Here is a 54,993-nt window from a genome sequence, read left to right on the forward strand (position 1 = left end):
CTGCGTGAGCGCACACTGCCCGAGCTCCTTGCACTGCTGCCGCATCTTGCCAAGCTCACCCGGATCGAGGACGCGTCTTAACGTCTCGGTCTCAGGGCTCCGCTTTGGCGCCCGCAGCGTCCGGCCCGTTTGTCCGGGTCCCGGGCCATTCAGGGGTCAGCTGAAGCTGAGGTATGCCTCGGGGTGACGCTCCACCAAGGCCCGGCGCACCTTTTCAAGGGCCCGGTTCTCGATCTGGCGGACACGCTCCTTGGAGATGCCCATGCGGCTGCCGAGGGCTTCCAGTGTCACGGCCTCGTCCTTCAGACGGCGTTCGCGCAGGATCTTGAGCTCACGCTCGTTGAGCACGTTGAGCGCCGCGTGCAGCCAGGTGCTGCGGCGCTCGCTGTCGATGGACATGCCGACAGCCTCTTCCGGCAGGGGCGCCTCGTCCACGAGGAAGTCGCCGCGCTCGGAGGAGCTGTTGGGGTCATCGTCACTGACGGGCGCATTGAGCGACAGGTCGGGCCCGGACAGGCGCGCGTCCATCAAAGCCACGTCGCGCTGGGGCACGCCGATGGCCATGGCGATCTCCTCATGCATCTGGGCACTGGTGTGGCTGCCGGGCACGCGCATCATCCGGGCGCGCAGGCGGCGCAGGTTGAAGAACAGCGCCTTCTGGCCCGAAGAGGTGCCGCCGCGCACGATCGACCAGTTGCGCAGGATGTGGTCCTGGATGGCGGCGCGGATCCACCAGGTGGCATAGGTGGAGAAGCGGACTTCACGGGCGGGGTCGAAACGCGCGGCGGCCTCCAGCAGGCCCACGTGGCCCTCCTGCACGAGGTCGGGCATCTGCAGGCCATAGTGCCGGAAGCGGGTGGCAATCGCGATCACGAGGCGCATATGGGAAGAAGCCAGCCTGTGCATGGCGCTCTCGTCCCGCTGCTCCTTCCAGCGCACCGCGAGTTCGTGTTCCTCCTCGCGCGTCAGAAAGGGCGCCTGGGATGCCGCCCGCATGATGCCGGTCCCGGTAGACTTGCTGTGCTGCGCCAAATCCGCCTCCCTTGGCCTTGCCCGCATACGGGCCTGTCTGAAGGGTGGGAACGCGTGAGGGCGGGAATCGTCCCCTGTGACGACCGCATCGCATCATCACAGCTGCGTGATCAGGACTTGCCGCAAGAAAAAACCCGGCCATATGACCGGGTTTTTCTTAAAGTCACAAAGATGTCAGCGACTTGGAGAGGATCAGGCCGCCTCGACCTGCTCTTCGCCGGCCTCGGCCTCATCCGCGGCTTCCTCGCCGGCGCGCGTGCGACGGGGGGCCTTGGCCAGCGCCGCTTCGATGCGCTGAACGGCCTCGGTCTCGGTCAGGTCCTCGACGGCGCCGAGCTCGCGGGCCATGCGGTCCATGGCGGCCTCATAGAGCTGCCGCTCGGAATAGGACTGCTCGGGCTGCGCCTCGGTGCGGTGCAGATCGCGCACCACTTCGGCGATGGCGATCAGGTCGCCGGAATTGATCTTGGCCTCATATTCCTGCGCGCGGCGGCTCCACATGGTGCGCTTGACGCGGGCGCGGCCCTTGAGGGTCTCCATTGCCTTCTTGACGACATCGGCGCCCGAGAGCTTGCGCATGCCGACGCTGGCCACCTTTGTTGTGGGAACGCGGAGGGTCATCTTGTCCTTGATGAAGGTGATGACATAAAGCTCGAGCTTGTAGCCCGCCACTTCCTGTTCTTCGATGCTGGTGATCTGGCCGACGCCATGCGAGGGGTACACAACGAATTCGTCGACCTTGAACTCGATACGGGCAGTCTTCTTGGCGGTGCTCATGCGCTTTCGCACTCCCTGATCAGGCATTTGTTGGCCGGCGGGGGATGCCGGGACAGACAAAAACCCGGGCCTGTCAACTCCGGGTTCATCTTTCGGATCGTGGCTGGGACGCGCTCCATTCCCGAAAAGGACGCGATTTCACAGCGTCGTCACGAGGAAATGGGATGATGGGGCTGATGCGTCGTTGAGTATCTCGATCTCTTGGCGACCCTATCACAAAAGTACTAAATGTGCAAAAAAATATGTGATTAGTGCCGCCCGGGCGCAAGATGCGGGTGAGGGATCGTTCACCACAACATTCGTTGAAGCCGTATAGCGTGTCGGTGCAGCCGCCGGTTGCAGCGCTGGTAACACTTAGGGATAAAAGCTGATCGCGGCTTTGTATTACCGGTGGCGGAGCACCCGCCGATCCCTTTCCAGCGCAACCGTTCAGGCTTCGGCGTAAACTTCCGCCGCAGCGTCATAGGCGTCTTGCTTGCCGCTGCGGTCTTTCTTGTCGATGTAGTTGCAGAAGATCTCGAACTTCTCCGCCTCGGTCTCGTCCATGTCGCCGAAGGCGTTTTCCAGCCGTGCCCTGATCTCACGGACGACCCAGGCGGCTGCATCTTCCGACGATGCTTCAGGATCAATGTGCTCGCGGAAATAGCGGACCAGGTCCTGGAACAGCGGCTTGATGGGGCCGTTGCCCTGATTGAAGCCGAAGAGCTTGCGCGTGTCGATGTCGATTCCGTCGCCGGCATAGATGGAGGCGATTTCGTTCAGCGTGTTCTCGAAACCGACGCGCGTGCTCTCGCCCTCGTTGAAGCGTGCCCTCACGATGCCGCGTAGCTTGTCCCCGCCCTCGCGGTTGGATTTGTAATAGTAGTTGTCGAAGATCTCGCGCGCTTCCGCGCCATTCTCACCGAAGGCGTTCTCGATGCGCGGAGAGATCTTTTCCATGATCCAGTCAGCGACCTCTCCCTCGTCGGCGGCCGGGTTGATATGGGTCAGGTAGATATCGGCCAACGCGCTGAAAACGCTCTCCGGATATTCGTTGGTGAAGCTCGCGAGCTGGCGACTTTCAAGGTCGATGTTATCCGCGTACCATTCGGCCAGCTTGTCGATGTTCTTGATGCTCTCGGGGTCGATGCCCATCTCGCGCAGCTGGTCCGCGCGGATGGCTTCGACCTTGCCGCCGTCACGGGCATCCAGATAGGCCTGGATAATGCGGTCCGCATCGCCGTCGAAGCGTTGGGTGCTCCGCGAAAACGCCTCGGCCGGGTCGATGTCGCGCCCCGCCGGTCCGAACAACTGCTCCATTATCTCTCTGGTGTGCTCGGAATCGTATTCGTAATAATCCTCGTGCAGCTGCTCGTTGATGTCGCGCCAATCATCGAGAGTGGCCTGGAACAGCTCGTAATCCACGTTGTCAGCGACATCAATGCTCGCGCTCTTGGAGCTGCCGCCGCCAAAGCCGGACTCGGTCTCGAACACCTCAAGTGCCTGAACCATGTCGGCGGAATCCCTGAGACCAAAGCTGTGGAACAGCTCGTGGACCAGCGTGTAGTTGAGCTTGCCCCCTTCCAGGTCGTCGTTGATCTTTATGTAGCCCTTTTCGTCATTGTGCTTGCCGTTGTTGCCGTCTTCCAGATCCTCGAAGTAGATTGAGTAAGGTCGCAGATCGGGATTTTCAGCGAAGGCGTCGATCACGAAGCGCTTGAAGAAGGGGCTGTTGTCCAAGGATTCGGCGTAGGCATCGCGCAAGGCGTCGGCGTTCTCACCTTCAAAGGTGTAATAGCCGCTTTCCTCCAGCACCTTGACGATCTCCGCCCCCGAAGCGTCCTCCATGCCCTCAAGTGGCGATCGCGGCTTGCGCCTGCCGTCCACACTCTCCAGCCAATCGATCAGGGGATCTTCTACGCGCTTCTCGTCCCTGCCTTGGGCGCCGCCGCGCACTAGATCTTCATTGGCGAAACGATTGATATACATGGAAAGCCCCTTCCCGAGGGACTTATATTATATAAAATTGATGACGATGATAAGACAAAATAAAGTTTTGTTCGAACTAGTCTCTAACAAAACTATCTTTTGTTTAGCCCGGTAAGGATGGGTCAATAAAAATGACCGGCCCCAAGGACCGGTCATAGCGATTATTGTTGCACGGGTGAAGCGCTTCAGTCGCCCTGGCCAGGGTTTGGCGAGAAATACTTCTCCAGCTTGCCCTCTTCGCCGTCCATCTCCTTGGCATCGGCGGGAGGGTCGCGCTTGACCGTGATGTTGGGCCAGCTCTTGGCGTAATCGGCATTGAGGGTCAGCCAGGATTCCAGCCCCGGCTCGGTGTCGGGCTTGATGGCCTCCGCCGGGCATTCCGGCTCGCAGACACCGCAGTCGATGCATTCGTCCGGATGGATGACGAGCATGTTCTCGCCTTCATAGAAACAGTCGACCGGACAGACCTCCACGCAATCCATGTACTTGCAGCGGATGCAATTGTCCGTAACAACATAGGTCATTTCGTCAATTCCCAAATTCAGGACGCATTATCTGGATATACCACTCTATCCAATTGTGCAATGCGCCGGAGGCATGGTCAGTCGGTCTCCTTCAGCCCGTCCGTCTCCCGCCGTTCCTTCTTGGTGGGGCGGCCGGATCCGGGATCGCGCGGGGCGGGCGGCGGTGTCCTCGGTGCCGGAGGAGGGCTTTGGTCCTCATATAGTACTCTCGCCTCGCTCGCGCCTCCGCGCCGTTGGGCGAATTGGCGCACCACATAGACGAGAAGCCGCTCGGACAGGGCGATGGTGAGAACATCCCCCGCCCGGACCCAATGGGCGGCGTCCAGGATGCGTTCCGTGTTCAGGCGCACATGGCCGCTCCGGACGAGGTTCTGGGCCAGCGTGCGGGTCTTCACCACGCGCGCGTGCCAGAGCCATTTGTCGATGCGCTGACGGCCGGCGCCCTCGGCCTCGGCTGACGGTCCGCTCAAGAGTTGCCGGAACCCTCGGTTTCCAGCCGGCTCTTCAACGCGGCAAGGGCGGCGAAGGGCGAATTGGGATCGGCCTGGCGTTCGCGGCGCGGCTCCCGGCGCGGCTCGTCCCTGCGCTGGTCGGCGTGGCGCTGCTGCCCGCCCTTGCCGGGAGAGCTCGTCTCCCAGCGCTTCTTGTCACGCGGCGGGCGGGCCCGCTGCTGGTTGCGGCCCTCCGCATCGGCGCGGCCTTCGCCGTGGCGGGCGCCGTCGCGACGGGCGCCGTCGCGCGGCTGCTGTTCGCGGCTCTGGCCCTCGCGGGGCTGGTTGCGATGCTGCGGCCGGCCATGGGGCCGCGCGGGGCGGTCGTGACGGCGGCCGGGATGCCAGATCTCGATCATGGCGGGCTCGGCCGTGACAGGCTCGGCAGGCTCGCTCGGGGCGGCTTCCACAGGGGCAGGCTGTTCGGCCGCAGGATCGGCCGGGGTAATCTCCGTCGGTACGGCTTCGGTCCCAGCCGGCTGGACGTCCTCAGCCGCGGGTGCCTCGGGCTCCTGTGGCTCGGGTTGGGCGGCAGCGGCTTCCGCGTCAGCGGCGGGTTCGGCTGCGGGCTCGGCGTCCGGCGTCGTGGCCTCCGCCGGACCGGCATCCAAGGAGCCTGTTTCGGCGCTGGCCGCAGGGGCGGTCTCCGCCACCGGTGCGGGCGCGGGCTTGCGCTCCACGCGGTACCCCAGCGAGCGCAGGATGGTGGCGAAATCCTCGCCGGCGCAGCCGACGAGTGAGGTCATGGTGACGGTCACGGTGAAGCCGTCGCCCTCGGCGGCGCCGGCCGGCGCCTCGCCCTGGGTGAGGCCGGGGCGGAAGGCGATGGCGGGGCGGATGAGATCGGCCAGCCGTTCCAGGATGTCGACGCGCACGGCGCGGGTGCCGCAGACGCGGAAGCCGAGCACGCGGTAAAGCTCTTTCGGTGCCTCCGCCGGCACGGGGAAGGAGGTGCGGCCCGAGGCGCTGAGGGCCATGGCCTCGCCCAGCTCCGGTGTGTCCTGCACGCCCTTGTGGAGAAGGTAGAGCTGCGCCGCCAGCGCGCGCGGCGCCGGCTTCAGCAGCGCCGGCAGATAGAGATGATAGGCGCCGAAGCGGACGCCCAGCGCACGCAGCGCGGCGCGCGCGGTCTGGTCGAGCGACTTCACGTCCTCGGCGATGCCTGCGCGCTCGATGACACCGAAGCCTTCCAGCAGCTGGAAGGCGATGCCACGGGCGATGCCCTCGAGACCTTCCGCGCTTTCCAGCGCCAGCAGGGGGCCGAGCAGGTTCTGCACATGGGCCTTCACGCGCAGGGCGAGGCGAGCCTCCACCTTTTCGCGGGCGGCAGCGGAGAGGGTGTCGTCGGCCAGCAGGCGGATGCGGGGGCTGAGTGGCTTGTCGCCGGCGGCGAGCTTGCCGACCGGATCGCCCAGCCAGCGGATCACGCCGTCGCTGGCGATGACGATATCGGGGTCCGGCGCGGCGGAGAGCTTTTCCGCGCGGCGCTCGAACTCGCCGGTGAGGCTTGCCTGCGCGGCCGCGCGCAGGGCTTTCGCCTGTTCAGGATCGGCATTCACATCGGGCGTGAACTGAAACCCCGCGAGCCGCCCCACGTGGTGGCTTTCCACGGTGACATCGCCGTCTGTGCTGATTTCGGCCTCGAGCATGGTTCTTTCCTTGAGACGCCGCATGAGAACGCTGGTGCGCCGGTCGATAAAGCGCTGGGTGAGCCGCTCGTGGAGGGCGTCCGACAGGCGGTCTTCAACCGCCCGCGTCTCGGCCTGCCAATGTTCGGGATCATCCAGCCAGTCCGGCCGGTTGGCTACGAAGGTCCAGGTACGGGTTTGCGCAATCCTTGCCGCGAGAGTGTCGATATCTCCGTCCGCGCGATCGCAGCGCGCGACCTGGGTCGAAAACCAATCGGCAGGTATCATACCTTTGGCCGCGATGAAACCATAGACCGCAGTGACGAGATCGGCATGTTGCGCGGGGGAGATCTTGCGGTAGTCGGGAATCTGGCAGGCCTCCCACAGCCGGCGCACCTCGCCGAAGCCCCGGGCGCGCCTGCGCACCTCCGGATCACGCGCCAGCGTTTCCAGCACCAGCACATCCTCCGCCGTGGGCGCGCGGGTGAGGCCCGCCTCCTGCGGCGGTATGGCGAGGCTTTCCAGAAGGCTGCCGATGCTGTCGAACTTGAGCTCGGCATTGCGCCATTGCAGCACGCGCACGGCATCGAAGGCATGGGCCTCCAGCCGTTCCGCCAGCTCCGGCTCGATGGCGGGGCAGCGCCCCGTGGTGCCGAAGGTGCCGTCCTTCATATAGCGGCCGGCACGTCCCGCCACCTGGCCCATTTCGGCCGGGTTCAAATGGCGGAACTGGAAGCCGTCGAACTTGCGATCACCGGCAAAGGCCACATGGTCGATGTCGAGGTTGAGGCCCATGCCGATGGCGTCGGTGGCGATGAGATAATCCACCTCGCCGGCCTGATAGAGCGCGACCTGCGCGTTGCGGGTGCGGGGCGACAGAGCGCCCAGCACCACGGCCGCGCCGCCGCGCTGGCGGCGGATCAATTCCGCGATGGCGTAAACTTCTTCGGCGGAGAAGGCGACGATGGCCGTGCGCGGCGGCAGGCGCGTCACTTTCTTGGCGCCGGTGAAGGTGAGCTGCGAGAGCCGAGGGCGGGTGACGATAGTCACGCCCGGCAGCAGCTTCTCGATCAGGGGGCGCATGGTCTCCGCGCCGAGGAGCAGCGTCTCCTCGCGGCCGCGCCGTCTCAGGATGCGGTCGGTGAAGACATGGCCGCGGTCGAGGTCGGAGGCGAGCTGCACCTCGTCGATGGCGACGAAGGCGACATCGAGATCCTGCGGCATGGCCTCGATGGTGCAGACCCAGTAGCGGGCGCCGCGCGGCTTGATCTTCTCCTCGCCGGTGACGAGGGCCACCGCCTCTTCGCCCGCCCGCTCCACCAGCCGGCCGTAGACCTCACGCGCGAGCAGGCGCAGCGGCAGGCCGATGATGCCGGAGGAATGACCCAGCATGCGCTCGATGGCGTAATGGGTCTTGCCGGTGTTGGTGGGGCCGAGGACGGCGGTGACCCCGCGTCCACGCTGCGCCGGCGGGATGGGGGCGGGATATGCCATCGGGGGCCTGTCGGGATTGCGCAACGGATGTCTCCGGTGGGCCGGGGCGGTTACGAGAACTTTTTGGGAACGTAACGGGACCGAATCGCTGACTCGGGCCGAGTCCTGCTTCGTTCACGGCGATATATAGTGTGTGTCCTCGCGGACTCACACCAGCGGATCAGCTCTTTGTCGGGATGATTCATCTCCTTGAGAGGACTCAGGTTTTCGGCCCTTCCACCTTGAAGCGGGAGGCCTCCACCACGATGGTGCCGAAGGGCGTGGGCACCGAGGTCTTGTAGGGCACCAGCATCTTGGTGCCGGCAACCGGCACCAGCCAGACCTCGATCAGCGGGTCCTTAGCGAAATAGGCAACGTAATCGGCGCTTTCGCGATGGCCGGCGATGGCCTTGTAGCGGGCGCGGCAGACCACGGCGGGGCCGCTGTAGGCATCGCTCTCGCCTTTCTCGACGCTGGCCATGCGCAGGTAGCTGAGCTGGATGTCGAAGCGTTCGGAGCCTTCGAAAACGGGCAATGTGCGCTGGCAGGCCGAGGCTCCAAGCTTGCCGTCCTTCTGCGGCATGGGCATGAAGGCCGCGCTCAGGGGGTCGAGGATGCCGCGCTGGTGTTCCGGCGAAAGCTCAATGCGGTCAGGCCTGGGCTTCGGCTCCGGCGTCACCTTGGCAAGCTTCACGTTGCCGGCCGCCATGCCCATCTGGATGGTCTGCCGGCGCCGGGAGGTGGCAACCGTGGTGGCGAAGGTCTCCGGCAGCACACGCGTACCGGAGACATTGCCCGACGCGGTGACGGCGACATCGGCGGACAGAACGCGGCCCGAAATCTTGGCGTCATAGGTGCTGTCGTTGGTCACATCCAGCGTCATGAAGGCCTTGCCGATGGGGGCAAAATTGAGCCAGCGGATGTCGTAGCGCGTGGTGAGGGTGGCGGTCTGCGCGGCGGCGGGCAGGCTCAGGGCGGCCAGCCCCACGCTCATGAGTGCGGCGGGGACGAGCCGGCGCAAACGCCTCAAGACAATGGCCCTGCCGCTGACCGACATGCTCTCTCCGACCAAATCGCCGATGTTGGGTATGATCGGCATGATCATTGGACAATACGTCAAATCTGTGATTCTTGCCCGGCCCCGCAACTGCGACATCTCACCCTCTCCGGCCCCATGCCATGAACGATCCCATTCTCGTTGAAGTCACCCGCGGCAGCCTTGTGGAAAGCCGCCACGCCGGCCGCGCGGTGGTGGTCGATGCCGATGGCGCCATTCTCTTTTCCGCGGGCAATGTGAATGCGCCGATTTTCCCCCGCTCGGCGGTGAAGGCGCTCCAGGCGCTGCCCCTGGTGGAGAGCGGCGCGGCCGATGCCCATGGCTTCACCGAAGAGATGCTCGCGCTCGCCTGCGCCAGCCACGGCGGTGAAGCGGGTCATGTGGAAACGGCGGCCGGAGCGCTTGCAAAGCTTGGCCTCGATGAAAGCGCACTGGAATGCGGCGCCCATTGGCCGAGCTTCAAGCCGGCCGGGGCGGCGCTGGCGCGGGAGGGCCGCAAGCCGAGCTGCCTGCACAACAACTGCTCGGGCAAGCATTCAGGGTTCCTGTGCCTTGCCTGCCATATGGAGGAGCCGACGCAAGGCTATATCCAGCCGGGCCACGCGGTACAGCGCGAGGTGAAGGCCGCGCTGGAAGGCGCGACCGGCGCCGTGCTGCCGGACGGGATGCGCGGCATCGACGGTTGCGGCATCCCCACCTTCGCCGCGCCGCTGGTGGCCTGGGCGCGCGGCTTTGCCCGCTTCGGCACCGGGCATGGCTTCGCGCCGGACCGGGCGAAGGCGGCGGCGCGGCTGCGGGCGGCGGTGGCGGCGCACCCCTGGCATGTGGCCGGCACCGGCCGCTTTTGCACCGAGGTGATGCAGCTTTTAGGCTCCCGCGCCTTCATCAAGACCGGCGCGGAAGGCGTTTTCCTGGTCGCGCTACCCGAACAGGGGCTCGGCATCGCCGTGAAGGCCGATGACGGCGGCACCCGCGCCTCGGAAGTCGCGACAGCGGCCCTGATCGCGCGCTTCCTGCCCATGGACGATCCGACACGCGCGGGCTTTGAGCGTTTTGTGCGACCGGAGCTGAAGAACTGGACCGGAACGCTGGTGGGCGGCGTGCGCCCGGCCGGTGCGCTCGCCTGAGCGCGTCGGCTGCGCCGCAATCACCTTGCGGCTTCTCCCAGCAGGGCCCTGCGGAATATGATCTTGCGGTCGATCGCATCCAGGTTGCGCGCATGGCGTTGCGATTGGCCGTCGTGCACCTTCAGCGACACGAAATTCGGCCCTTTTTGCCGCAGGATCCTCTCACCCTCGCTCAGGTGCTCCGCGGCCGTCGCTTCCATCACATTCGTGAAGCAGCATGAACGCGCGACACCCGCCAGGTCGATGCCCTCGGCGGTATGGGTCTTCTGATTGCCCGTTTCGCCGTAATGGGCGTTGTCGACGCACAGGATCGAGAGGTTGGACGGCCGCACGGCGCCGATCGTCGCCAGCGAGCCCAGCCCCATCAGAAGCTCGCCATCGCCGGTGACAACCAGAACCTGACGGCGCGGCTGCGTGAGGGCAAGGCCGAGCCCCATCATGGCGGCGCCGCCCATGGCGCCGGCGAGAATATAGGTGTGGGGCGCCTCGCGGGTGAGATGGGCGATGTCCTGCGCCGCGCCCGCCAGCCCCACGATGATCAGGAAATCCTCGTGCCGGCCGACGATGGCCGGGACGGCCTGTCTGCGGTCCAGCAACGTGTTCTGCTTCTCGGCTTGTTGGTTCATTGATCCATCCCTCCCGTCAAAAAGGCTTCGCACCGATCAGCTTCTGTGAAAGCAGCAGGGCGACGGGGATCCCGGCCTTGAACGCCATGGTGAGCGCGGCATCGACGGCCTGAGGCAGTTCCTGCGGGGTCTCCGCCCGGATGCAGGTGACGCCCATGGCCTCAAGGCATGGAACGCTGCCCTGTCCCATCGGGATCTGCCACGGATTTCCCTCGCCATATTCCCCGCGCATGGTGACGATGGCGAGGAAGGGAAATCTGCCGATCCCGATGAGAGACAGCATATTGATGCAGTTTCCGACGCCGCTCGACTGGATGAGCAGGACCGATTTTCCGCCGCCGAGATGCGCGCCGGCCGCCAGCGCCACGCCTTCCTCCTCGGTGGAGAGGGTGACGGCGGTGACATCGGGGTCCATCACGGCGCGTTCGATCGCCAGCTTGTGTCCGCCGTCGGGAACGAAGCTGAAGATGGAAACGCCTGCACCGCGCAGGCGGTCGTACATCACATTCTGCCAGGCAATGTCGCTCATGAGGGTCAGAGCTCCTGTTCTGCAGGCCGCCGCCGGAGCGGGATTTTCCGGCGGGGCCGCTGAGACCAAAAGTGTCGCGCTTCCGCGCGGGCCTATTGGGCGATGCCGCGCTCAGCGGCCAGCTTGGTCCACATGTCGAGCTCGGTATGGACCGCGGTCTTGAACTCCTCGGGGGTCATAGGGGCGAACTCGCTGCCGAATTTTTCCAGGAACTCCGCCGAGCCCGGCGCCGACATCACCTGGTTCACCGCTTTGTTCAGCGCTTCCACACTGGCGGCCGGGGTGCCCGCCGGGACATAGACGCCCCATTTCTGGTCTTCTTCCATGCCGGTTATGCCGCCCTCGGTCGCGGTGGCGACATCCGGCAGGGTCGTGCTGCGCCGGCCGCTGACCACGGCGATCGGCTTCAACTGGTTGCCCTTGATGCCGCCAATCACGGTGGTGACGGTTCCGATGTAGATATCGGTGCGCCCTCCGACGATGTCGACAAAGGCTTCCGCACCGCCCTTGTAATGAACCGGAGTGAGCTTCAATCCCGCCGCGGTATTGAACAGCTCGCCATGGAAATGCGGCATGCTTCCAACGCCATTGGTGCCATAGAACATCTCCCTGGATTTCGCTTCCGCAATCAGTTCCGGGAGAGTGCTCGCCTTGACGTGCGCGCCCACGACGATGACGCTCTGGCCGTGCGCGAACAGCGCGACGGGCACAAGATCGGTCTTTGCGTCGAAGGGCAGATTTTTCTGGGACGCCGAGTTGGTGAGGAAGCTGCCCGAGGTGAACAGGATGGTATGGCCGTCGGGGGCTGATTTGGCGACATGTGCCGAGCCGATCGCTGTGCCCGCGCCGGGCTTGTTCTCGACGATCACCGGCTGCTTCCAGATCTTTTCCAGGCCATCGGCGAGATATCGCGCGAAGATGTCGTTTGATGCACCCGGAGCGAAGGGCACGACGATCGTGACCTGCTTTGATGGATATGTCTCAGCGTGAGCTGCAAAGGAAACTGCGATGAAGGCGATGGCGCCAAGCGCCCGTCGAACAATATTCATGCTGATCCTCCCGTTATTATTATGTATTTCGATGGTGCCTGCCGTTTTTTATTGATCTCTGCGGCTGAAATCGTAGTCGGAGGGGAGTGCTTGTCAACGTTTAACATCCCGCTGCCCTCGTATCGCGCGCCATCAGCAAGAAGGGCTGGCATGACGGACGGGGCAGCATCTTGTTCTGCAAACAGACGGGGCATACCTCAGGACGGATGCCGCAACAGGACAGTTCATGAGCCGCTATTACAAAGGCCCCGCCAGCGACCATTTCGACGGAAAGCGCTTCTTCAACCCGGACCATCCCTCCACTGACCGCTCCATCCTGCAACTGCTGCGCTGGCGTTTCGGACCTCGGCCGGCGCGATGGCCGAGTGATGTTCCCGTGCAGCCGGTGAAGCCGGATCGCACCGTCGCGGGATGCCGGGCGACCATGGTGGGGCATGCCACCGTCCTTCTCCAGGTGGGCGGGCTCAACATCCTGACCGATCCCCTCTGGTCGGAGCGGGCGAGCCCCTTCAGCTTCATGGGCCCCAGGCGTGTGGCCGCGCCGGGCATTGCCTTCGACGACCTGCCGCCCATCGATCTCGTGCTCATCTCGCACAATCATTACGACCATCTGGACGGGGGCACGCTCGCCCGCCTTCACGCACGCGACCGGCCGCGCATCGTGACCCCGCTCGGCAATGACATCATCCTGCGCCGGTTCATTCCCGATGCCGAGATCACGGCGGGCGATTGGGGCGACAGCGTCGCGGTGAAGGGTGGCGGCACGGTGCATCTCGTGCCTGCGCGTCACTGGTCGGCCCGCGGGCCGGGGGATCGGCGCGAGGCGCTGTGGTGCGGCTTCGTGCTGAAAGTTGTAGATGCAACAATCTATTTTGCGGGCGACACCGGCTATGGCGACGGCGCCATCTTCCGCGAGATCCGCCGTCTGCATGGTGCGCCCGATCTCGCGCTCATCCCCATCGGCGCCTATGAGCCGCGCTGGTTCATGGCCGACCAGCACTGCGATCCGGAGGAGGCGGTGAAGATCCTCATCGACCTTGACGCCAGGCGCGCCATGGGCCTGCACTGGGGCGTGATCCAGCTCACCGGCGAGCCGCGCGACGAGCCCGCCGACCATCTGCGCCGGGTGCTGGCGGAGAGCGGGATCGATCCAGCGCGGATGATCGCGGCGGCGCCGGGAGATGTGGTGGAGGTTTGAGCCCCGAGGGCGAGCTTGGCCGATCCTGCCGGGCAATTTGTTCCCGTCGGCCGCTCTGGCCTCTGAGCGTGAGCGCTTGATCCCTCACACTCCAGCATACCGGCGTGGCGCAATCGTTGCATGTCAAGGGCAGCAAGGAGAGCGTCATGACGTCCAGTTTCGCGATTCCGTCTTTCACGAGCCAGGGGTTCCAGGTCTCGACCGGGCGTGTGGCGGGGCCGCTGGAAAAGCCTTCCGCCAAGGAGGAGTTTCTGGATTACGCGCGTATGACGCCGGCCGAGCGCATGCGCGATGCGATCCTGAAAGAGCTCGGCCTCACCGAGGAGGACCTGGAGGGCATGGAGCCGGAGGCGCGGAAAGCCATGAAGAGGTGATCGCCGAGAGGTTGAAGGAGAAGGTCGAAAAAGCCTCGGAGAAGCGGACCGGCATGATGATCGACAAGCTCGCCTGAAGCAGGGCTATCGCGCCAACCGAGGGTCGGCCCGACGCGAAGGCGCAAAAGGAAAACCCCGCCGGGCGCACCAGCGGGGTTCGCAAGTAATAGCCAGTAAAATCAGGCGTCTTCGCGGGTAACGGTGTTTGCCTGCGCGATCTGGCCCAGCAGTTCGATGTTCGCCGGATCAAGCGGCTTCTCGAAGAAGTCCGGCGGCAGCGTGATGCCCGCTGCGGTGAGTTCGGCGCGCAGCTGATCCTCGGTGATGGTCTCCCAGTTCTCGAGGCCGAACAGGCTTGCGATCGTGCGCGTCGTGACGGGCTGGTCGAAGATATCCGTCGGGAACTCATATTCGGCCAGCACCAGCATGGCGGCCTTCTGTTCGGGGGTCGGGTTGGAAAGATCACCCGTAGCACCCTCTCCGAACAGCAGCTGGAGGGCGTTGACGATCTCAGTCGCCTCATCCTTGCTATAGGCCAGACCTTTAAGGTCCGGATCGGGGATGCCGTCGATTTCCTCCGTTTGTCCCGGTCCCTGCGTTCCCCCGGTATTCAGGCCAAGTACCTTGGCGGTTTCGGCCCAGGCCGCTTGTTCTGCCGGAGTCAACCCGTCATAGACGTCCTGATAAGCGGCCTTGAGATCGGGAGGTAGTACTTCCACGGCTGCACCCCTTTAAAAAATCATTCCATACAGGTTCGATTGTCGCCGACTAGATAAAATTATTCCTAATAAATTGCAATGGCCTCCTTTATGGAGGTGATGTGAATATTTGTTCTATCTGAAACTATTATTATCCCTTTTGTATTCTCTGAAACTATTCAATTCTGCGAGCAGTGTTCTGCCGACATGGAGGCGCGATTGATGCTATCCTAGATGGGCGAGCCTTTGCCGGTCCACCAAAGCTTCGGTTCTGTCTCAGTGGGCTGATCTTTTTGTCGTTTTCCCGCGCCTGGGCTTCACCTTCGCCGGCGCCCGATTTGCCGCCTCCAGCCCCAGCCGCGCCCAGCTGAGGAACTCCTCCGGGTCGTCGTGCGCCGTTTCGGGCGGGGCGTAATAGGGCAGGGCGACTTTCCGCTGCGCGCCGGATGGGCTTGTCATCACATAGGCAAAGGGCTCGCAGCCCGCTTCGACAAAACGCGCCCGGTTCTCATCGTCCGCCTTCACGTAGAAGCGGTCCTCGCTCGTCACGAGCGCGAACATGCGGCCGCCGGAGAAAAAACCGACACCACCGAACATGCGGCGGGGCGAGACCGCGCCCAGAGGGCTGAGCTGATCGAGGATGAGATCGATGAAGCCGGATGACGCAGGCATGCCGCTGTCCTTGGAGAAGGCCGCGCTCGGGTCTCCCAGGGGAGATCCTGCGTCACTAGCACGAGGCCGCCCGGCTCGCCATTGCGCGCTCCTCGGCTTTTCGCTTTCGCAGGGTCGAAAAGGCTTCCCTGGCGAAATGTTATAATATAACAACATCGCGACACATGATCGGGAAGGACGAAATTGATGGCGCCGAAATCGCTCATCGCCGTGCTGGCCGCTGCTGGCCTCATGCTGGCGCCGCTGCCGCTGGCGGCGGCGGAAAAGCTCAAGGTCATCGCCAGCTTCTCCATCATCGGGGATATGGCGCGGCGCGTGGGCGGCGAGCGGATCGACCTGCGTGTGTTGGTGGGGCCGAACGGCGACGCGCATGTCTATGAGCCCCGGCCCTCCGATGCCATGGCCATGGCGGCGGCCGATGTGGTGCTGGTCAACGGGCTCAAGCTGGAGGGTTTCCTCGGCCGATTGATCAAGGCCAGCGGCGCGGAGGCGCCGGTGATTGAGCTGACGAGGAACGCCTCGATCATCAGGGATCCTGAGGGCGGCCATTACCACCATTATGAGGGCAGGTCCGTCTTCCATGAGGCGCCCTTCGATCCCCATGCCTGGCAGTCGCTCGCCAATGCACAGGTCTATGTGGCGAACATCGCGGACGCCTTCTGCGAGGCCGATGCCGCCGGCTGCGAGACCTATAAGAGCAACGCCGCAGCCTATCGTGAGGAGCTTGCGGCGCTCGACGGCGATATCCGCCAAGCCATGGCCGCCATCCCCGAAGAGCGGCGCCTCGCGGTCGTGGCGCACAATGCCTTCCGCTATTTTGAACGCGATTATGGCGTGAGGTTCCTCGCGCCCACCGGCGTCTCCACGGATTCGGAGGCCTCGGCCGCCGATGTCGCCGGTGTCCTGCGCGACATGCGTGAGAAGCGCGCGGTGGCGGTCTTCACCGAGAATATCGCCGACAGCCGACTGGTCGCGCGGATCGCCGCCGACGCCGGCCTCACACTCGCCGGCACGCTCTACTCCGATGCCCTCTCCGGGCCGGACGGACCGGCCCCCTCCTACATCGACATGATGCGGCACAACCTCCGCACCATCACCAGGGCGCTGGCCCCTGATTAGGCGCCTGCAGACCCTTCAAATCTCTCGCCAAACCCAAGATGGAGAAGCAGAAATGAAGAAACTCATGCTGTCGGCGTCAGCCGCGGCCCTCGCGATGGGCATCGCAGGAACCGGCGCTTTCGCCCATGATGATGAGGTGACCGCCTGGCGGCTGTTCGTGTCCGACCATGCCGCGCCCACCGTGCGCGTCATCGATGCCGTCGAAGGACGTGAACTCGATAATTTCTCCATCAAGGGGCCGGCCTCGCTCTATCGCAGCGAAAGCGGCGAAACCGTCTTCGCGGTGCAGGGCTCGGCCGGCGCGATCTCGGCCATCTCGTCGGGCATCGCCTTCCATGACCACGGTGACCATGGTGACATCGAGGTGGAGGACGCCAAGTTGCTCGATGTGGAGCTGACCGGCACCAAGCCCGCGCATTTCGTGGAACGGCAGGGCAAGGTCGCCCAGTGGTTCGACGGCGAGGACAAGGCCCGCTTCTTCTCCGAGCACGATGTGCTGAAGGGCAAACCCGAGCCTGTCACCGTCAGCGTTGTTGCGCCTCACCATGGGGTCGCGGTTCCCTACGACAATCATGTCGTGGTCACGATCCCCAATCCGGAGGATGCCTCCAAGCGCCCCATCGGCGCGCGGGTGATGGGTCACGACGGCAAACAGGTGGGTGATGACGTTGCCTGCCCGGGGCTGCATGGCTCGGCGGGTTCCGGCAGCCTTTATGCGCTGGCCTGCAGCACCGGGCTCCTCCTTATCAGCCAGACCGGCGATGTGCCCGAGATCAGGCATCTGGCCTATTCGCCCTCACTGCCGGAGGGCAGTTCCTCGGCGCTGATCGGCGGCAAGGGGCTGCAGTATTTCATCGGCAACTACGGCGCCGACCGGATCGTCCTGATCGATCCCTCGCAAGAAGAAAGCTTCCGCCTGGTGCAGCTTCCCACGCGCCGCGTCCATTTCGTGGTCGATCCCGTGCGGGCGAACTTCGCCTATGTCGTGACCGAGGACGGCCAACTCCATCAGGTCGATGTGGTGAAGGGCGAGATTTCCAAATCGCTGAAGCTGACGCAGCCCTATTCCATGGACGGGCACTGGAGCGACCCGCGCCCGCGCGTTGCCGTGGCCGGCGACAAGATCGTGGTGACGGACCCGCTCAACAGCAAGCTCCACCTCGTCAATGCCGAGAGCTTCGAGAAATCAGGCGAGGTCGCGGTCGAGGGCAAGCCCTTCAACCTGGTTGCCGTGGGCGGCAGCGGCAAGGTGCACGACGACAACTGATGATCCGGCAGGTCCGGCAACGGCCGGACCTGCCATCACGGCTGCGGCCGCCCGCTCATGCGGTGAAGGCGGTCTGCACCAGCGCCGGGCGGTTCTCATGCGCCTTCATGAAGGCCGTCAGACCCGGATAGACACTCGGTTCCAGCGGCATGACCTGCCGGAAGATGATGTAGTCGAGCGCGATCCAGAGACAGCAGCGGGGAAGGGTCCAGGGCGCCGGATCCCGCACGGCGGCCTCGGCGGCCGCCAGGGCGCGTGCCAGCGAGGCCTGGCGGCGCTGCTGGAAGGCGCTGGTGGTTTCACTGAAGAACCTCTTGTGGATCGTCAGCGCGAAGGCCAGGTCCATGATGCCGTAGGCAAGGCCGAGTTCTGACAGCATCCGCGCGCTGCCGTCGGCAAAGGCGCCATCCTGCGGCGCGATGCTCGTGAGACGCCGGGCGATCAGCAGAGACTCCGTAATGGCAACGCCGTCGTCATCGACCAGCGCGGGTACCCGGCTGAGCGGGTTGACGGCAACGAGATCGGCCTGATCGGACCAGGGATCGGCCCACACCAGCTCAAGCCTGTTCTCAAGCCCAAGCTCCAGGGCGGTTGCCCTGACGAAACGGGCGAAGGGGGACGTGTCATTGAGGAAGAGCTTCATGTTTGCACCTCACGTGGGATGAGACGTTGCGCCAGAAAGGCAAGCGTTGCGCCGACAAGCAGAACCGTGACCGAGAGGATCAGGGCGGGGAGGTAGCCCTCGGCGGAGATCGCCGCGATGATCATGCCGCTCGTCATCTGGCCGAGGGCGAAGATCGCCGTCGCCGCCGCCCAGAGCTTCAGATAGCGATCGGGCGGCGCCGACAGCGACAGGGCTCCCGATGTCAGGATCACGATACCGGGGGTGAGCGCGCCGACGATGAAGAGAGAAAGGCTGGCCGCCGGCAGACTGGTGGTCACGAGCACCAGGGACACGCCGGCCGCCTTCACCAGAAAGGCGCTCCAAAGCGCCGTGAAATCCGACATGACGCGGCGCATCAGCAGGACAATGAGCGGCCCCGCGCAGGCGCCGATGCCGAAGAAGGCCCAGCTCACGCCAATCTCCACCTCGCTGTATCCGACGTTCCGGCGCAGCATGTCGGGCAGATAGACGGTATGCATGACGAAGCCGAGCGCCTCGCAGCCATAGGCGAGGAGGACGAGGATGACGGTGGGGCTCGGACGGGACGGGCGCGCGCTCGTCGTCGGCGCCGGCCCGATGCCTTTCATGGGAAAGCCACTGCTGGCCCAAAGCACCGCAAGAGCCGCCGTTGAGAGGGCGAGCAGGACGAAGATGCTGGCTTCAACGCCGTATTCGATGAGATACGGCAGGAACAGCGCGGCGAAGAGGGCGCCGAGACCGAGGCCGGTGAAGAGAATCGGCTGAAACCGCCTCTTGCCCAGCACGGCAAGCTGCCGTCCCGACGCGGCGGTTCCCACGACCATGAGCACGCCGCCGCCGACACCCGCCAGGAACCGGGCGAGCCAAAACCAGCTCAGCCCCAGCGGCGCGAAGAACATGGCGTAGGACAGCACCACAAGGATGCCGGAGGCGAGGCAGAGCACCCGCTCCGGCATCAGCCTCACGGCCGGTGCCGCGGCGAGGGCGCCGACGAGATAGCCGATGAGATTTGCCGCCCCGATGGCCTGGGCGGCGCTGACCTCGACCCAGCGCGCGGCGATCAGCTCCGGGATGAGCGGGCTGAAGGCGAAGCGGCCGAGCCCGAGGCCAAGAAAGGTCGCGGCGATGGCAAAGGCGAGAACGGAGCGCAGCATGATGCATCCAGATGAGGTGGCGGCATTGTGCCTCGTCGGCGGCAGCATTAGAAATGCATTGTTTAGCGCTAACGCATCTCTTTTAGTGATACATGAACATCAAGTCGCTTCGGGCCTTCATCGCCATCCTCGACCAGGGGAGCTTCCAGACCGCCGCCGGTGTGCTGAACACCGTGCAGTCGAACGTGACGGCGCATGTCCGCAAGCTTGAGGAGGAGCTCGGCTGTAAGCTGATCGAGCGGCAGGGCGCCATTCGCACCACAGCCGATGGCGCTGAGCTGGAGCCGGTGGCGCGCGACATCCTGCGTCTTCACGACCATGCCGCCATGCGCCTGCGCAGCCGCGGCCGGATCGCCGGAACCCTGCGCATCGGGTCCATGGAAACCACGGCGGCACGGCGGCTGCCGCCGATCCTGCTGAGCTTCGGGCGGCGCTATCCTGACGTCCGCCTTTCCCTCATCGCCGGCAGCACCGGCGTTCTGGAGGAGAAGCTGATCCGGCGCGAGATCGATTGCGCCTTCATGGCAAAGTCCATGGACGGTGTGTTCGATGCGCGGGTGGTGTTCGATGAAAAGCTGCTTCTTGCCCGACCGGAACCTTGCGCCGATCCTTTCGAACCTGAAAACCTCAAGGCCTATCCGCTGCTCGCCTTCCGTGAGGGGTGCAGCTACCGCGAAAGGGCGGAACGGCTGTTCCGGCACCGGGGCGTGTCGCCTGTCATTCACGATTTCGGGTCGCTCGATGCCATCGTCGGCTGCCTCCGCGCCGGGATGGGGCAAGCCGTCCTGCCGGAAAGCTATTTCACCGGCGCGGCGATGGACGGGCACCCGTTCCACGCCTATCCCCTGCCGCGGAACTTCGGTCACTGCCCGACCTATCTGGTGAGCAGCCGCGATGCCGCCTCGGCTCTTGTCGCGGAATTTGCCAAGGTTTTCGTAGACAGAGCCGAGGGAACATAGGCCTCGCGCCGGGGCCGCTCACCGCGTGTTGAAGCGCACGGGCGCGGTGATGGTTCTCTGCGCACCCGGCGGTGGGGCCGGCACCGGAGAGGCGCGGCGCACCAGCGACAGCACCTCGCTGTCCAGCTCGGGAAAGCCGGAGGAGCGGGCGAGGGAGACGGAGAGCACATTGCCGGTCTCGTCGAGGGAAAAGCGCACATAGACGATGCCGGTTTCCCCACGCGATTTCGCGCCCGGTGGGTAGCGCTTGCGCCGCTCCAGATGCGCCATCAGGCGTGACTGCCATCGGGCGGGCGATGCGGAGGAGACGCCGGAGGCATTCTGCCGGGCGGCGTTGCGGGCGCTTTCCGTCACCTGCGCCTGCGCTTCCACCCGCTGCGGCGTGGGGGCCTGGCTCTGCTGGCGCTGTTTCACCGGCGGCTTCGGCCTGTCCGGGCGCTTGGCCACCTCCTTCGGCGGCTCCGGCGGCCGGGGCCTTGCCAGGGGAAGAGGCACGGCGGTCTGGGGCTCGGCCTCCACCACATCTTCCATGTCCGTCTCGGCAGGTTCCGCCACCGGTTCCGGCTCCACGGGCTCCGGTTCGGGCTCGGCCATCTCCTGCGGCGGCACCTCCTCCGGGGCCTGCTGCTCCTCGGCGGGCGTCACGAGCTCGGAGGTTTCCTGATCCGGCGAAATCTCGTTCATCTCGGTCCGGACGGCTTCCGGCAGTTCCGCCAGGTCGATCATGATGGCCGCCGGCGGCGCGGCATCGGCTGCAATGACCGGCGGCTCGCTGAGAAGCCAGGCGGCCGCGCCGAGATGAGCGGCCAGCGCGACGATGCCGGCACCCGTCCAGAGCGCCGTGTCGGCCGCGAGCCCGCGCCCGGCGTGGATTCGCCCGGCGGCGGCGCTCATCCGAAGATCTGCCTCACTTGCGCTTGGACATGGGCAAAGGCCTCTTTCGCGCCGGTGATGACGCGCGGCTCGTCGGCCTCGGGCAATTCCACCTGATTGAGCGCAGCGGTGAAGGTGCGCCAGTGCAGGCCCCGCCCTTCCGGCGCGCCGGCAAGGTGGCGGGCGCCGAAAGTCTCGGTGAGGCCGAGCTTGGCGGCTTCTTTGGCAAGAAAGGCCGCACCAAGGTTCGAGCCCTCGGCGACATAGAGCCAGCCGAGCGCGGCGGCGAGATCCAGCGTGGCCGCGCCGGAGGGCGCAGGATCCGGCACGGGGAGACAAAGGTCGGCCATATCAAGCGCGATCAGGTCGAGCCGGCGGCGGCTCTCCAGATCCGGCAGCAGGGCGATGAGATCGGCGCGGAGGAACAGCGGATCGATCTCGTGGTGGAAGCGATATTGCACCTCAAGGAAGCGCCCGTAGCGCTCGCGGCTTTCGAAGGGCTTTTGAGCGACGATGGAACTGTCCAAGGCCTCATGGGTGGCATGGGTCGCCGTCCTCAGCCGCAGCGCGCGGCTCATCCCTGTTGCCTCCGGCTGTCGTTCCAGTGTCTCCACGGTCATTCCTGCTGTCCTGTCCTGCGGCGCGCTCAAGCATAGCGGCTTCATGAGTGAAACGAACGGGCGCCCGCTTTTTTCTTCAGAACTTCGCGGTGAGGCTCGCCCGCACGGTGCGGCCGGGGGCGGGCACCCAGCCGTCGAGCGCATCGATGTAATAGCGGTCGAGCAGATTTTCCGCCTGCACATCCAGCGTCAGGTTCTTCGTCAGTTTCACGCTGGCAAAGGCATCCACCACCGAATAGGGGAGCCACATGGGCGTCCGCTGCCGGTCGGATTGCGTGATGGGGGCAAGCCGTGCGCCGCTGCGCATGATGCGCCCGCCCACCACCAGCCGCTCGTCGAACAGGCGCGCGCCCAGCGTGAAGCTGAAGCTGTGTTTGGCCGGGATATGCGCCACGGCATAGTCGGTGTTGATGGTTTCGCTGCCGCAGGTGCCGAAGCGGCAGAACTCATATTCGCCATAGTGCATCAGGGTCGCATTGGCGAAGAGTTTGCCGGTGTCGTAGCCGGCGGAAACCTCGATGCCCGAGAACATGACGCGATCGAGATTGGCGAAGCTGAAGACATAGGCGCCGGGCCGGGGATTGGGGTTCACAACGCGCGAGATGTAATTGTCGTGGTTGTTGCGGAACCAGGCCAGCTTGAAGCGCGCCTTGTCCTCGTCGAACAGCACGCCATCGCGCTTCAGGTTCATGCCCACTTCCCAGCTCTTGGTCACCTCGGGCTCAAGGTCCGGGTTGGGGACGGCATTGGCATCGCTGCCCATGGTCTCGCGCAGGGTGGGCGGGCGCATGCCTTCCGCATAGCGCGTGAAGAACTGGATGCCGTCGACGGGCTCCAGCGTCAGGCCGATGGAGGGGCTGAGGCGCGCGCTGTCGCGCGTGTTCTCGCCGGCCACCGAGCCGGGGCCGTTGTCCTCCAGCTCGTAGGTGTCGTAGCGCAGGCCCCCGTCCACGGTCAGCCAGTCCGTGATCTCCCACTTGCCCGTGGAGAAGAGGCTGCCGACCGAGCGCGAGCCGACGCTTGGGTTCAGGAAGACGCAGCGGTTGCTGGTGTAGGTGCGGCTGCAGTATTCGCGGCCGTTCATCTCCTCATTGAGATAGGAAAGGCCGTAATCGAAGCGGAAGTGGCCGAAGCCGGTATCGAACCGGGTGGTGTTGGTGATGTCAGCGCCCTTGGTCCAGGTCTCCGAATAGCGCGGCTCGTCGGCGGGGATAAGCCCCCACTGGCTGAAATCGGGCGCGGCGGCAACCGCGCGGGTGGTGCCTTCCACATTGGCGCCCCAGACATTGAAACGCAGGTCGAACCAGTCGCTACCGGGGTTCCAGCGATAGCGCGCCGTATAGGTATCGGTGGTGATGTCGGAGAGGCTGACCTGGCGGAAGCCGTTATCCTGCTGGAACAGCATGCTGCCCATGGATTCCCCGAACTCGCTCTCGAAATGGACGTAGCCGAATTCCACGCTATGGCCCTCGCCCCAGCGCAGGGTGGCCTTGGCGAGAGCTGAAAAACTATCCTCGGAGGTGTTGAACACCTCTTCCCCGGGCTTGGTGAAGGAAAGGTCGTAGCGTCTGTTCTTGTAGAGGTAGCTGGTGCGGTCGCCCTTGGTGCCGGCGAAGTAATTGCCTCTCTGCCGGTGGGCGGCGGCAAAGATCACGTCGAAATTCTCCTTCGACACGGCGAAGGCGGCGCTGCCGTTCTTGTTCTCCAGCTCCTCGATGCCCGACCGGTCGGTGCGCTGATTGTAGGCCGGCGCCTGCAACGGCGCATCGGCATTGTCGCTGACGCCGGCGCGCAGTCGCACGCCGTATTCCCTGCCGTCCTCCACGATGTCGCCGGCGTTCAGCGTGCGGATGGCGACGACGCCGCCGGGGCTGCCCGCGCCCTCCGCGCCGCCTGATGGCCCCTTGGTGATGTCGACGCCGCCGATGAGATCGGGGTCGATGTAGACGCGCTCGTCCACGCCCTGATAACCGCGCCAGGTGGTGGAGGATTGCTGGGTGCCGTCGATGGAGACCTTGACGCGGCCCTGGCCCTGCATGCCACGGATGTTCACGTCGAGCTTGGTTCCGTTGCGCCCGCCCGCCGCCACCACGCCGGGCACGCCCTTGAAGATGTCGCCCGGTGAGGAGCCGCGGAAGCGGTCGATCTGCTCGCGCGAGATATGGGCGCTGGAGCCCGGCGTCTCGAAGGGCACATCGGCGGGGGCGGAGCCGGAGCGGCCCGTGACGTCGATGACATCGAGCAGCAGCGAGCCGTCCGTGTTCACCGCGCCATTCGAGGGCGCGCTCCTGTCGGTGATGGTCACCGTGCCCGCGCCGGTGAAGGACCAGGTGAGGCCGGAGTTCTGCAGCAGGCGCGAGAGCGCCTCCTGCGGGGTAACAGTGCCGGAAACGGCGGCGGCCTGCCTGCCGGCCGCGATCTCGGGCAGATAGCTCACCTGCAGACCGGCCTGCCGGCCGAAGACGACGAGCGCGTTGGAGAGCGGCCCGGCGGGAATGTTGAAGGCGGCCTGCCGCGCGCTCTGGGCCTGCGCCTCAACGGGCAGCACGGCCATGCCCGTTGCCATAAAGGTCGATCCCATCAGCGCGGCAATCAGCAGCCCTCTGCCGGCATGCCTCACGTCGCGTGCCCCAACCCTTAGCGTCATCACTTGGTACTCCATTCCACAAGCAAGTATGGCCGAACATCGTTGCTTCGGATGTGTGCCGGTCCTGCTTGCTAGAACGAAGTGCCGTTGCCGATTTTCTCAGAAAACGACTCTTTTACTCATTTTTCTTCTTTGGAATTATTTCAAATAGAAGAAACCACGGTGAGCCAGGGCGAGATCTGGCGCACCTTGCCGCCATGGGGCTGCACCACCGCCTGCAGCGCGGCGATCGACTGGGTGGGGTCGAACACGCCGCTGATGCGTTTTTGCCCCAAGGCGCCATCGGCGATCACCACGCGGCCCCGCTGCCAGCGGGCGATGCGGGCAACGGTGGAGGCAACCGTATCGCGTTCGGCGATGATCATGCCGTCGCGCCAGGCGGCGATCTGGCCGGGCTCGCGCCGGCCGCGCGCGAGGTCCTGGCCATCCTCGCCAAGCGTCAACCAGTCGCCCGGCCGCAGCCTCTCGCCCGTGGCAAGGGCCGAGCCCGGCATGCGCGCCTCCACGAGGCCGTGATCCACCGAGAGGGAGAGCGTGCCGCCGTCGGTGGAGATATCGAACGCCGTGCCCAGCGCAATGGCCGTCAGACCGCCCGCATGTGCGCGAAAGGGGCGGGCGGGATCGGGCGCAACCGCGAAGAAGGCCATGCCGGCGAGAAGCTCCACATGGCGCCCGCCGCCCGTCATGTCGCTGCGCAGCGCACTGTCCGGCCCGAGCGTCGCAATGGTACCATCGGCCAGCGGCACGCGCCGCACCTCGGCGGTGGCGGTGATGTGGCTGGAGCGGGCGCGGATGAGAAGGTCCGGGCCCATGAGGGCTCCGAGCCCGGCCGCCAGCGCCGCCGCCGTGCCGCCCGCCAGCACGCGGCGCCGCGTGAGACCCTGTCCCTCGGCGGAAGCGCGCCGGTCGGTCAGCACCTTGCCGGCAAGGCCGTGGATTTCCGCCACCTCCGCCCAGGCGGCCTCATGCTCCGGCCCGCGCGCGCGCCAGCAGCGCACCAGATCGCGCGCCACCGGGTTCGCCGGGTCCTTCTGCAGCCGGACGATCAGCTCGAGCGCTTCCTCGAACAGCCTGTCGTCCGCCGATGGGTCTTCAACTGGTGGCACGGGCCAAACATCCGGGCTGCGCCGCCGCCCCGGGCGCGCGGCTGAACATGTCCTGTCAGGATTTAAACGAAGGAGGACCGGCTCTTTTCACTTGGAGGGTGCGATTAAATCGCATCGTCCTTCAGGCGCGCCCGCAGGTGATGATAGGCCTCGCGCACCAGCTTCCAGGTGTAGGAGACCGAAAGCCCCAGCTCCAGCGCGGCCTCGGCCAGCGTCTTCTCGCCCATCCGGTGCATCTCGAAGGCGGCGCGGGTCTGCGCCGGCAATTCCTCCAGCGCCTGTTCCACAATGGCGAGGCGCTGCCGGTCATAGACCACGGCCTCGGGCGAGGGGGCGCTGTCGGCCACGCGGGCGAGGTCCTCATCGCTCACATCCACATGCGGCGCGATGCGGCTGCGGCGGACCAGATCCACCGAGAGATTGCGGGCGATCTGGTGCAGATAGGCACGCGGATTGCTGCGATCATCGGGCGTGGCGGTGAGCACGCGCACGAAAGTATCCTGCGTCAGATCCGCCGCCGTCTCCGGGTTATGCCCCCGGCGCCGCAGGAAGCGGTCGATCTCGGAGGCATGCTGCAGGAACAGCCGCTGGACGTCCCAGATCATGAGACGGGCTCCTGCCGGAGGGGCGGGGTGAGGCGGGGGCGCATAACCGGGACGGGAGCGGAGGAAGCCGCCCTTATGCCGATGGAATGTTGCGCCGCGCGTGCCATTGCCTGAAACCTTGGAGCCCCGACACCCGGCCCGCTGTTGCGGGAAGGTGTCTCAAGCAACGCCCATACGCCTTTTGGAATTATCTATGCAACAACAATGATTTAGAGCTGTTCTAGTTATAAAAGAGGAAGCTTCGCAAGTAAGCTCAGGACGTGGTGAGTTCAGGAGCAATGACGAGGCTTTGGTTCAGCTTATTGGTCGCGATCAGCCTTTGCTGCGATTAGCACCACCCGGTGCGCGTCGAGCACACGCGCCTCGACCTCTTCGCCTTTCCGGAAATGCCGCTGGAACCAGCGTGCGAACTCCCTATTCCGGCCGACGATGCGCACGGAACCGGAAGGATTGGCCGTGCGGTTGATGCTGGAGAACACCGGCTCGCTGCCGTCGCTGAACGTGACTTCGATTGGCTCGCCATGTTCCCCGAGATGGCGGCTCGCAGCCGCTCCCGGATTGATGATGCCCTGATCATAGTAGGCAGCGCCCAGGCGAATGCTGAACGGATATCCTTGATTGTTTTGCACGGATAGCGAAGGCGCTACTTCCTCCGCCGATGCTTCCGGAGCTTCGCTCTGTTCCGCCTCTTCGCGCTCGGCTTCTTCCGTCACCGGCTTGCCCCGCACATGGCCGTTCCACGGCGGATCGAAGCGCTCGATAAGCGCATCTTCCAGCCCAGCCGCCAGATTGATCTCAAACTCGCCATAGCGAAGCTGCGAGATCGGCGTAAAGACGAAGATGTGCACGTCCTCGCCCGCAGAGAGAGCCTGCTTGATCTTGGCATTGCAGCGAATGTTGGTGCTCTGACTGATACCGGGGCGGCAGTAGGTCGCGAAGCGCTTGCGGAGGCTGCGCGTGGTCTTGCCGATGTAACGCACCTGATCGCCCTGCACGAAGGCATAGAGCGCGTTGGGTATGGCGAAGCTGACCTTGGCTGGCCCAGCGCGGGACGTGTGGAACTGATAGGCAATGCGGTCGCCGTCCGAGACCCATTTGCCAGCGTCGACAAAGCCGATGTTCTGCAGGGTGTCGCTGTTGAGCGGTGTCACGGTGCGGTGCCCGCTAGCTACGTGTTATGAAACGAGCACGTTCAAGCAGTTCATCGAACGTGACGATATCAATGCTGCGGTTTTCCCGGCGGAACAACTCAAATGTGTCCAGCATAATAGTGGATGATCGAATATCCTTAGTTGCCGTGAATTCGTCACGAGATCCTATCACTAATATCGTTCTGGCGTTTCTCGTACGTGCAACGAGGCGTTCCGTCCCTGCTGCATTGAGATGATCTCCGGATTGTGCAAACGATAACCACTCCGCCTTTTGTTCAAGAATCTGTGAAACAGCGCTCATAAATTCGGAGCTAAACTCCCATGTTCCGGCACGTCCGCCGCGACTCGGCCTGAAGATCTTTGTGCTGGGTTTTTTGATCTCGACCAATACGGTATAGTCGGTGAAGTTCATCAAAAAATCGATCACCGGCCTGTCGCGATTATCGGTCCCGCCACCGCCAACTGTAAGTTCGCGGCCGAACTGACGCATCACGCGATAGTCTAGCCCATAACCGAACACCCAATTTTCTCGCTCGAAGAAATCTTGCCACTGCGCTTCACTCCAATCTCGCGCTCGCATATGTTCCTCAAAATCTTCTAACCCTTGCCTGCGACCGAGCAAGATGTTCACTTCTTCATCTGTCAAAGTCTCTTGGAGTGAGTGCATGAGATTGTTTCTCTGCCCATTCGACATGTTCTGGATGCGATCAATGATGCCGCGATCTGAAGCGTCGATGATTGCCTTTGGCCCAGCTTTGGTTGAGATGTCTTCGATGTGGAAGTTTTCCTGGTTAGATAAATCTATGAACTTAATCTGTGAAAGGAACTCAAGAAGCCTGTTGAATTCATCAGCCCGAAAAGTGAATTCATTCTTTTCTAGTGATTCTATCCAGTCACCTGCCCGTTCCTTAAAGGTTTGTAGGGTGATGCGTCTAATGTTCTTGTGGTCTTGAGTTACAAGGGCGGAGACCTGAGTCTTTCGTGATTCTCCGCTCAAGCGGAGGCACATTGATCCTTCTATCTCTCCAACGACAATCTCATCGTTTCCCTCCACCACCATTCTTATGTGGCGGAGAGGTTCAGGAGTTTTCTCGTTGAAACTGAATACCTTAGAAATGTATGTCTTTGCCTGACGCCGAAGCTTGAAGAACTCGAATTCATCTTTTTCGTCCATGCGTTTATCCAGAAGGAGGTGTCTCTTCTGATTATGCTTTATGTGCTCAGCATAGTCTTCCCTATCGAGCGCGGGCTGCACGATTTTGACTGCTGTCCCGCCCCACACGCCTCTCCGCCAACCCCCAAAACTCCTCCGCCAGCGCGCTTAACTGCCGCCTCGGCCGCATCAGGATGATCGTCACGTCGATGAACCATTCCGGGCCGCCGGCGAAGCTGAGGGTGCCGTGCTCCTCCATGTCCTGATCGGCGAGGCTGCGCGGGGTCCAGGCGATGCCCTTGCCGTCCTGCGCCAGGGCCTTCAGCACCATGGCAAGATGTGAGGTGAATACCGGCTTTACATGAAGCGCGGCCAGATCCGGCAGCGCCGCGCGCACGATGCGGCCCATGCCGGATTGCTCGTCGAAGCCGAGGAGGGGCACGGGATGCGCCTCCGTGCCGGGAAGCCGGAACTCCGGCCCGCCATCGGCCGCCCGGCGCGACACCGGCACCAGCGTGTCGGAGGCCAAGGTCACATATTTGAAGTCGCCTTCGGCGAGGTTGATGGCGGCTTGCCCGTGATGGTGGCAGAGCAGGAAGTCAGCCCGCTCGTCGGCCATCAGCTTTTCGCAGGCGATCATATTGTCGGAGAGGAGCCGCACCGGGGTTGCCGCCGCAGATGGGCCGAGGTTGCGGAACCAGGTGGGGAAGAAGGTGAAGGAGAGCGCGTGGGTGGAGGCGAAGGTGAGGACGCCGCCCGCCGTGCGGGCGCTCTCAAGATCGGCTTTAGCCTTTTCCAGCCGGGCGATGATCTCGCCCGCCGCCGCCAGCATGATCTCGCCCTCGGGGGTCAGGCTGAGGCGGTGGGTGCTGCGGTCGATCAACCGGCAGCCGGCCCAGTCCTCCAGCGCCTTGATGCGGCGGCCGAAGGCGGGCTGGGTGATGTTGCGCCGCTCTGCCGCGCGCGAGAAATTGAGCGTCTCGGCCAGGGCCCTGAGATCGTTGAGCCAGTTCACGTCCAAAGGCGGGGTCTCCTTCACTGCCGCATCAAACAAAGCCAAATCGGCACTGGAAAGCGAGCCCCAATCGCGAAATGATCCGCCCCGCGCCGTTTCGATGCGGCGCGCCGTGCCATGCCGAGCTTTTCAAGGGAAGAAACATCATGCCGTCAGCCAAGACCAACCGCGTTTATCGTGTCGCCGTCATCCCCGGCGACGGCATCGGCAAGGAAGTGGTGCCGGAGGGGCTGCGCGTGCTGGAGGCGGCCTCGAAAAAGTTCGGCTTCGAGCTGCAGACGGACGAGTTCGATTTCGCCTCCTGCGACTATTACCAGAAGCACGGCCAGATGATGCCGGAGGACTGGAAGGAGCGCATCGGCGGCCATGACGCCATCTTCTTCGGCGCGGTGGGCTGGCCCGACACGGTGCCCGACCACATCTCGCTCTGGGGCTCGCTGCTCCAGTTCCGCCGCGAGTTCGATCAATATGTGAACCTCAGGCCCGTGCGCCTGATGCCGGGCGTCACCTCGCCGCTCGTCGGCCGCAAGCCTGGCGACATCGACTTCTTCGTGGTGCGCGAGAACACGGAAGGGGAATATTCCTCCATCGGCGGCCGCATCTTCCCCGGCACCTCGCGCGAGACGGTGCTGCAGGAAACGGTGATGACCCGCGTCGGCGTCGACCGCATCCTGAAGTTCGCCTTCGAGCTTGCGCAGTCACGCCCGCGCAAGCTGCTGACCTCGGCCACCAAGTCCAACGGCATCTCGGTGACCATGCCCTATTGGGACGAGCGCGTGGTGGAGATGGCGAAGAACTATCCCGGCGTCGACTGGAACAAGTTCCACATCGACATCCTCTGCGCCCATTTCGTGCTGAACCCCGACAAGTTCGACGTGGTGGTCGCCTCCAACCTCTTCGGCGACATCCTGTCGGACCTCGGCCCGGCCTGCACCGGCACCATCGGCATCGCGCCATCGGGCAACATCAACCCGGAGCGGGATTTCCCCTCGCTGTTCGAGCCCGTGCATGGCTCGGCGCCCGACATTGCCGGGCAGGGCGTGGCCAACCCCGTGGGGCAGATCTGGTCGGCGGCCATGATGCTGGACCATCTGGGCGAGCCGGAAGCCGGCGCGGAGGTGCTCGGCGCCATCGAACGCGTGCTGGCGGAGCCGAAGCTCAGGACGCGGGATCTCGGCGGCAGCGCCGATACGGTGACTTGCGGCAAGGCGGTCGCCGAGGCACTCTGACCTCATGATCGACAATCCCAGTGCCTTCCTCCGCCGCACCTTCGATGCGGCGGTGGCAAGCGCCGAGCCCGGCGCTGCCGTCCTCCGCCATCTGCCGGAAAAGCCTCGCGGCCGCTGCGTCATCATCGGCGCCGGCAAGGCTTCCGCCAGCATGGCGGCCGCGCTCGATGCCGCCTGGCCCGATGTGGAGCTTTCCGGCGTGGTGGTGACGAGCTACGGCCATGCCGTGCCCGCCGGCCGCATGGAGATCATCGAGGCCTCCCACCCCGTGCCCGACGCCATGAGCGAGGAGGCCGGGCGCCGTATCCTGGCGGCGGTTGAGGGTCTCGGGCCCGACGACCTCGTGGTGGCCCTGATCTCCGGCGGCGGCTCGGCGCTCATGGTGGCGCCATCAGGCGGCATGTCGCTGGCCGACAAGCAGGCGGTCAACAAGGCGCTGCTCAACTGCGGCGCGGCCATCGGCGAGATGAACGCCGTGCGCAAGCATCTCTCATCCATCAAGGGCGGGCGGCTGGCGGCGGCGGCGCGGCCGGCGCGGGTGGTCTCGCTCGTCATTTCCGACGTGCCGGGGGACGATCCCGCCACCATCGCCTCCGGCCCCACCGTGGGGGATGCCTCCACGCTGGCGGATGTGCGCGAGATCGTCGCCCGCTACGCCATCGAGCTTCCCGCCGCCGCGCGCGCCGTGCTCGATGCCGGCGAGGAGACGCCCAAGCCCGGTGACATCGAAGCCGACCTCACCATCGTGGCCGCGCCCTCCATGGCGCTGGCCGCCGCGGCGGAAGTGGCCCGCGCGGCCGGCGTCACGCCGCTGATCCTGGGCGATGCCCTCGAGGGCGAGGCGCGCGAGATGGGCAAAGTCATGGCCGGCATCGCCCGCTCGGTGCGCCTCACCGGCCATCCGGCAAAGGCCCCGGTGCTGCTGCTCTCGGGCGGCGAGACCACGGTCACCATCGGCAACGGGCAGGCCGGACGCGGCGGCCGCAACTCTGAATTCCTGCTGGGCCTTGCCGTGGCGCTCGGCGGCATGGAAGGCGTCTACGCACTCGCCTGCGACAGCGACGGCATCGACGGCAGCGAGGACGCGGCTGGCGCCGTGATCACGCCGGACACGCTTGTTCGCGCGCGGGAAAAAGGGCTGGACGCCCGCGCGTTCCTATCAGGCCACGACAGCTACAGCTTCTTCGAAGCGCTGGGCGATCTGGTGAAGACCGGCCCGACGCTCACCAACGTCAACGACATCAGGGCGATCCTGGTGGTGTGAGGGCGCGCCAGATCGTCATGCTAGGCACAAGGCCTAGCATGACGATTGCGGCACGGCCTCGGCTAAACCGTCATGCTCGCCCTTGTGGCGAGCATCCACGCCTTCCTTTGAGGACGCTGCCCTGAAGTCGTGGATGGCAAGACCAAGTCTTGCCATGACGCGTCAGTGACTCGGTTCGAGGGAGGGCGCGGCCCATCCTTCGACCCTTCGAGACGATCGCTGCGCGATCCCTCAGGGTGAGGTCGCCTTCAGCGACCCTCAGGATGAGCTTTGTAAGTTTGGCTGTTCTCTGAGAGTGCCGCAGCCACCGTCCTCATGCTGAGGTGCCCGCGCAGCGGGCAGTCTCGAAGCATGTGGCCGCACCCACCAATCCCATCACTCCGCCAGTTCCCTCATCACCTTGATGAGGTCGCTCTTGCCCTCGAAGCCAATGCCCGGAAGGTCCGGCATCACGATATGTCCGTCCTCGACCTTCACGCCGTCGGGGAAGCCGCCGTAGGGCTGGAACAGGTCCGGATAGCTCTCGTTGCCGCCGAGGCCGAGGCCAGCGGCGATGTTGAGGGACATCTGGTGGCCGCCGTGGGGCACGCAGCGGGAGGGCGACCAGCCGAACTGGTGCAGCACATCCAGCGTGCGCAGGTATTCGACCAGGCCGTAGGAGAGGGCGCAGTCGAACTGCAGCCAGTCGCGGTCGGGGCGCATGCCGCCGTAGCGCAGGAGGTTGCGGGCGTCCTGGTGGGAGAAGAGGTTCTCGCCCGTCGCCATGGGGCCGGGGTAGAACTCCGAGATCGCCGCCTGCAGGGCGTAGTCCAGCGGGTCGCCGATCTCCTCGTACCAGAACAGCGGATAGTCGCGCAGCATCTTGGCATAGGCGATGCCGGTCTCAAGATCGAAGCGGCCGTTGGCGTCCACGGCGAGCTGCGCCTCGGACCCGATTTCCTCCAGCACGCTTTCGATGCGGGCGCGGTCCTCGTCAATGGAGGCGCCGCCGATCTTCATCTTGACGACATTGTAGCCGCGGTCGAGATAGCCGCGCATTTCCTGGCGCAGCTGGCTGTTGTCCTTGCCGGGATAGTAATAGCCACCGGCGGCATAGACGAAGACGCGTGGGTTTGCTTCCACGCCCTTCATCTCGGCCAGCAGGCGGAACAGCGGCTTGCCCTCGATCTTGGCCACCGCGTCCCAGACCGCCATGTCGATGGTGCCCACCGCCACCGAGCGCTCGCCGTGGCCGCCGGGCTTCTCGTTCGTCATCATGGCGGCCCAGACCTTTGACGGGTCGATGTTGGTGCCGGCGTCATTGATAAGGCTCTGGGGCTCGGCCTCCAGGATCCGGTCGCGGAAGCGCTCGCGGATCAACCCGCCCTGGCCGTAGCGGCCGTTGGAGTTGAAGCCGTAGCCCACCACGCGTCGGCCGTCGCGCACCTGATCGGTCACCACGGCGACGAGGCTTGCCGTCATCTTGGAGAAGTCGATGTAGGCGTTGCGGATGGGCGAGGAAATCGGCTTGGTGATTTCGCAGACGTCGATGATGCGCACGTTATTTGCTCCGTATGTGCCATGCACTTTTCGTGACGACGCCGCCGAACCTGAGGCGCCCGGCGGCGTCATGATGCTTCAAATGTCAGGTGGCAGGGTCAGTCGGCGAACTGGCCGGCCTCCTTGATGATGGGCTCCCAGCGCTTAATCTCGCTCGACAGCCTCTCCTTCAGCGCCTCGGGCGTGGCGTCGGCATCGGAGGCGGGCGTGGTCGCGATCTGGGCAAAGCGCTCCTTCAGCGTGGCGTCCTTCATGGCCGCCTTCAGCGCCTCGTTGAGCTTCTTGACCACGGGCTCGGGCGTGCCGGCCGGTGCATAGAGCCCGTGCCAGACGCTGACCTCGAACTGGGGGAAACCCGTTTCCGCCGAGGTGGGCACGTCGGGCAGCATGTCGGAGCGCGTCTTGCTGGTGATGGCATAGACCTTCACCTTCTTGTCCTTGATGGGACCGACGGTGTTGGTCGCCTGGTCGCAGGTCATGTCCACCTGCTTGCCCAGGAGGTCGGTCATGATGGGGCCGTTGCCCTTGTAGGGCACCGTCGTCATCTCGGTGCCGATCATGGACTGCAGCAGCACGCCGCAGAGATGCGAGGCTGCGCCGATGCCGGCATTGGCATAGGTGAGGTCCTTGCCCTTTTCCTTGATGAGGGCGACCATCTCCTTCATGTCCTTGGCCTCAAAGTCGTCGCGGGAGATGAGCGTCATGGCGGCATCGCTGACGAGACCGATGGGCTGGAAGGCCTCCAGCGGCTTGTAAGGCAACTGGCGATAGAGGGTCGGCGCGGTGGACATGCCGATGTGGTGCATGATGATGGTGTAGCCGTCGGGATCGCTGCCGGCCACACGGCGGGCACCCAGCGTGCCGCCGGCGCCGCCCACGTTCTCCACGATGATCTGCTGGCCCAGTGCCTTCGACATGGCATCGGCGGTGAGGCGCGAGATGGTGTCGGTCGGACCGCCGGCGGCATAGGGCACCACCATGGTGATCGACCGCGTGGGATAATCCTTCTGCGCGAAGGCGGCGGTGCTCGTCAGCGCGAGCGCGGCCAGGGTCAAGGCAAGCTTCATGATTAGTCCTCCCGGGGGCTGTTATTTTGCCCGATTGAGCACCGGGAGGGAGGACAGCGTCCAATGCCGTTTCGGCTTTAATGCATGCCGTGCGTCAGGCGCCGTATTCGGCGTCGGTCACATGCTCCATCCAATCGGCCGTCTTGCCATCAAGCACCTCATGAATGGCGATGTGGCTCATGGCCGTGGTGGGGGAGGCGCCGTGCCAGTGTTTTTCGCCGGGCGCGAAGGAGACGACATCGCCGGGGCGGATCTCCTCGACGGGGCCGCCCTCGCGCTGCACCCGGCCGAGGCCGGAGACCACGAACAGCCTCTGGCCCAGCGGATGGGTGTGCCAGGCCGTGCGCGCGCCAGGCTCGAAGGTGACCATGCTGGACGCGACGCGGGCGGGCGCCTCGGCGGCAAAGAGCGGATCCTGGCGCACCGTGCCGGTGAAATAGTCGGCCGGTGCTCGAACGGAGGGCTGCGAGCCCGCGCGTGTGATCTTCATGGTCTTTGCTCCTTTACGCTTTTCCCGCCGCCGCGGCAGGTGTCATCCCGCCATCATAGCGCGACTTCGCCCGCGGCGCCGCGCGGACGTGAGAGAGGCGCGATGGACAGGAACGCCAGCACGGCGCAGGCACCAAGCAGCGTCGTGATCATGAGTGTCTCGCGCACGCCGATGTTCTCCATCAGCGCGGCGAAGGTGAAGGGCGCGGCCGAGGCCACGATCAGGCGCACCGACATCACCCGGCCCTGGAGCGCGCCGTAGCCGGACCGGCCGAACAGCACCAGGGGCAGGGTGCCGTTGGCGATGCTGAAAAGCCCGTTGCCCATGCCGAACAGGACGGCGAAGGCGACGGCCGCCGGAAGCGAGGGCTCGCCCGGGATGAGCACCGCCGTCGCCAGCGGCAGCAGTCCGGCTGAGATCATGGCGAGCATGAGCTGGGGCAGCCTCCGGCCGAACACCATGTTGACGAAACGGCTCAGGACCTGGGCCGGGCCGAACAGCGTGCCGACCATGGCGCCGGCAAGCCCGAGGCCGAGCGCGGCGAGAAGCGGCAGCATGTGGATGAGGATGGCGGCGCTGACGAAGCTTTGCAGGGCAAAGCCCGTGGTCATGAGAAGGAAGGCCCTGCGCCGCGCCGCCTGTGGCAGGCTGCCCTCGATCGGGGCTTCCTGCGGCGGGAAGAGGCGGGCGCCGCCTGCCGCCGAGGCGCGGGCCGGCCGGGACAGCCAGGCGTGGATGGGCAGGCAGATGGCAAGATGCATGGCGGCGAAGATGACGTAGACCTGCTCCCACGACAGAAAGGTGTGAAGCGCCGTGGTGATGGGCCAGAAGATGGTCGAGGCGAAGCCGCCGATCAGGGTCAGCCAGACGATGTGCTGCTGCGCGCGGTGCGCGTCGCGCTGCACCAGCAGGGGAAAGGCGGCGTTGTACTGAACCAGAGTCGAGGCCATCTCGATGGCGACCAGCGCCGGCACGAAGACCGCCCCCGCGGGCGCCAGGGCGCAGGCCAGAAGCGCCGCCGCGGCGGCGAGCGAGCCCGCCGTCATCACGCGCCCGGCGCCGTAGCGGTCGATCCACCGTCCGGCCTGCGGCGCCACCAGACCGCCGAGAAGCAGCGCGGTGGAGAGGGCGCCGAAGACCCATTCGACCGGCCAGCCGAGGTCGCGCGCCATGGCGGGCGCCAGGATGCTGAAGCTGTAGTAGAGCGTGCCGTAGCCGATGATCTGCGACAGCCCCAGCGCCGCGATGACCGGCCATGTCCCCATGTCAGATCGCCCCGAGCCCGACGCGGGTGGCGAGCTTTTCGGCCACTTCCTTGCGCTCGCTGTAGCGGTCGGTGAGGTAGCCGGAAACATCGCGTGTCAGCAGGGTGAACTTCACCAGTTCCTCCATCACATCGACCACGCGGTCGTAATAGGAGGAGGGCTTCATTCGCCCGGCCTCGTCGAACTCCTGCCAGGCTTTGGCGACGGAGGACTGGTTGGGGATGGTCACCATGCGCATCCAGCGGCCCAGCACGCGCATCTGGTTGACGGCGTTGAAGCTCTGCGACCCGCCGGAGACCTGCATCACCGCCAAGGTGCGCCCCTGGGTTGGTCGCACCGCGCCGACCGACAGCGGGATCCAGTCGATCTGCGCCTTCATCACCGCGCTCATGGCGCCATGTCGTTCCGGGCTGGTCCAGACCTGTCCCTCCGACCACGCCGAGAGCTCGCGCAGTTCCCGCACCTTGGGGTGCCCGGCCTCGGCGCCGTCAGGCAATGGCAGGCCGTGCGGATCGAAGATGCGTGTCTCGGCGCCGAAGTGCCGCAGCAGCCGCTCGGCCTCCAGCGTCAGGAACCGGCTGTAGGAGCGCTCCCGCAGCGAGCCGTAGAGCAGCAGGATGCGCGGCGGATGCGTCGATGGCCTGACCTGAAGCCGTTCCATGGAGGGAACATCGAGGCAGTCCGGCGCGACATTTGGCAGGTGCTGGGGCATCAGCTTCCCGCCTCCGCCGCCACGCGGTTCTTACCGGGAGCCTCATACCAGCCCTTGGAACGGTTCACGATCCAGACCACCGACAGCATGACCGGCACCTCGATCAAGACGCCGACCACGGTTGCCAGCGCCGCGCCGGAGTGAAAGCCGAACAGGCTGATGGCGGCGGCAACGGCAAGCTCGAAGAAGTTGGACGCGCCGATGAGGGCGGATGGCCCGGCGACGCAGTGCTGCTCGCCGGAGATCCGGTTCAGCAGATAGGCGAGGCCGGCGTTGAAATAGACTTGGATCAGGATCGGGACTGCGAGCAGCAGGATGACGAGCGGCTGCGCCAGGATCTGCTGGCCCTGGAAGCCGAACAGCAGAACCAGCGTGGCGAGAAGCGCGGCGAGCGACAGCGGCTGCAGCCGGCCGAGGAAGCGCTTCAGGACCTCCTCGCCGCCTGACGCCAGCAGCCGGCGGCGCAGGAGCTGCGCCACGATCACCGGCACGGCGATGTAAAGCGCGACCGAAAGGGCGAGCGTGTCCCAGGGCACGGTGATGGCGGAGAGGCCGAGCAGCAGGCCGACGACCGGCGCGAAGGCGAAGATCATGATGGCGTCGTTGAGCGCCACCTGGCTCAGCGTGAAATGCGGCTCGCCCCGGATGAGATTCGACCAGACGAAGACCATGGCGGTGCAGGGCGCGGCGGCCAGGATGATGAGACCGGCGATATAGCTGTCGATCTCACCCGCCGGCAGCCAGGGCCGAAAGAGATAGCCGATGAAGAGCCAGCCGAGCAGCGCCATGGAGAAGGGCTTCACCGCCCAGTTGACGAAGAGCGTGACGCCGATGCCGCGCCAGTGCTCGCGCACCCTGCCGAGGGCGGCGAAATCGATTTTGACCAGCATGGGCACGATCATCAGCCAGATCAGCGCCGCGACGGGCAGGTTGACCTTGGCGATCTCGGCGGCACCCACGGCATGGAAGAAGCCAGGCATGAGAGAGCCGAGCGCGATGCCCGCCACGATGCAGAGCGCGACCCAGAGGGTGAGATAGCGTTCAAACGTCGACATTTTCCGTCCTCAGGCGGTCGCGATACGGCGGCCGTGCTCGTCCACCACGCGTTCCCCGTCTTCCTTGATGAATTCGCCCTGCTGCGGCGGCAGCAGGTCCAGCGCCTCCTCGGAGGGGCGGCACAGCCGCACGCCATTGGGGCTCACCACGATGGGGCGGTTGATCAGGACGGGGTGCGCCAGCATGGCGTCGATGAGCTCCTCGTCGGTGAGGGCGGCATTGCCCAGGCCCAGTTCGGCATAGGGCGTGCCCTTCTCGCGCAGGAGTTCGCGGGGCGTGATGCCCATGCGCCGGATGAGCTGCCACAGCATCTCGCGGCTGGGCGGGGTCTTCAGATATTCGATCACATGCGGCTCGACGCCGGCATTGCGGATCAGCCCAAGCGTGTTCCGCGAGGTGCCGCATTGGGGGTTGTGATAGATGATGACGTCCATATGATCTAGGCTTTCTCGGGTTCGTGGCAGGAGGAGAGCGCGGCCATGGCAGGGGCGCAGACCTCCGGGTGGCCCCGGCAGCAGTCGCGCATGAGGAAGTCCACCAGCGCGGACAGCGCCGGGTAGGCGGCGCTGTAGATGATCGACCGTCCCTCGCGGCGCGAGGTCACCAGACCGGCCTGCTCCAGCTGGCTGAGGTGGAAGGACATGCGGGAGGAGGAGGCGCCGTCCATGGCCTCGCCGATGGCACCCGCCGGCAGCCCCTCGGGGCCGGCCTCCACCAGCAGCCGCACGATGCGCAGCCGCGTTCCCTGGGAGAGGGCCGCGAAGGCCCCGAGCGCCTGCGTCTCGTCCATGGAAATCCTCAATATCTCAATAGATGTTGAGATCTATCGGGGGCGGCCGCGAAAAGCAAGCGCTGCGCTATGGCTGCCGGGTGTCGCCGCGGATGCGGGCGGAGAAATCCGCCGCGTTTCCGGCCGCCTGCCCACGCGCGCTGATGGCGGCGCGGCGCTCCACCTCATCAAGCGGCGCATCGGTCGGGATCGCCTCGAGGTCATAGAGGTAGCCGGGCAGGTAGCCCGACAGAATGATGCGCCAGTCGAAGGGCAGGCCCGGGTCCACTGTGCGGGCAAGCTGAAAGATGACGGTGGTGCAGTTGGTCGTGATGGTCTGGTAGAAAGCTGGCTCCCGCGCCAATTCGTTGGCCCGCTCCAGGAAGGTGAGAAAGAGCGCGCGGCGCTGCTCGGCGTTCATGCGGATGGGATAGAGCGAGACCTCTTCGCGCCTGATGTTGGTGCGCAGGCGGATGATGTCGCCCTCGGCGGCGCCGATCATGACGAGCTCGAACATCTTGAAGAAGCCGCCGATTTCGGAAAATTCCTCATCCCGCTCGCGCCTGACCTCGGCGGAGAACACGAGATGGCGGCCATCGCGGAAGCCGAAGCTGAGAAGCGTGTGCGAGATGGGCGCGAGCCCCCAGTTGGAGGTGAAGAGGTCGACGCTGTCGAGCTCGTCGAGCGAGAGGGTCCAGGTCTCCCAGCGCTCGGTGAAGTCGGTCTCGCTGCGCCACTCGAAATTGCGGACGTTGTGAAGCGTGACGGTCTCGCCGGCGATCTCGGCGGTGAGGCCGTGGGCGACATCGGGCGCCCAGGCGCGGTCGCCGCGCGGGCGGATCGTGCTCCACCAGAGCGCGCCGAGGAGGATGACGAGAAGGAGCGCGATCCAGGGCAGCCGGCGGTCCGTGCGGTGCCGCTTCAGGGCAAGGACGATGAGTGCGAGGCTGAGGAGGACGAGACCGGACAGCAGGAGGATGCGGATGAGGCCAGCGGACTGGAACCAGATGCCGCCCGCCGCCAGCAGCACCGCGACGGTCAGGACGCCGAGATAGAGCGCCAGCCTCACGCCGCCCGCCTCGTGTCTCCGCCGTCAGTTGCCAAGGACTTCACCCGCGATGCGGAAGGGTGCAGAAAGCGTCAGCCCGGCGGTGTTGAAGATGAAGGCGCCAGCCTGCAGTACGGGCGGGCCCGAATGGCCGCGCTCCCCCGCCACCTGGCCGTAGAGCGCCACAAGGCCGATGTAGCGGTCGTGGTTCAACCGGTCACCCGCCGGAACCTCGGAGATGTCGATGATGGTGAGGTTGTTTTTCGCGGCGGCCTCCCGCACCTCGGGGCTCGACACATCGACCGCCCCGACCCGCGCGCGGTCGCCGGAGAGGATTCTGGAGACCCTTAATGCATTATCGTCCTTGGAGACCAGCAGCACCATGGGCGGATCCAAGGGGCCGATGACCGACAACTGCCTGAGGAAGACGTCGGAATCCACGTCAGGCGCGGCGAGGATGACATCCGACAGGCGCGCGAGGGCGCGGTGCTTGCCCTCCAGCCTGAGCTGGCGCAGGGCCTCCAGCGTGAGATAGCCACCCATGCTGTGGCCGAAGACGGTGATGTTGCCGACCGAAGGGCTCTGCGCCAGCGTCTGGAACAGGCCCGTCAGCGCGTCGCGGGAGAAGATGACGGAATCGCGGTCATAGACATAGCCGGTCACGGTCGCGCGCGAGGGCCAGGCGAAGAGGATGGGCGTTCCCTGCACATTGGCGTCGGCCACCATCTGCGCGTGGCGGAACAGCGCCTCCTGGAAATTGTAGTTGTAGCCGTGGATGAAGACGCCGACATCGTGGCGCTTGCCGCGCGCGACCTCGGCCTTGAAGGCCTGCGGGCTCAACAGCTCGCGGCTGACGATGGCAAAGCTCGTCGCCGGATCCGGCTCGCCCCGCGGCCATTCGATGGCGTTGGGCGTGTGGCCGGGCGGAATGGAGATGACAAAGCGGGCATAGCTCGGCTCTTCGGCGCGCCCGGCCGTGAAGACGGGGGCATGGGGCGCCTCCCGCTCCCGCGTGGTGGCCACATAGACGGTGACGAGCCGCGCGCCCGGTACGGCACCGGCCCCCGCGACCGGGGTCAGCACCTCCGCGCCGGGCCGGCTCGCGCATCCGGCGGCAGTGAGCGCCAGCGGCAGCAGAACCATGAGCAGGCGGCGCAGGCGGAACAGCAGCATGCAGAACTTCCCCCGAGGGCTCGCGAAGGCGGGCCCCGCAGACTAGCGTGGCGGCGCCCCTGCCGGAAGCCTTGCCGACGGCGGAACCATTGCTGCACCCGGCACATTCCGCCACAGACTGGGAACCTGTGGAAATGACCGCCAGACGCCATGCCATCCTCGAGGCCCCGTCCTCGCTGGGGCTCACCACTGACGGTGTGGAGGATCTGCCGGCCCGGCTTCTCGCGCTGGGGCTTGCCGAGCGTCTTGATGCCCGCCATGCCGGACGCATGGCGGTGCCGGCGAAGGATCCGGCGCCTGACCCGGACACCGGCGTTCTCAACGCGCGGACCATCGCCGCATGGTCGCCGGAGCTTGCCGCCGCCATCGAGGCCGTGCTCGATGCCGGAGGCTGGCCGGTGGTACTGGGCGGCGATTGCACCATTCTCATGGGCTCCATGCTCGCGTTCCGGCGGCGCGGCCGCCATGGCCTCCTGTTCATCGACGGCAATGCTGATTTCTTCCAGCCGGAGGCGGAGCCCAATGGTGAAGGCGCGTCCATGGATCTTGCCTGGGTCACCGGCCATGGACCGGAGCTGCTCAGCAATCTTCAGGGCCAGGGGCCGCTGGTGCGCGCGGAGGATGTGGTGGCCTTCGCCTATCGCGATCACAAGGACCAAGAGGAGTACGGCAGCCAGCCCCTGCCGCCGGAGCTTCGGGCCTATGATCTTCCCCGGCTGCGCCACATGGGCGTGGAGAGGGCCGCGCGCGAGGCGGTCGATCATCTGAGCCGGGCCGGGCTTGATGGCTTCTTCATCCATCTCGACGCCGATTGCCTCGACGATGCCATCATGCCCGCGGTTGATTTCCGGCTGCCGGGCGGCCTGTCGCCGGAGGAGCTTCAAACAGTGCTGCGCATTGCGCTGGAGAGCGGACGGGCGGTGGGCATCGAGGTGACGATCTACAACCCGCGTCTCGATAAGGATGGCAGTGCCGGGCAGCTTCTGGTCGATATTCTCGCCGCCGCCCTCGGAAAGGGCACAGCCTAGCCCCGGCGTTCAGCCCTTCACCAGCGCGAGAGCAGGTCGCGCCCTCAGAACCTCATAGTGAGACCAGCCGTGCCGGTGACGGCGTAGCTGCCGCCGAAGTTGGCGAGGCTGGTATTGACCGTCGCCTGACCGCGGAGAGCATATCGGCCGTTGTTCCAATTGTAGGTGCCGCCAAGACCAAGGCCGCCCCAAAGGTTTTCCTGTGTGCTGATGAGACGGACGCCGGCAAGATCGCTCCTGGCCTCGGGGAAGAGGTCACGGTGGAGATTGACAATGCCATAGGCATGGATGCGGCTGATCCGGCCGGCCTCATCGGTCCAGGCGTTCTGGTAGTCGGCGGAAATGCCGAGGCGGATCTCGAGATCGTCACCGTCGGTCAGGGACACCGCTGCGCCGAAGGTGTCGGTGAAGTCATCGTAGTCGACAACCGAGTAGATCAGCTGGGCCTGGGGGGTGACCAGCCAATTTGGCCCCAGCGCGATCTGTTGACCCGCTTCGACGCCCAGAGCATAGCCGAAGCCGCCATTGCCCGAGACAAGTCGGGTTGCAACGATGGAAGAGGCAAGATCGCTGTCGTACCAGGTCAGATTGGTCTGGCCATCCAGATAGAAGCCCCCGGAACCATACCAGGTGAGCGATCCACCCACGCCGTGACCGGTGCTGCTGATCGAACCGTTCCCGAAGATCGAGCTGACATCGCCGGAAATGGTGCCATAGTGCGCGGAAAGACCACCGATCAGGTCGCCGGCTTCTCCGGAATAGACCTGCGTGTCCGCGCCAAACTGCAATCGCCAGGTTTTCACCTGGTAGTCAGCGCGGGTGGTGGAGGATTTTGGATCAACGCTCAGATGGCTGGCGATGATCCGGCCCCAGATGCCTCTGCTGGCCTCGGCATGGTCGGGCAGCGTGCTTGGATCAACCACACCATTGGTCCAGGACCGATTGCCGACGCGCTGCTGCAGAGTATCAAGGCCGTTCAAACCCTGCAGCGCGGCAGCATATGCCTCATAAACGGGTGCGCCCGGCTGGTAGAGTGGGCCGGACGGCATCCCAGAATCAAGCAGGGCCGAACGGAGATACCAGTCGCCGTCAGCAGGCGTGCTTACGCCGCCCTTGTAGAGGCGGTAGGCATAAGCCCCACCAACCACGGCAGGGTCACCCTCAAAGGTGTAGCTGCCCAGCAGCGTGAAGTCTCCGCCGGAGAGGCCTCCAACGTCGATGATCTTGATGCCTTCGTTCGTCTGCGCGCCGGCACCACCAACATTGATCACCCGGACATTGGTGCTGCCGGATGTATCGCCGGTCACGATCAACAGGTCCGTGGCCGCATTGTCGTCGCCCAAAACCGTCTCGATCTCCAGCGTGCCGCCGTTGCCCAGATAATTGCCGGCCACGGTGAGCGTGCCGATCGAATTGCCGGGCGCAATCGTGCCGCCGGCGAAGTTGGTTGTTCCGCCAACCTGGCCGGTACCTTGAAGTCGTCCTCCTACGACCTCCATCGTGCCGCCGAGCAGGTCATCGACCGACAGGACGCCGTCATGCACCTGGGAGACACCGGCGAGGGCGGAATTGTCGGCCGTGAGCGTTGTCGTTCCCGTGCCGATCTGGTGGATGCCGCCCGTTCCGGTGACCGTGCCGCCGAACGTCACCGCATCGGAACGATTGAAGGCCAGAACGCCGTCGTTGATCACGTCGCCAAGGATCCAGCCGGACGTTCCGCCATCGCCGAGCTGCAACGTGCCGGCGGTGATCGTGGTGCCGCCGGCATAGGTGTTGTCAGCCGTCAGAAACAGGGTGCCTGCGCCGGTCTTTTCCAGCGCGCCCGGGCCGCTGAGAGAGCTGCGGGCACCAACCGTGAAGCCATTGGAATCGATGATGCCGAGAGACTGAATGACCAGATCTCCATCGTCGAACCGGCTGATGAAGTTGTCATTGTGAGCCATTGCGCGGAGAATCCCGCCATCGAACTCTACCGATCCATCACCCGATCCACCTTGCAGGCTCCCAACGAAGAGAACACCTTCCGCGCCAGCCGTGCCGTCGAGATGAAGCGCGCCTGTCGCACCGGCGGCGCTGCCTACAACCAGGGAGTTGGCGGCAACAAGGCCGCCGTCCGCAATCGTGAGGAAACCATCGCCCAATCCGCCGTAGTTGAATTCGGTGCCCAGCTGCAGGGCATAGTCGGTGACACGAAGCTCCGAGCCCGCGCCGGTCACGAGCGCCGTCCCAAGACCGCCATTTCCGATGGCGCCACCGTCCGCGATCATCAAGCCGCCATCTTCGATCGTCAGCGTCGCATCCATCGCATCGGTGCCGCCGACACCAAAAAAGATGCCGGCATCCCAGATCGAGCCTGAACCTGTTACCGTGGCCTCCAGGCTTGTGGCGAGGCTGCCGTTCTGTCCCTCGCCGATCATGCTGCGGTGTGTCGTGATCCGGCCAGCGTCCTCGACCCTTACCACTACATCGCCGGCACCGCGCCCCATGACGAGGTCGACGAGGGAGGCGTCGTCTACGGTGAAGCTGGAACCGGGCCCCGTGACCAGGAGTTCGCCCGAGCCGAAGAAAAACGATCTGTTTGTCGCGAATGACCCGCCATTCTCGATGGTGAGCGTGCCACCCTCAAGGTATGGCTCCAGCGCGGTCAGGGAGGATCCCGCTCCCGTCACGGTCACCGTTGCGCCAGGTCCTGCGGTAAAGGAATAGGGCTCGGCGGCGCCGCCGGAGATGACCACGGCACCGCCTGCCATCTCGGCATAGGTTGAGTCATCCGGTACCGCGCCGGTGTCCCAGTTGCCAGGCTCGAACCAGTCATCGTCCACAGCGCCGGTCCATTGGGCCGTCTGCGCCAATGCCGTGCTTGCCGTGCTGGCCATCAGGCAACCGAGCAAAGCCGCCTGCCAATTTGGCAAAGCGGAAAAGGTCGGTGAACACATTAAGACACGCTCGAGACCTGCCCTCTTAAAGTCTTCATTCCTCTTCATCCCAGTCCCTGGCTCTACTTCAACTTTAATGCCCAGCTTATATCATCGCATTTCGTGTGAGATGTATTTGTTATGAATATTATAAAAATCTCGGCATTTGTGACTTTGACGATTTGATTAAGTTGAAAATCGACAGATGCCGGCCCATGTCGCCCCATTTAGATTTTGCTTTTTTGTTGGTTAACAGAGATCTAACGCTTCTTTCTTCGACGAGCATGCCGTCGGCGGGTTGGTCTCCAAGTAAGGACAGGGCGCCGCCTGGCCTCGATGCTCAGCCCCTGTTGAATGCGCGGATGTGGTCCACCAGCGCCCGCAGCTTCAGCGGCTGGCGGTGGCGGCGGGGATAGTAGAGATAGAAACCCTGGAAGGGCGGCCCGAAGTCCTGAAGCAGTGGCACCAGTTCGCCCCGGTCGATCAGGGGCTGGAAGGTCTCCACCATGCCGAAGGTGACGCCCGCACCGGCCCTCGCCATGCGGATCATCATGCCCATGTCGTTGGTGGTGAAGGCGGGCGCCACCGCCACGTCGAAGTCGCGGCCGGCTTCCGTGAACTCCCAGCGATAGGGCGCGGTGTCGGGCCGCGGCCGCCAGCCGATGCAGATGTGGTCCATGAGCTCACGCGGATGGCTCGGCGCGCCGTGGCGGGCGATGTAGCCCGGCGCGGCGAAGGCGCATTGCCGCTGCTCGGCCGAGACGGCCACCGCGATCATGTCCTGCTCGATCACTTCGCCCAGGCGCACGCCGGCGTCGAAGCCCGCCTCCACGATGTCGAACTCCTCGTCGGTGATGGTGATGTCGAGCTTCACCTGCGGGTGAGCGGCCATGAAGCCCGCCAGCAGCGGCCCGGAAATGAAGCGTTCGGCGATGGAGGAGACCGCGATCCGCAGCAGGCCGCTGGGACGCGCCTCAACCTCGCGCACGGCCTGGACCGCCTCGCGCAGGCCCTCCGCCGCGGGGCGGACCTGCGCATAAAAGAGCGCGCCCGCCTCGGTGAGGCGCACGCTGCGGGTGGTGCGCTGGACGAGCGCCACGCCCAGCCGGTCCTCCAGCCGCTGCAGGGCCTGGCTGACGGCCGAGCGCGTCACGCCCAGGCGTTCGGCCGCGACGCGGAAGCTCAAGGCCTCCGCCACAGCCAGGAACACAGAGATGCCCTCGAAATCATCCGCCATTGGTAAGATATGCTAAACAGATCATATCAGATCGGCAACTTAATCTGCCCAATGACTCTGCCTATCTTCGCTCCACCAACCGAGCACGGAGATGGATCATGAGCGTTCAACTCGTCAGCCACGCGGCCTGGGCCTCGGCCCTGCTGCTTGCCGGCTTCGCCCCAGCGGCGGGAGCCGGAGAGATGACGGACAGCGGACGAATGCCGCACCCTTACGTCGGGATGTGGGTCACCGACGACGGCCACATCAGGCATGAGCTTCTGCCCAACGGCCGCTACGACGAGGCACGCGGCAGCCGCGAAAGCGCCTACCGGGGCCGCTACGAGGTGACCGGCACCCACATCGACTACTGGGACGACACCGGCTTCACCGCCGACGGCACCTTCGTCGACGACAACACCCTGCACCATGGCGGCATGATCTTCCGCCGCCGCTGAAATCTGAACCGAAGGAGACGACAAATGTCAGGCATCGAAGGAAAAGTCATCGCCATTACCGGCGCCAGCAGCGGCATCGGTGAGGCCACCGCCCGGGTTCTCGCCGAGGCAGGCGGGAAGATCGTCATCGGCGCGCGCCGCACCGAGCGGCTGGAGAAGCTGGCGGACGAGATCGCCACGCGCGGCGGCGCGGTGCGGCTGCGCCGGCTCGACGTCACCGACCGCGCCGATGTGGAGGCTTTCGCCGGTTTTGCCCGCGCGGAGTTCGGCCGGCTCGACGTCATCATCAACAACGCCGGCGTCATGCCGCTGTCACCCATGGCGGCGCTGAAGGTGGACGAATGGGACCGCATGGTCGACGTCAACATCAAGGGCGTGCTCTACGGCATCGCCGCCGCGCTCCCCCTCATGAAGGCGCAGGGCAGCGGCCACATCGTCAACGTGGCCTCCATCGGCGCCCATCAGGTGTCGCCCACGGCGGCGGTCTACTGCGCCACCAAATTCGCCGTGCGCGCCATCTCCGACGGCCTGCGCCAGGAGGAAGACCGCCTGCGCGTCACCGTCATCTCGCCGGGCGTGACGACCTCGGAGCTGGCCGAGACCATCACCGACGAAAGCGCCCGCGACGCCATGCGCACCTACCGCGCCATCGCCATCAGCCCGGAGGCGGTGGCCCATGCCATCCTCTATGCGCTGAGCCAGCCGGAGGAGGTTGATGTCAGCGAGATCATCGTGCGGCCGACGGCAAGCGGGATTTAGTGGGGGAGTGTCTAGTTATGAGGTTAGGGGTTGTGACCTAACGTCGGCTGATCTTGGCTTTTGGCCGGAGGAGACTGGCCGCTATCGCGGCGTGGGCGGTCATTGCAAATCTGCTCTTATAGTCTGGCTTCATCACTCATCGTCGACTTGTTTTCTTGTGGGCCTCGAACGAACAGCTTTAAGGTTTCACCAGCTTGTTGCTGGGGCGAATAATCTTCTCCGTTTGAAACAAACCCAAACTGAATCAGCACGTCCCGCATGACGTCGTTCGAAGTTCGGGTGGTGGCGAACATTGCAGCATCCTTCACAGCAGAAAACAGTTCCTTGAGGAGACGAGTCATCTGTCCCTTTTTCCGGTGCGGTTCGTCGAGAAAAATCCAGCTCAACTCGTATGAATAGTCTGCCGGAGTAAGATCGCTCTTCGCATTGCAAAATACCTCCGCGCGGCAATTTGCCGTAGGCTTCTTGATTGCCGCTGTTCCCACAACGACGTCGTCATAAGTTATGAACCCCAGACGATAGGATCGCGCAACTCTTGCCCGAAGGTCATCTGCAATCTCACCGCCGGCGGCGACGACCTTGGCGGCGAACTGGTCCAACTCAACATCAGTGCACTTCTTGGCACTTTTTACTAAGATGGCATACTTCTTCCGATCCTCGTGATCACGGACATAATCCGCCGCAATCTGCAGCAACTGTTTGGCGTCTTCATCGGTGATATCCGCGGGCGAAGAATCCGATTTTGTGGTCAGATCCTTCCCCCTCATCACATGCTTCAGTAAATCCTCATCGTCTCTTATTTGCTTGATAATACTGTTAACGTATTTCAGCCGCTCGCGCTCTCGGATGGGGTCTTCCCTCTTGTCTTGACGGAAGATCGTCCGCAGCCTGGCATTGACGTCGCTCGTCTCGTTGGACAATCGGGCCACCATCGCTCGAATAGTGTCCAAGGTGCTCTCCGTGTCTCCCAGTTGATAGTCGGCCCAGCCGAGTTGGTCAGACATGTTCTGAATGCTCCTGTCGAGCGATGCCTCAAGGGTGCCTAGTTCCTCGGTGATGCGTTCTGCCGCGACCTCGAACCGAGCGGCAAAGGAACTCGCTTCTGTCTCAAGAAATAGTTTCAGAAGCTCTCCCGGATGAAGTGGACGATTCCTCGCACCATCACGGCGGCAGTACACCCCTTTCGACGTGCAGTGTGGTTTTGTCGGACTGGACGGCACCTCGATTCGCAGGATCGGCTTGTCACTAAGGTTCTCAATGAAGATATCGATCGATACCGGGGGAATGCATCCGACAGCTTTGTTCAACACCTGCAGAATCGTGGCATCGCTGACATCGCATCCGCGGATGACGCCAATCTGAGCACTATCGACCGTTTGCTCATCGATGCCCGCGAGAATGTTCCCGCCCCCGTCGGAATTTGCGAAAGCCACTAGGTCATCAGCGCTTATGCCGTCTGGAAGGCGTTTGAAGTCCGCCCGTTCGTTTTCGCCTTCCGCCAGAAATGTCCGCGTAATCTGACTTATCGTTTTGATTTTCTTTTTCAGGCCCATATCGCCATCCTAGACTATTCTGACAGCCGAGAGGGTATGAGCCCTCCAGTTATTCCAATGCACAACACCCTCACTATGACGGTGCAACCAATCTCCCGCTATTGTGGAGTGAGTTTAAACTCCACGGCAATCGACTTCTATATTCAAATCCTAGTCGCGAAATCCGTAATTTCTCTTATTACCAATTACGGCGCCTCGGCGCGACCGAGAGGTCGCTGCGATCAGATTTCAGTGGGCACATGGAAGTGTGGGCTTTCAGGAGTGATGAGGCCTTTCGCTATGGGGGGCTTTGGGGCGCATTACGGTCATTCGCGGATAGCGGGTCACCGATCGGTCCACAGCAGGGTCTCTGGTAATACGCGCACTCCTATGTCTCAATATACCTTTCCTTCGCGCGCTGAAGCCGTGAAGCAGAGGCACGGCATTTCACCAAGGGTCTTATATGGCTGAATGACGATCCTGCCTTCCGGGTTCTGCTCCCAAGCATCTAAGCCGTTACGAGCCCAGCTTGCGAACAGATCATCGTCGAAAGGGTAGCTTCGTCTATGATGCCGATGTCCGCGCCACCTCCGACTGCAGGTGCCGATTTCGGCTGGGAGAGATTCCGGACGACTGCGATTGCCCGTATGCACTACATGGAAGCCCGTGAGAAAGGACAAGACGTCAGGATATGCCCAGTTCATAAGATTAAATGCGAAAATTTAAATCATAAATCGCTTCTATTCTTTTGCCTTGCGTCGCCGGATCGGGGATCCTAACGTGCTCTTATGACTGCCTGCTTCGATGATGGAGAGGTGCAATGGCGATATCGCTGGATGCCGCGTCCAACCTGATGCGGGAAGCCGCGCGGAAACCGTAAGGCGACACTCCTTGTGGTATCTGTTGCAAGGATGCCTGATGATTTTAGCGGGATTGTTTTCGCTGATCTTTCCCGCCTTCTCATCATTCGCACTGCTGCGGTTCCTCGGCTGGCTTCTGATCGCGACCGGCATCGTTCAGGGATTGGGCCTGATCGGGGCGAGGGCCGTGCCGCAGTTCTGGCTGCAGCTCATCTCGGTCGTTCTTTTCGTGCTCGTCGGAACGCTCATTCTCAACAATGCCGGCGCCGGGCTTCTCACGATTACATTGCTGCTCATCGTTTTCTTCATGATCGAAGGAATATCGAAGGTCATCTTCGCGCTGACGATCCGGCCCTTGCCCCATTGGGGGCTGGTGCTCCTCAGCGGCATCATCGTCATCCTCCTGGCCCTGACGCTGTGGGCGAATATGCCGTTGACGGCCGTGTGGCTTCCGGGGGTCCTGTTCGGCGTCGGCCTGATCAGCGAAGGGGCCGCACTGGCCTATCTGGCATGGCGGGTGCGCAGCGCTGACGACATACCCATCGAAAGCCAGGTGTGAGCCGGCGTCGCCCTGTATCGGCCTTCAAAACCTGAGGATCAGGCCGCCAATCCCGACAAGCAGCCAGCCGGCGATCATCGCCATGCCGCCGAGCGGAGCCGACATCGGGAAGAGCCCGTTGCCGATGAACTGCCGGCTGGCGAGATCGAGGCAGAAGAGCAGCGCGCCCAAGGCAATCACCAGCCCTCCAATGCGCAGAACCGTTCCCGGACCTGCATAGAGGCCGAGGGCGAGCAGCGCCGGCGCCTGCGTCAGCGCGATGAGCGCGAGCGAGGCAAAGCGCGGGCCGTCCGTGGCGTGGCTGGAAGCGGCAGCGGCGGCGACGCCGGCAGCGCCGAGAAGGCCAGCCAGAACGATCATAAGGGGCGGGAACCAGACGAGCATGCGTCGAACTTTAGGGCAGGCCGCCTCAGGAAGCCAATGCCTGCAGGTCTGAATCCCCCCGGCTGTCAGCCGCGCCGGGCGGCCTCGATGGCGGCGACGTCGATCTTCGTCATGTCCATCATGGCGGTGAAGGCGCGTTTTGCTTCCTCGCCGCCGGCCGCCATGGCCTCGGTCAGGACGCGCGGCGTGATCTGCCAGGAGATGCCCCATCTGTCCTTGCACCAGCCGCAGGCGCTTTCCTTGCCGCCATTGCCGACGATGGCGTTCCAGTAGCGGTCGGTCTCCTCCTGATCGTCGGTGGCGATCTGGAACGAGAAGGCTTCGCTGTGCTTGAACGCAGGTCCACCGTTGAGTCCGAGGCAGGGGATGCCGGCGACGGTGAAATCCACCGTCAGCACGTCGCCCGCCTTGCCGGAGGGATAGTCGGTGGGGGCATGGTGGAGGGCCGTGACCGCGCTGTCGGGGAAGGTTTCGGCATAGAAGCGGGCCGCGGCCTCGGCGTCCTTGTCGAACCACAGGCAGATCGTGTTCTTGGCGATGGCCATTGCTTGTCCTTTCGCTTCTGAAGGTGATCGCGGCCCCTGCGCACGGGAGCCGGCGTGCCGAGCCTACAACAGGGCCGGTGCTGTGAACCAGCCGGGATGTTGACCTTGCGAGATACGGAGGGGGCCGGCGTTGCTTCTGAAATGACGGGCGCGCCAGAAGCTGCGGGGCGTCCTTTCAATGGATCGGGCGCTCTGTTACTCGGCGGCGATCTTGCTGCGGGGGGAGACGGCTTCCGCATCGGCCTCCGCCGCATCGACATGTTTCTCCATGTCATCGGTGTACTGGAGATCGCCGAGCATTTCGTCGTCCGCTTGAGACCCCGCCCTGAGCAGGGCCACGATGAGGCCGGTCAAAGCGAGCCAGACAAATCCGCCAATGAGCACGTAGGTCATCTGCGTCACGATTCTGCCTTATTCTCTCACCGGTTGTATCACAATTCGAGAAGTCCTCCAGCGATCTTTGCCTGTGCAGTGAACTGTGCACAGCGAATTCTTCCACAATCACTTTGCTTTATTGAACGAAAGTGGTAACGGCGCGGTTCCATAGCCGTGGTGGGTTCCGCCGCAGGATTCAACCAGTGGGAGCAACGGGATCATGCGCCGGGCGGCAGCAACGGCACACCGGTCCGTCCTCCGACGCCGGCATGGTTTCGCATTTGATGCCAGCGACAGAACAGTTTGTCATAGATCCAGCCGTCATCGGGGAACCAACCCCACCGTGCAGCGCTTCTTTCGGCACGCTGGAGCTTGGTCATGCGCGTCCTGCCCACCTATGTTCATGGCGTTGTCGATTATCTCGTCGGCATGGTGCTCATCGCACTGCCGCATCTCCTCGGCTTTGCCGATGGCACGGCGGCGCAATATGTGCCCCAGACGCTCGGGGTGGCCGCTGTCGTCTACAGCCTCGGCACGCGCTATGAGCTGGGGCTCATCGGCATCCTCTCCATGCCCTTTCATCTCCTGCTCGATGGGCTGAGCGGCCTGCTGCTGCTTGCCTCGCCCTGGCTGTTCGGCTTTGCCGACAGGATCGTCTGGCCGCATGTGGTGTTCGGCGCCTTTGAGATTCTGGCGAGCCTGGTCACGAAGACGGTGCCCTTCGGCAGATCTCCCGATCTGAGGCGGTGAGGTGGATTGGGACGGCGCGGATTTCGCCCGCCGTCCTCCTCGGCAGCCTCGGTTTACCGGCGCTCTCCTGCTGGCCTGATGGCGAGACGGTGCCTTCGGCACAGCCGCCACGGTGAAGGACTTGGTTGCTCGGTGGGTGAGAGGTATCATTCCGGAGAGACCCGTCACCGATCAGCAGGGAAAACGCATGGCAGGCAAGACTGCGGGCAGCCTATCCACGGCCAAAACGAAAAAGCCGCGGAGCGAGAGCCCCGCGAAGGCCGGCGAGCCCAAACTCCTCTCCGGCGGCAATCCGCAGATCCCGAAGGGCGAGGGGGATGCCCCCGTGCAGGCCTATATCGCGGCCATGCCCGGCTGGAAGAGCGAGATTGGGCATCGCCTCGACAGGCTCATCACCCGCAGCGTTCCCGGTGTGCGCAAGGCGGTGAAATGGAATTCGCCGTTCTATGGCGTGGAAGGGCAGGAGGGCTGGTTCCTCAGCCTTCATTGCTTCGCCAAATACATCAAGCTCGCCTTTTTTCGAGGCACGTCGCTCGATCCCGTGCCGCCCGTCGCGTCCAAGAGCCAGGACACGCGCTATTTCCACATCCATGAGGGCGATGAATTCGACGAAGCGCAACTGGCGGCCTGGGTGAAGCAGGCCAGCCAGCTTCCCGGCGAGCGCATGTGAGCCGCCTCGGGGTGGCGCTTAAATCGAGAACGACGGCAGGTATGAGCATGGGCACGAGCGGAGCGGAAGGACAGGGAGGAGACACTCCCTCCCGGTTGATCGACGCCAGGATCAAGGAGCTGGGAGACTGGCGGGGCGCGACGCTGGCGCAGGTCCGCTCTCTCATCCATGAGGCCGATCCCGATGTGGTCGAGGAGTGGAAGTGGAGAGGCGTTCCGGTGTGGTCGCACGCAGGGATCATCTGCACCGGCGAGACCTACAAGACGGCGGTAAAGCTGACCTTCGCCAAGGGCGCCTCGCTGGACGACCTCTCGGGCCTCTTCAATTCCAGTCTCGATGGCAACGTAAGGCGCGCCATCGACATTCATGAGGGCGAGGCGATCGACGGGAAGGCGCTGAAGGGGCTCATCCGGGCCGCCGTGGCGCTGAACATGGAGGCGGATGCCGCCCGCGCCCGAAAGCGATCGACCAGCGGCAAGGCGGCGTCGAAAAACTGATGCCGTGCCGAGAGGACCCTCTAACCGGAGATCATCGCCATGAGCATCATCACCAAGGAAGGCGGGCACGTCACCCAGATCACCACCGTCGAGACCGCGCCTGAGCATCAGGAGGAGCTTCTCAGGATCCTGACCGAGCGGGCGCGCTTCATGGCGATGCAGGAGGGTTTCGTCTCCATCAGCCTGCACCGCAGCCTCGACGGCAAAAAGATCGTCAATTACGTGCAGTGGACCACGCGGGAGCTCCTGGAACAGGCCCACCACGCCCCGGAATTCAGGGACAGATGGCCGGAGGTGAGTGAACTCAGCGAGGCAGCCGTGCCCTGTCTCTATGAGGTGGTGCATACGGAATCGAAGTGAGCGTCGCCGCTCGCCCCAGCTTTTTCCCCCGCCGAGGTGCTCATGCTGCCGTCCCTCCTCGCTTAGCGGAAAAAGCGGCGAGGGAAATCCATTCCAGGCTCGCGAATTTGCTAGCGCCGCCAGAGCAGGGAGAGCGCCGTGCCGCCGGCGGGCAGATCGGCGAAGGTGTAGCGGTCGAAGACCGACATGAAGGCGGCCACCGCCTCGTTAAGAACCTTGGTCATGCCGCAGCCGGCGGCGATGGAGCAGGAGCCGCAGTCGACCAGTTCGAGCCCTTCCTCCATCTCCTTGATGACGTCGCCCACGCGGATCTCAGCGGGCGGTTTTGCCAGCCGGACGCCGCCGCTTCGCCCGCGTGTGGTCTCCACGAAACCCGCCTTACCCAACCGATGCACCACCTTCATGAGATGGTTGTGCGAGATGCCATAGGCGCCCGCGATCTCGCCGATCGAGCACAGACGCTCCTCGTGCGCGGACAGATAGATCATGACGCGCAGGGCGTAATCGGTGTGGAGCGTCAGGCGCATGGCTCATCCAAAATGTCGCATCTTGAAAACATGTATTCTTGTTGAATGTTTAGCAAGAGTAATTCATGTATCTCATGTACATCATTAGGAGGCCGTCATGGACGGTGTCTTGAGCGAAGAGCAACTGAGGGAGCTGGTGATCAGCTTCTACGGAAGCGTGCGCCGCCACCCGCGGCTGGGGCCGATCTTCGAGGCCCAGGTGCACGATTGGGAGGAGCACATCGACAGGCTCACCCGGTTCTGGTCGTCGCTGATGCTCGGCTCCGGCCGCTACAAGGGCAATCCCTTTGCCGCCCATCAGCCATTGGCACCTCAGCTCGACGAGGCGCTGTTCCAGGAGTGGCTCGGTCTTTGGGCTGAAGCCGCTGACCGCCATTTCCCCCCATCTGTCTCGTCTGCGCTAAAACAGAA

General features: G+C 64.4%; 57 protein-coding genes (2 of these 57 only partly in view). 18 read left to right on the top strand and 39 right to left on the bottom strand.

Going from position 1 to position 54,993, the window contains the following annotated elements; all coding sequences use genetic code 11:
- Positions 1 to 81, top strand: the end of a protein-coding gene (locus IEV58_RS15605) for a LysR family transcriptional regulator (protein WP_188410748.1). Its footprint begins 942 nt before the window's first position; only the last 81 of its 1,023 coding nucleotides appear in the window; its start codon lies beyond the left edge, outside the window; the stop codon is at positions 79 to 81.
- 75 nt (positions 82 to 156) lie between these two features.
- Here the strand turns inward: IEV58_RS15605 and IEV58_RS15610 are convergent, their stop codons facing one another.
- From IEV58_RS15610 to IEV58_RS15640, 7 genes are all read right to left on the bottom strand, one after another.
- Positions 157 to 1,032: an RNA polymerase factor sigma-32 gene (locus IEV58_RS15610; protein WP_229729517.1), complete on the bottom strand. Its 876-nt coding sequence runs from the start codon at positions 1,030 to 1,032 to the stop codon at positions 157 to 159.
- A gap of 192 nt (positions 1,033 to 1,224) precedes the next feature.
- Positions 1,225 to 1,809 (bottom strand): CarD family transcriptional regulator, encoded by a 585-nt coding sequence (locus tag IEV58_RS15615; RefSeq protein WP_188410750.1) that lies wholly within the window; start codon positions 1,807 to 1,809, stop codon positions 1,225 to 1,227.
- Between the two features lie 429 nt (positions 1,810 to 2,238).
- Positions 2,239 to 3,777 (bottom strand): hypothetical protein, encoded by a 1,539-nt coding sequence (locus IEV58_RS15620; RefSeq protein ID WP_188410751.1) that lies wholly within the window; start codon positions 3,775 to 3,777, stop codon positions 2,239 to 2,241.
- Between the two features lie 185 nt (positions 3,778 to 3,962).
- Entirely contained in the window at positions 3,963 to 4,301 is a 339-nt protein-coding gene (fdxA, locus tag IEV58_RS15625) for a ferredoxin FdxA (protein ID WP_188410752.1), read from the bottom strand.
- A gap of 77 nt (positions 4,302 to 4,378) precedes the next feature.
- Positions 4,379 to 4,771, bottom strand: a complete 393-nt coding sequence (locus tag IEV58_RS15630; protein WP_188410753.1) for an RNA-binding S4 domain-containing protein — start codon at positions 4,769 to 4,771, stop codon at positions 4,379 to 4,381.
- Positions 4,768 to 7,914, bottom strand: coding sequence for a helicase-related protein (locus IEV58_RS15635; RefSeq protein WP_188410754.1), 3,147 nt, complete (start codon positions 7,912 to 7,914; stop codon positions 4,768 to 4,770). Before IEV58_RS15635 ends, IEV58_RS15630 begins: the two co-directional genes overlap by 4 nt.
- A gap of 199 nt (positions 7,915 to 8,113) precedes the next feature.
- On the bottom strand, positions 8,114 to 8,998 hold the full coding sequence (locus tag IEV58_RS15640; RefSeq protein ID WP_188410755.1) for a DUF3108 domain-containing protein: 885 nt from the start codon (positions 8,996 to 8,998) through the stop codon (positions 8,114 to 8,116).
- 74 nt (positions 8,999 to 9,072) lie between these two features.
- Between IEV58_RS15640 and IEV58_RS15645 the strand changes: the two genes are divergently transcribed.
- Positions 9,073 to 10,077 carry an asparaginase gene (locus IEV58_RS15645; RefSeq protein ID WP_188410756.1) on the top strand — a complete coding sequence of 335 codons (1,005 nt, stop codon included), beginning with the start codon at positions 9,073 to 9,075 and terminating at the stop codon, positions 10,075 to 10,077.
- Between the two features lie 20 nt (positions 10,078 to 10,097).
- Here the strand turns inward: IEV58_RS15645 and IEV58_RS15650 are convergent, their stop codons facing one another.
- From IEV58_RS15650 to IEV58_RS15660, 3 genes are all read right to left on the bottom strand, one after another.
- Positions 10,098 to 10,703 carry a thiamine pyrophosphate-dependent enzyme gene (locus tag IEV58_RS15650; protein WP_188410757.1) on the bottom strand — a complete coding sequence of 202 codons (606 nt, stop codon included), beginning with the start codon at positions 10,701 to 10,703 and terminating at the stop codon, positions 10,098 to 10,100.
- A gap of 16 nt (positions 10,704 to 10,719) precedes the next feature.
- Positions 10,720 to 11,232, bottom strand: coding sequence for a thiamine pyrophosphate-binding protein (locus IEV58_RS15655; protein WP_188410758.1), 513 nt, complete (start codon positions 11,230 to 11,232; stop codon positions 10,720 to 10,722).
- A gap of 92 nt (positions 11,233 to 11,324) precedes the next feature.
- Positions 11,325 to 12,281 (bottom strand): Bug family tripartite tricarboxylate transporter substrate binding protein, encoded by a 957-nt coding sequence (locus tag IEV58_RS15660; protein ID WP_188410759.1) that lies wholly within the window; start codon positions 12,279 to 12,281, stop codon positions 11,325 to 11,327.
- Positions 12,282 to 12,507: 226 nt separating this feature from the next.
- Here IEV58_RS15660 and IEV58_RS15665 point away from each other — a divergent pair, with 226 nt between their 5' ends.
- Entirely contained in the window at positions 12,508 to 13,479 is a 972-nt protein-coding gene (locus IEV58_RS15665) for an MBL fold metallo-hydrolase (RefSeq protein ID WP_188410760.1), read from the top strand.
- A 146-nt stretch (positions 13,480 to 13,625) separates the two neighbouring features.
- Positions 13,626 to 13,853 carry a hypothetical protein gene (locus tag IEV58_RS15670; RefSeq protein WP_188410761.1) on the top strand — a complete coding sequence of 76 codons (228 nt, stop codon included), beginning with the start codon at positions 13,626 to 13,628 and terminating at the stop codon, positions 13,851 to 13,853.
- 179 nt (positions 13,854 to 14,032) lie between these two features.
- Here the strand turns inward: IEV58_RS15670 and IEV58_RS15675 are convergent, their stop codons facing one another.
- Positions 14,033 to 14,572, bottom strand: a complete 540-nt coding sequence (locus IEV58_RS15675; RefSeq protein WP_188410762.1) for a hypothetical protein — start codon at positions 14,570 to 14,572, stop codon at positions 14,033 to 14,035.
- A 255-nt stretch (positions 14,573 to 14,827) separates the two neighbouring features.
- Positions 14,828 to 15,223 (bottom strand): TfoX/Sxy family protein, encoded by a 396-nt coding sequence (locus tag IEV58_RS15680; RefSeq protein WP_188410763.1) that lies wholly within the window; start codon positions 15,221 to 15,223, stop codon positions 14,828 to 14,830.
- 186 nt (positions 15,224 to 15,409) lie between these two features.
- Here IEV58_RS15680 and aztC point away from each other — a divergent pair, with 186 nt between their 5' ends.
- Positions 15,410 to 16,342, top strand: coding sequence for a zinc ABC transporter substrate-binding protein AztC (gene aztC, locus IEV58_RS15685; RefSeq protein WP_188410764.1), 933 nt, complete (start codon positions 15,410 to 15,412; stop codon positions 16,340 to 16,342).
- A gap of 52 nt (positions 16,343 to 16,394) precedes the next feature.
- Positions 16,395 to 17,609 carry a zinc metallochaperone AztD gene (gene aztD, locus IEV58_RS15690; RefSeq protein WP_188410765.1) on the top strand — a complete coding sequence of 405 codons (1,215 nt, stop codon included), beginning with the start codon at positions 16,395 to 16,397 and terminating at the stop codon, positions 17,607 to 17,609.
- Between the two features lie 55 nt (positions 17,610 to 17,664).
- Here aztD and IEV58_RS15695 read toward each other — a convergent pair whose 3' ends face one another.
- Positions 17,665 to 18,252, bottom strand: coding sequence for a glutathione S-transferase family protein (locus tag IEV58_RS15695; RefSeq protein WP_188410766.1), 588 nt, complete (start codon positions 18,250 to 18,252; stop codon positions 17,665 to 17,667).
- Positions 18,249 to 19,406: a YbfB/YjiJ family MFS transporter gene (locus tag IEV58_RS15700; RefSeq protein ID WP_188410767.1), complete on the bottom strand. Its 1,158-nt coding sequence runs from the start codon at positions 19,404 to 19,406 to the stop codon at positions 18,249 to 18,251. The genes IEV58_RS15695 and IEV58_RS15700 overlap by 4 nt, the downstream gene beginning before the upstream one ends.
- Before the next feature lie 92 nt (positions 19,407 to 19,498).
- Here IEV58_RS15700 and IEV58_RS15705 point away from each other — a divergent pair, with 92 nt between their 5' ends.
- Entirely contained in the window at positions 19,499 to 20,365 is an 867-nt protein-coding gene (locus tag IEV58_RS15705; protein ID WP_188410768.1) for a LysR substrate-binding domain-containing protein, read from the top strand.
- Between the two features lie 18 nt (positions 20,366 to 20,383).
- Here the strand turns inward: IEV58_RS15705 and IEV58_RS15710 are convergent, their stop codons facing one another.
- The 8 genes from IEV58_RS15710 to IEV58_RS15745 all read right to left on the bottom strand — a co-directional run bounded on the left by IEV58_RS15710 (position 20,384) and on the right by IEV58_RS15745 (position 29,535).
- Entirely contained in the window at positions 20,384 to 21,259 is an 876-nt protein-coding gene (locus tag IEV58_RS15710; protein WP_188410769.1) for an energy transducer TonB family protein, read from the bottom strand.
- Positions 21,256 to 21,858, bottom strand: a complete 603-nt coding sequence (locus IEV58_RS15715) for a biliverdin-producing heme oxygenase (RefSeq protein WP_188410770.1) — start codon at positions 21,856 to 21,858, stop codon at positions 21,256 to 21,258. Before IEV58_RS15715 ends, IEV58_RS15710 begins: the two co-directional genes overlap by 4 nt.
- Before the next feature lie 76 nt (positions 21,859 to 21,934).
- Complete coding sequence (locus IEV58_RS15720; protein WP_188410771.1) at positions 21,935 to 24,505, bottom strand: TonB-dependent receptor; 2,571 nt, start codon at positions 24,503 to 24,505, stop codon at positions 21,935 to 21,937.
- A 143-nt stretch (positions 24,506 to 24,648) separates the two neighbouring features.
- Positions 24,649 to 25,611: a FecR family protein gene (locus IEV58_RS15725; protein WP_188410772.1), complete on the bottom strand. Its 963-nt coding sequence runs from the start codon at positions 25,609 to 25,611 to the stop codon at positions 24,649 to 24,651.
- Between the two features lie 104 nt (positions 25,612 to 25,715).
- Positions 25,716 to 26,216 (bottom strand): RNA polymerase sigma factor, encoded by a 501-nt coding sequence (locus tag IEV58_RS15730; protein ID WP_188410773.1) that lies wholly within the window; start codon positions 26,214 to 26,216, stop codon positions 25,716 to 25,718.
- A gap of 299 nt (positions 26,217 to 26,515) precedes the next feature.
- Positions 26,516 to 27,367 carry a GIY-YIG nuclease family protein gene (locus IEV58_RS15735; protein ID WP_188410774.1) on the bottom strand — a complete coding sequence of 284 codons (852 nt, stop codon included), beginning with the start codon at positions 27,365 to 27,367 and terminating at the stop codon, positions 26,516 to 26,518.
- 13 nt (positions 27,368 to 27,380) lie between these two features.
- Positions 27,381 to 28,541 carry a Shedu immune nuclease family protein gene (locus IEV58_RS15740; RefSeq protein WP_188410775.1) on the bottom strand — a complete coding sequence of 387 codons (1,161 nt, stop codon included), beginning with the start codon at positions 28,539 to 28,541 and terminating at the stop codon, positions 27,381 to 27,383.
- A gap of 61 nt (positions 28,542 to 28,602) precedes the next feature.
- Positions 28,603 to 29,535: a LysR family transcriptional regulator gene (locus tag IEV58_RS15745; protein ID WP_229729518.1), complete on the bottom strand. Its 933-nt coding sequence runs from the start codon at positions 29,533 to 29,535 to the stop codon at positions 28,603 to 28,605.
- Positions 29,536 to 29,681: 146 nt separating this feature from the next.
- Between IEV58_RS15745 and IEV58_RS15750 the strand changes: the two genes are divergently transcribed.
- Both IEV58_RS15750 and IEV58_RS15755 read left to right on the top strand, forming a co-directional pair.
- The gene (locus IEV58_RS15750; RefSeq protein WP_188410777.1) at positions 29,682 to 30,764 is read left to right on the top strand and encodes a tartrate dehydrogenase; all 1,083 of its coding nucleotides are present in this window, start codon (positions 29,682 to 29,684) and stop codon (positions 30,762 to 30,764) included.
- Between the two features lie 4 nt (positions 30,765 to 30,768).
- On the top strand, positions 30,769 to 32,028 hold the full coding sequence (locus IEV58_RS15755) for a glycerate kinase type-2 family protein (RefSeq protein ID WP_188410778.1): 1,260 nt from the start codon (positions 30,769 to 30,771) through the stop codon (positions 32,026 to 32,028).
- A 375-nt stretch (positions 32,029 to 32,403) separates the two neighbouring features.
- Here IEV58_RS15755 and IEV58_RS15760 read toward each other — a convergent pair whose 3' ends face one another.
- The 10 genes from IEV58_RS15760 to IEV58_RS15805 all read right to left on the bottom strand — a co-directional run bounded on the left by IEV58_RS15760 (position 32,404) and on the right by IEV58_RS15805 (position 41,147).
- Positions 32,404 to 33,567, bottom strand: a complete 1,164-nt coding sequence (locus IEV58_RS15760) for a mandelate racemase/muconate lactonizing enzyme family protein (RefSeq protein WP_188410779.1) — start codon at positions 33,565 to 33,567, stop codon at positions 32,404 to 32,406.
- 98 nt (positions 33,568 to 33,665) lie between these two features.
- A complete protein-coding gene (locus tag IEV58_RS15765) occupies positions 33,666 to 34,634 on the bottom strand; it encodes a tripartite tricarboxylate transporter substrate-binding protein (RefSeq protein ID WP_188410780.1) in 969 nt (322 codons plus the stop codon).
- Positions 34,635 to 34,728: 94 nt separating this feature from the next.
- A complete protein-coding gene (locus IEV58_RS15770) occupies positions 34,729 to 35,124 on the bottom strand; it encodes a (R)-mandelonitrile lyase (protein WP_188410781.1) in 396 nt (131 codons plus the stop codon).
- 53 nt (positions 35,125 to 35,177) lie between these two features.
- Entirely contained in the window at positions 35,178 to 36,389 is a 1,212-nt protein-coding gene (arsK, locus tag IEV58_RS15775) for an arsenite efflux MFS transporter ArsK (RefSeq protein ID WP_188410782.1), read from the bottom strand.
- 1 nt (position 36,390) lies between these two features.
- A complete protein-coding gene (gene arsH, locus IEV58_RS15780; protein ID WP_188410783.1) occupies positions 36,391 to 37,101 on the bottom strand; it encodes an arsenical resistance protein ArsH in 711 nt (236 codons plus the stop codon).
- The gene (gene arsB, locus IEV58_RS15785) at positions 37,101 to 38,156 is read right to left on the bottom strand and encodes an ACR3 family arsenite efflux transporter (RefSeq protein ID WP_188410784.1); all 1,056 of its coding nucleotides are present in this window, start codon (positions 38,154 to 38,156) and stop codon (positions 37,101 to 37,103) included. Before arsB ends, arsH begins: the two co-directional genes overlap by 1 nt.
- 9 nt (positions 38,157 to 38,165) lie before the next feature.
- Positions 38,166 to 38,591 (bottom strand): arsenate reductase (glutaredoxin), encoded by a 426-nt coding sequence (arsC, locus tag IEV58_RS15790; RefSeq protein WP_188410785.1) that lies wholly within the window; start codon positions 38,589 to 38,591, stop codon positions 38,166 to 38,168.
- 5 nt (positions 38,592 to 38,596) lie between these two features.
- Positions 38,597 to 38,947, bottom strand: coding sequence for an ArsR/SmtB family transcription factor (locus IEV58_RS15795; RefSeq protein WP_188410860.1), 351 nt, complete (start codon positions 38,945 to 38,947; stop codon positions 38,597 to 38,599).
- A gap of 67 nt (positions 38,948 to 39,014) precedes the next feature.
- A complete protein-coding gene (locus IEV58_RS15800) occupies positions 39,015 to 39,995 on the bottom strand; it encodes an Lnb N-terminal periplasmic domain-containing protein (RefSeq protein ID WP_188410786.1) in 981 nt (326 codons plus the stop codon).
- Between the two features lie 24 nt (positions 39,996 to 40,019).
- Positions 40,020 to 41,147, bottom strand: a complete 1,128-nt coding sequence (locus IEV58_RS15805; RefSeq protein WP_188410787.1) for an alpha/beta hydrolase — start codon at positions 41,145 to 41,147, stop codon at positions 40,020 to 40,022.
- A gap of 134 nt (positions 41,148 to 41,281) precedes the next feature.
- On the opposite strand from IEV58_RS15805, the gene IEV58_RS15810 reads away from it, so the two are divergent.
- Entirely contained in the window at positions 41,282 to 42,175 is an 894-nt protein-coding gene (locus IEV58_RS15810; protein WP_188410788.1) for an arginase family protein, read from the top strand.
- 44 nt (positions 42,176 to 42,219) lie between these two features.
- Here IEV58_RS15810 and IEV58_RS15815 read toward each other — a convergent pair whose 3' ends face one another.
- Both IEV58_RS15815 and IEV58_RS15820 read right to left on the bottom strand, forming a co-directional pair.
- Positions 42,220 to 45,051, bottom strand: a complete 2,832-nt coding sequence (locus IEV58_RS15815) for an autotransporter family protein (RefSeq protein ID WP_188410789.1) — start codon at positions 45,049 to 45,051, stop codon at positions 42,220 to 42,222.
- A 379-nt stretch (positions 45,052 to 45,430) separates the two neighbouring features.
- A complete protein-coding gene (locus tag IEV58_RS15820; protein ID WP_188410790.1) occupies positions 45,431 to 46,327 on the bottom strand; it encodes a LysR family transcriptional regulator in 897 nt (298 codons plus the stop codon).
- Positions 46,328 to 46,425: 98 nt separating this feature from the next.
- On the opposite strand from IEV58_RS15820, the gene IEV58_RS15825 reads away from it, so the two are divergent.
- A complete protein-coding gene (locus IEV58_RS15825) occupies positions 46,426 to 46,764 on the top strand; it encodes an Atu4866 domain-containing protein (RefSeq protein ID WP_188410791.1) in 339 nt (112 codons plus the stop codon).
- A gap of 24 nt (positions 46,765 to 46,788) precedes the next feature.
- Positions 46,789 to 47,523 (top strand): SDR family oxidoreductase, encoded by a 735-nt coding sequence (locus IEV58_RS15830; RefSeq protein WP_188410792.1) that lies wholly within the window; start codon positions 46,789 to 46,791, stop codon positions 47,521 to 47,523.
- 116 nt (positions 47,524 to 47,639) lie between these two features.
- Here IEV58_RS15830 and IEV58_RS15835 read toward each other — a convergent pair whose 3' ends face one another.
- A complete protein-coding gene (locus IEV58_RS15835) occupies positions 47,640 to 49,076 on the bottom strand; it encodes a GNAT family N-acetyltransferase (RefSeq protein WP_188410793.1) in 1,437 nt (478 codons plus the stop codon).
- Positions 49,077 to 49,973: 897 nt separating this feature from the next.
- Between IEV58_RS15835 and IEV58_RS15840 the strand changes: the two genes are divergently transcribed.
- Positions 49,974 to 50,474: an HdeD family acid-resistance protein gene (locus IEV58_RS15840; RefSeq protein WP_229729519.1), complete on the top strand. Its 501-nt coding sequence runs from the start codon at positions 49,974 to 49,976 to the stop codon at positions 50,472 to 50,474.
- Between the two features lie 24 nt (positions 50,475 to 50,498).
- Here the strand turns inward: IEV58_RS15840 and IEV58_RS15845 are convergent, their stop codons facing one another.
- The 3 genes from IEV58_RS15845 to IEV58_RS15855 form a co-directional block, all read right to left on the bottom strand.
- Positions 50,499 to 50,858 (bottom strand): DUF423 domain-containing protein, encoded by a 360-nt coding sequence (locus IEV58_RS15845; RefSeq protein ID WP_188410794.1) that lies wholly within the window; start codon positions 50,856 to 50,858, stop codon positions 50,499 to 50,501.
- Between the two features lie 65 nt (positions 50,859 to 50,923).
- The gene (locus IEV58_RS15850) at positions 50,924 to 51,403 is read right to left on the bottom strand and encodes a VOC family protein (RefSeq protein WP_188410795.1); all 480 of its coding nucleotides are present in this window, start codon (positions 51,401 to 51,403) and stop codon (positions 50,924 to 50,926) included.
- Positions 51,404 to 51,598: 195 nt separating this feature from the next.
- The gene (locus IEV58_RS15855; protein WP_188410796.1) at positions 51,599 to 51,805 is read right to left on the bottom strand and encodes a hypothetical protein; all 207 of its coding nucleotides are present in this window, start codon (positions 51,803 to 51,805) and stop codon (positions 51,599 to 51,601) included.
- A 351-nt stretch (positions 51,806 to 52,156) separates the two neighbouring features.
- Between IEV58_RS15855 and IEV58_RS15860 the strand changes: the two genes are divergently transcribed.
- From IEV58_RS15860 to IEV58_RS15875, 4 genes are all read left to right on the top strand, one after another.
- Complete coding sequence (locus tag IEV58_RS15860) at positions 52,157 to 52,528, top strand: SPW repeat domain-containing protein (protein ID WP_188410797.1); 372 nt, start codon at positions 52,157 to 52,159, stop codon at positions 52,526 to 52,528.
- Positions 52,529 to 52,715: 187 nt separating this feature from the next.
- Complete coding sequence (locus tag IEV58_RS15865) at positions 52,716 to 53,198, top strand: DUF1801 domain-containing protein (RefSeq protein ID WP_188410798.1); 483 nt, start codon at positions 52,716 to 52,718, stop codon at positions 53,196 to 53,198.
- 41 nt (positions 53,199 to 53,239) lie between these two features.
- A complete protein-coding gene (locus IEV58_RS15870) occupies positions 53,240 to 53,695 on the top strand; it encodes a DUF1801 domain-containing protein (protein ID WP_188410799.1) in 456 nt (151 codons plus the stop codon).
- 39 nt (positions 53,696 to 53,734) lie between these two features.
- Positions 53,735 to 54,055 carry an antibiotic biosynthesis monooxygenase family protein gene (locus IEV58_RS15875; RefSeq protein ID WP_188410800.1) on the top strand — a complete coding sequence of 107 codons (321 nt, stop codon included), beginning with the start codon at positions 53,735 to 53,737 and terminating at the stop codon, positions 54,053 to 54,055.
- Positions 54,056 to 54,165: 110 nt separating this feature from the next.
- On the opposite strand, the gene IEV58_RS15880 is transcribed toward IEV58_RS15875, so the two are convergent.
- Positions 54,166 to 54,582 carry an RrF2 family transcriptional regulator gene (locus IEV58_RS15880; RefSeq protein ID WP_188410801.1) on the bottom strand — a complete coding sequence of 139 codons (417 nt, stop codon included), beginning with the start codon at positions 54,580 to 54,582 and terminating at the stop codon, positions 54,166 to 54,168.
- Between the two features lie 97 nt (positions 54,583 to 54,679).
- On the opposite strand from IEV58_RS15880, the gene IEV58_RS15885 reads away from it, so the two are divergent.
- A protein-coding gene (locus tag IEV58_RS15885; protein WP_188410802.1) for a group III truncated hemoglobin crosses the window boundary here: on the top strand, positions 54,680 to 54,993 show its 5' portion. The gene runs 94 nt beyond the window's last position; 314 of the gene's 408 nt are visible here — the first part of the coding sequence; the start codon lies at positions 54,680 to 54,682; its stop codon lies off the right edge, out of view.

The sequence above is a fragment of the Agaricicola taiwanensis genome (assembly GCF_014635245.1).
Taxonomy (GTDB): Bacteria; Pseudomonadota; Alphaproteobacteria; order Rhizobiales; family Methylopilaceae; genus Agaricicola; species Agaricicola taiwanensis.

What these genes read in the sequence shown, in the direction of transcription:
- IEV58_RS15615 (WP_188410750.1), bottom strand. Translation starts at nt 1,809, where the DNA reads ATGAGCACCGCCAAGAAGACTGCCCGTATCGAGTTCAAGGTCGACGAA.
- IEV58_RS15620 (WP_188410751.1), bottom strand. Translation starts at nt 3,777, where the DNA reads ATGTATATCAATCGTTTCGCCAATGAAGATCTAGTGCGCGGCGGCGCC.
- fdxA (WP_188410752.1), bottom strand. Translation starts at nt 4,301, where the DNA reads ATGACCTATGTTGTTACGGACAATTGCATCCGCTGCAAGTACATGGAT.
- IEV58_RS15635 (WP_188410754.1), bottom strand. Translation starts at nt 7,914, where the DNA reads ATGGCATATCCCGCCCCCATCCCGCCGGCGCAGCGTGGACGCGGGGTC.
- IEV58_RS15640 (WP_188410755.1), bottom strand. Translation starts at nt 8,998, where the DNA reads ATGATCATGCCGATCATACCCAACATCGGCGATTTGGTCGGAGAGAGC.
- IEV58_RS15645 (WP_188410756.1), top strand. Translation starts at nt 9,073, where the DNA reads ATGAACGATCCCATTCTCGTTGAAGTCACCCGCGGCAGCCTTGTGGAA.
- IEV58_RS15650 (WP_188410757.1), bottom strand. Translation starts at nt 10,703, where the DNA reads ATGAACCAACAAGCCGAGAAGCAGAACACGTTGCTGGACCGCAGACAG.
- IEV58_RS15655 (WP_188410758.1), bottom strand. Translation starts at nt 11,232, where the DNA reads ATGAGCGACATTGCCTGGCAGAATGTGATGTACGACCGCCTGCGCGGT.
- IEV58_RS15660 (WP_188410759.1), bottom strand. Translation starts at nt 12,281, where the DNA reads ATGAATATTGTTCGACGGGCGCTTGGCGCCATCGCCTTCATCGCAGTT.
- IEV58_RS15665 (WP_188410760.1), top strand. Translation starts at nt 12,508, where the DNA reads ATGAGCCGCTATTACAAAGGCCCCGCCAGCGACCATTTCGACGGAAAG.
- IEV58_RS15670 (WP_188410761.1), top strand. Translation starts at nt 13,626, where the DNA reads ATGACGTCCAGTTTCGCGATTCCGTCTTTCACGAGCCAGGGGTTCCAG.
- IEV58_RS15680 (WP_188410763.1), bottom strand. Translation starts at nt 15,223, where the DNA reads ATGCCTGCGTCATCCGGCTTCATCGATCTCATCCTCGATCAGCTCAGC.
- aztC (WP_188410764.1), top strand. Translation starts at nt 15,410, where the DNA reads ATGGCGCCGAAATCGCTCATCGCCGTGCTGGCCGCTGCTGGCCTCATG.
- aztD (WP_188410765.1), top strand. Translation starts at nt 16,395, where the DNA reads ATGAAGAAACTCATGCTGTCGGCGTCAGCCGCGGCCCTCGCGATGGGC.
- IEV58_RS15695 (WP_188410766.1), bottom strand. Translation starts at nt 18,252, where the DNA reads ATGAAGCTCTTCCTCAATGACACGTCCCCCTTCGCCCGTTTCGTCAGG.
- IEV58_RS15700 (WP_188410767.1), bottom strand. Translation starts at nt 19,406, where the DNA reads ATGCTGCGCTCCGTTCTCGCCTTTGCCATCGCCGCGACCTTTCTTGGC.
- IEV58_RS15705 (WP_188410768.1), top strand. Translation starts at nt 19,499, where the DNA reads ATGAACATCAAGTCGCTTCGGGCCTTCATCGCCATCCTCGACCAGGGG.
- IEV58_RS15710 (WP_188410769.1), bottom strand. Translation starts at nt 21,259, where the DNA reads ATGAGCGCCGCCGCCGGGCGAATCCACGCCGGGCGCGGGCTCGCGGCC.
- IEV58_RS15715 (WP_188410770.1), bottom strand. Translation starts at nt 21,858, where the DNA reads ATGACCGTGGAGACACTGGAACGACAGCCGGAGGCAACAGGGATGAGC.
- IEV58_RS15720 (WP_188410771.1), bottom strand. Translation starts at nt 24,505, where the DNA reads ATGACGCTAAGGGTTGGGGCACGCGACGTGAGGCATGCCGGCAGAGGG.
- IEV58_RS15730 (WP_188410773.1), bottom strand. Translation starts at nt 26,216, where the DNA reads ATGATCTGGGACGTCCAGCGGCTGTTCCTGCAGCATGCCTCCGAGATC.
- IEV58_RS15740 (WP_188410775.1), bottom strand. Translation starts at nt 28,541, where the DNA reads ATGGACGAAAAAGATGAATTCGAGTTCTTCAAGCTTCGGCGTCAGGCA.
- IEV58_RS15750 (WP_188410777.1), top strand. Translation starts at nt 29,682, where the DNA reads ATGCCGTCAGCCAAGACCAACCGCGTTTATCGTGTCGCCGTCATCCCC.
- IEV58_RS15755 (WP_188410778.1), top strand. Translation starts at nt 30,769, where the DNA reads ATGATCGACAATCCCAGTGCCTTCCTCCGCCGCACCTTCGATGCGGCG.
- IEV58_RS15765 (WP_188410780.1), bottom strand. Translation starts at nt 34,634, where the DNA reads ATGAAGCTTGCCTTGACCCTGGCCGCGCTCGCGCTGACGAGCACCGCC.
- IEV58_RS15770 (WP_188410781.1), bottom strand. Translation starts at nt 35,124, where the DNA reads ATGAAGATCACACGCGCGGGCTCGCAGCCCTCCGTTCGAGCACCGGCC.
- arsK (WP_188410782.1), bottom strand. Translation starts at nt 36,389, where the DNA reads ATGGGGACATGGCCGGTCATCGCGGCGCTGGGGCTGTCGCAGATCATC.
- arsH (WP_188410783.1), bottom strand. Translation starts at nt 37,101, where the DNA reads ATGCCCCAGCACCTGCCAAATGTCGCGCCGGACTGCCTCGATGTTCCC.
- arsB (WP_188410784.1), bottom strand. Translation starts at nt 38,156, where the DNA reads ATGTCGACGTTTGAACGCTATCTCACCCTCTGGGTCGCGCTCTGCATC.
- arsC (WP_188410785.1), bottom strand. Translation starts at nt 38,591, where the DNA reads ATGGACGTCATCATCTATCACAACCCCCAATGCGGCACCTCGCGGAAC.
- IEV58_RS15795 (WP_188410860.1), bottom strand. Translation starts at nt 38,947, where the DNA reads ATGGACGAGACGCAGGCGCTCGGGGCCTTCGCGGCCCTCTCCCAGGGA.
- IEV58_RS15805 (WP_188410787.1), bottom strand. Translation starts at nt 41,147, where the DNA reads ATGCTGCTGTTCCGCCTGCGCCGCCTGCTCATGGTTCTGCTGCCGCTG.
- IEV58_RS15810 (WP_188410788.1), top strand. Translation starts at nt 41,282, where the DNA reads ATGACCGCCAGACGCCATGCCATCCTCGAGGCCCCGTCCTCGCTGGGG.
- IEV58_RS15815 (WP_188410789.1), bottom strand. Translation starts at nt 45,051, where the DNA reads ATGGCCAGCACGGCAAGCACGGCATTGGCGCAGACGGCCCAATGGACC.
- IEV58_RS15820 (WP_188410790.1), bottom strand. Translation starts at nt 46,327, where the DNA reads ATGGCGGATGATTTCGAGGGCATCTCTGTGTTCCTGGCTGTGGCGGAG.
- IEV58_RS15825 (WP_188410791.1), top strand. Translation starts at nt 46,426, where the DNA reads ATGAGCGTTCAACTCGTCAGCCACGCGGCCTGGGCCTCGGCCCTGCTG.
- IEV58_RS15830 (WP_188410792.1), top strand. Translation starts at nt 46,789, where the DNA reads ATGTCAGGCATCGAAGGAAAAGTCATCGCCATTACCGGCGCCAGCAGC.
- IEV58_RS15835 (WP_188410793.1), bottom strand. Translation starts at nt 49,076, where the DNA reads ATGGGCCTGAAAAAGAAAATCAAAACGATAAGTCAGATTACGCGGACA.
- IEV58_RS15840 (WP_229729519.1), top strand. Translation starts at nt 49,974, where the DNA reads ATGATTTTAGCGGGATTGTTTTCGCTGATCTTTCCCGCCTTCTCATCA.
- IEV58_RS15845 (WP_188410794.1), bottom strand. Translation starts at nt 50,858, where the DNA reads ATGCTCGTCTGGTTCCCGCCCCTTATGATCGTTCTGGCTGGCCTTCTC.
- IEV58_RS15850 (WP_188410795.1), bottom strand. Translation starts at nt 51,403, where the DNA reads ATGGCCATCGCCAAGAACACGATCTGCCTGTGGTTCGACAAGGACGCC.
- IEV58_RS15860 (WP_188410797.1), top strand. Translation starts at nt 52,157, where the DNA reads ATGCGCGTCCTGCCCACCTATGTTCATGGCGTTGTCGATTATCTCGTC.
- IEV58_RS15865 (WP_188410798.1), top strand. Translation starts at nt 52,716, where the DNA reads ATGGCAGGCAAGACTGCGGGCAGCCTATCCACGGCCAAAACGAAAAAG.
- IEV58_RS15870 (WP_188410799.1), top strand. Translation starts at nt 53,240, where the DNA reads ATGAGCATGGGCACGAGCGGAGCGGAAGGACAGGGAGGAGACACTCCC.
- IEV58_RS15875 (WP_188410800.1), top strand. Translation starts at nt 53,735, where the DNA reads ATGAGCATCATCACCAAGGAAGGCGGGCACGTCACCCAGATCACCACC.
- IEV58_RS15880 (WP_188410801.1), bottom strand. Translation starts at nt 54,582, where the DNA reads ATGCGCCTGACGCTCCACACCGATTACGCCCTGCGCGTCATGATCTAT.